General features: G+C 63.5%; 52 protein-coding genes, 1 tRNA gene and 1 riboswitch (1 of these 54 running past the window's edge). Of the genes, 22 read left to right on the top strand and 31 right to left on the bottom strand.

All coding sequences use genetic code 11. The features are described 5' to 3' along the window. The 7 genes from ABAC460_RS46950 to ABAC460_RS46920 all read left to right on the top strand — a co-directional run. Nucleotides 1–704 carry the end of a carboxylesterase/lipase family protein gene (locus ABAC460_RS46950; protein ID WP_023455852.1) on the top strand. The gene continues 943 nt to the left of window position 1, outside the view, so the window shows 704 of its 1647 coding nt (coding positions 944–1647); its start codon lies beyond the left edge, outside the window; it ends in the stop codon at nucleotides 702–704. Nucleotides 705–709: 5 nt separating this feature from the next. Beyond that, nucleotides 710–2008, top strand: a complete 1299-nt coding sequence (locus ABAC460_RS46945; protein WP_023455851.1) for a glycoside hydrolase family 1 protein — start codon at nucleotides 710–712, stop codon at nucleotides 2006–2008. Between the two features lie 243 nt (nucleotides 2009–2251). Beyond that, nucleotides 2252–3559 (top strand): glycoside hydrolase family 1 protein, encoded by a 1308-nt coding sequence (locus tag ABAC460_RS46940; RefSeq protein WP_023455850.1) that lies wholly within the window; start codon nucleotides 2252–2254, stop codon nucleotides 3557–3559. Nucleotides 3560–3723: 164 nt separating this feature from the next. Further along, complete coding sequence (locus ABAC460_RS46935) at nucleotides 3724–4812, top strand: alpha/beta hydrolase fold domain-containing protein (RefSeq protein ID WP_023455849.1); 1089 nt, start codon at nucleotides 3724–3726, stop codon at nucleotides 4810–4812. Then, a complete protein-coding gene (locus tag ABAC460_RS46930) occupies nucleotides 4809–5765 on the top strand; it encodes an alpha/beta hydrolase (protein WP_023455848.1) in 957 nt (318 codons plus the stop codon). The genes ABAC460_RS46935 and ABAC460_RS46930 overlap by 4 nt, the downstream gene beginning before the upstream one ends. A 220-nt stretch (nucleotides 5766–5985) precedes the next feature. Then, nucleotides 5986–7158 (top strand): MFS transporter, encoded by a 1173-nt coding sequence (locus tag ABAC460_RS46925; RefSeq protein ID WP_023455847.1) that lies wholly within the window; start codon nucleotides 5986–5988, stop codon nucleotides 7156–7158. Between the two features lie 26 nt (nucleotides 7159–7184). Then, on the top strand, nucleotides 7185–10421 hold the full coding sequence (locus ABAC460_RS46920) for a glycosyl hydrolase (protein WP_023455846.1): 3237 nt from the start codon (nucleotides 7185–7187) through the stop codon (nucleotides 10419–10421). Nucleotides 10422–10517: 96 nt separating this feature from the next. On the opposite strand, the gene ABAC460_RS46915 is transcribed toward ABAC460_RS46920, so the two are convergent. After that, nucleotides 10518–11039, bottom strand: a complete 522-nt coding sequence (locus ABAC460_RS46915; RefSeq protein WP_023455845.1) for a DUF3237 domain-containing protein — start codon at nucleotides 11037–11039, stop codon at nucleotides 10518–10520. Between the two features lie 173 nt (nucleotides 11040–11212). On the opposite strand from ABAC460_RS46915, the gene ABAC460_RS46910 reads away from it, so the two are divergent. From ABAC460_RS46910 to ABAC460_RS46900, 4 genes are all read left to right on the top strand, one after another. Next, nucleotides 11213–11419, top strand: coding sequence for a hypothetical protein (locus ABAC460_RS46910; protein WP_023455844.1), 207 nt, complete (start codon nucleotides 11213–11215; stop codon nucleotides 11417–11419). Nucleotides 11420–11503: 84 nt separating this feature from the next. After that, entirely contained in the window at nucleotides 11504–12868 is a 1365-nt protein-coding gene (locus ABAC460_RS48695; protein ID WP_023455843.1) for a calcium-binding protein, read from the top strand. Nucleotides 12869–13155: 287 nt separating this feature from the next. After that, complete coding sequence (locus tag ABAC460_RS46905; RefSeq protein ID WP_023455842.1) at nucleotides 13156–13851, top strand: response regulator; 696 nt, start codon at nucleotides 13156–13158, stop codon at nucleotides 13849–13851. Nucleotides 13852–14000: 149 nt separating this feature from the next. Continuing rightward, nucleotides 14001–15893, top strand: a complete 1893-nt coding sequence (locus ABAC460_RS46900) for a sensor histidine kinase (protein ID WP_023455841.1) — start codon at nucleotides 14001–14003, stop codon at nucleotides 15891–15893. A gap of 7 nt (nucleotides 15894–15900) precedes the next feature. Here the strand turns inward: ABAC460_RS46900 and ABAC460_RS0125330 are convergent, their stop codons facing one another. Beyond that, complete coding sequence (locus tag ABAC460_RS0125330) at nucleotides 15901–17238, bottom strand: calcium-binding protein (protein ID WP_023455840.1); 1338 nt, start codon at nucleotides 17236–17238, stop codon at nucleotides 15901–15903. Nucleotides 17239–17360: 122 nt separating this feature from the next. Here ABAC460_RS0125330 and ABAC460_RS46895 point away from each other — a divergent pair, with 122 nt between their 5' ends. After that, nucleotides 17361–18656 carry an amidohydrolase gene (locus ABAC460_RS46895; RefSeq protein ID WP_023455839.1) on the top strand — a complete coding sequence of 432 codons (1296 nt, stop codon included), beginning with the start codon at nucleotides 17361–17363 and terminating at the stop codon, nucleotides 18654–18656. 104 nt (nucleotides 18657–18760) lie between these two features. Here ABAC460_RS46895 and ABAC460_RS46890 read toward each other — a convergent pair whose 3' ends face one another. The 8 genes from ABAC460_RS46890 to ABAC460_RS46855 form a co-directional block, all read right to left on the bottom strand. Continuing rightward, entirely contained in the window at nucleotides 18761–19399 is a 639-nt protein-coding gene (locus tag ABAC460_RS46890; RefSeq protein ID WP_023455838.1) for a GntR family transcriptional regulator, read from the bottom strand. Between the two features lie 446 nt (nucleotides 19400–19845). Continuing rightward, on the bottom strand, nucleotides 19846–20217 hold the full coding sequence (locus ABAC460_RS46885; RefSeq protein ID WP_023455837.1) for a hypothetical protein: 372 nt from the start codon (nucleotides 20215–20217) through the stop codon (nucleotides 19846–19848). Nucleotides 20218–20525: 308 nt separating this feature from the next. Next, on the bottom strand, nucleotides 20526–20780 hold the full coding sequence (locus ABAC460_RS46880) for a GlsB/YeaQ/YmgE family stress response membrane protein (protein ID WP_023455836.1): 255 nt from the start codon (nucleotides 20778–20780) through the stop codon (nucleotides 20526–20528). Nucleotides 20781–21038: 258 nt separating this feature from the next. Continuing rightward, on the bottom strand, nucleotides 21039–22319 hold the full coding sequence (locus ABAC460_RS46875; protein WP_162150356.1) for an aminotransferase class V-fold PLP-dependent enzyme: 1281 nt from the start codon (nucleotides 22317–22319) through the stop codon (nucleotides 21039–21041). A gap of 167 nt (nucleotides 22320–22486) precedes the next feature. Next, entirely contained in the window at nucleotides 22487–23032 is a 546-nt protein-coding gene (locus ABAC460_RS46870) for a rhodanese-like domain-containing protein (RefSeq protein WP_023455834.1), read from the bottom strand. Next, nucleotides 23029–23568 (bottom strand): YeeE/YedE thiosulfate transporter family protein, encoded by a 540-nt coding sequence (locus tag ABAC460_RS46865; protein WP_023455833.1) that lies wholly within the window; start codon nucleotides 23566–23568, stop codon nucleotides 23029–23031. The genes ABAC460_RS46870 and ABAC460_RS46865 overlap by 4 nt, the downstream gene beginning before the upstream one ends. Beyond that, nucleotides 23565–24035: a YeeE/YedE thiosulfate transporter family protein gene (locus tag ABAC460_RS46860; RefSeq protein ID WP_023455832.1), complete on the bottom strand. Its 471-nt coding sequence runs from the start codon at nucleotides 24033–24035 to the stop codon at nucleotides 23565–23567. The genes ABAC460_RS46865 and ABAC460_RS46860 overlap by 4 nt, the downstream gene beginning before the upstream one ends. Nucleotide 24036: 1 nt before the next feature. Further along, entirely contained in the window at nucleotides 24037–24897 is an 861-nt protein-coding gene (locus tag ABAC460_RS46855; protein ID WP_023455831.1) for a sulfurtransferase, read from the bottom strand. A gap of 144 nt (nucleotides 24898–25041) precedes the next feature. On the opposite strand from ABAC460_RS46855, the gene ABAC460_RS48690 reads away from it, so the two are divergent. Beyond that, nucleotides 25042–26223 carry a sensor histidine kinase gene (locus tag ABAC460_RS48690; protein WP_023455830.1) on the top strand — a complete coding sequence of 394 codons (1182 nt, stop codon included), beginning with the start codon at nucleotides 25042–25044 and terminating at the stop codon, nucleotides 26221–26223. Next, on the top strand, nucleotides 26220–26963 hold the full coding sequence (locus ABAC460_RS46845) for a LytR/AlgR family response regulator transcription factor (RefSeq protein WP_023455829.1): 744 nt from the start codon (nucleotides 26220–26222) through the stop codon (nucleotides 26961–26963). The genes ABAC460_RS48690 and ABAC460_RS46845 overlap by 4 nt, the downstream gene beginning before the upstream one ends. Here ABAC460_RS46845 and ABAC460_RS46840 read toward each other — a convergent pair. The 9 genes from ABAC460_RS46840 to ABAC460_RS46800 all read right to left on the bottom strand — a co-directional run bounded on the left by ABAC460_RS46840 (nucleotide 26950) and on the right by ABAC460_RS46800 (nucleotide 36687). Beyond that, nucleotides 26950–27444 (bottom strand): hypothetical protein, encoded by a 495-nt coding sequence (locus ABAC460_RS46840; protein ID WP_023455828.1) that lies wholly within the window; start codon nucleotides 27442–27444, stop codon nucleotides 26950–26952. The two genes, ABAC460_RS46845 and ABAC460_RS46840, sit on opposite strands and share 14 nt — an antisense overlap. 170 nt (nucleotides 27445–27614) lie before the next feature. Further along, nucleotides 27615–28175, bottom strand: a complete 561-nt coding sequence (locus ABAC460_RS46835; RefSeq protein ID WP_031237559.1) for a YdeI/OmpD-associated family protein — start codon at nucleotides 28173–28175, stop codon at nucleotides 27615–27617. A gap of 31 nt (nucleotides 28176–28206) precedes the next feature. Then, nucleotides 28207–29019, bottom strand: coding sequence for an IclR family transcriptional regulator (locus ABAC460_RS46830; protein WP_023455826.1), 813 nt, complete (start codon nucleotides 29017–29019; stop codon nucleotides 28207–28209). Between the two features lie 49 nt (nucleotides 29020–29068). Further along, nucleotides 29069–29695 (bottom strand): hypothetical protein, encoded by a 627-nt coding sequence (locus tag ABAC460_RS46825; RefSeq protein ID WP_023455825.1) that lies wholly within the window; start codon nucleotides 29693–29695, stop codon nucleotides 29069–29071. A gap of 1 nt (nucleotide 29696) precedes the next feature. After that, entirely contained in the window at nucleotides 29697–31346 is a 1650-nt protein-coding gene (locus ABAC460_RS46820; RefSeq protein ID WP_023455824.1) for a thiamine pyrophosphate-binding protein, read from the bottom strand. Beyond that, entirely contained in the window at nucleotides 31343–32479 is a 1137-nt protein-coding gene (locus ABAC460_RS46815; RefSeq protein WP_023455823.1) for a CaiB/BaiF CoA transferase family protein, read from the bottom strand. Before ABAC460_RS46815 ends, ABAC460_RS46820 begins: the two co-directional genes overlap by 4 nt. A gap of 93 nt (nucleotides 32480–32572) precedes the next feature. Then, nucleotides 32573–33775: an acyl-CoA dehydrogenase gene (locus ABAC460_RS46810; protein ID WP_023455822.1), complete on the bottom strand. Its 1203-nt coding sequence runs from the start codon at nucleotides 33773–33775 to the stop codon at nucleotides 32573–32575. Beyond that, nucleotides 33768–35303 (bottom strand): L-piperidine-6-carboxylate dehydrogenase, encoded by a 1536-nt coding sequence (gene amaB / locus ABAC460_RS46805; RefSeq protein WP_023455821.1) that lies wholly within the window; start codon nucleotides 35301–35303, stop codon nucleotides 33768–33770. The genes ABAC460_RS46810 and amaB overlap by 8 nt, the downstream gene beginning before the upstream one ends. Before the next feature lie 100 nt (nucleotides 35304–35403). After that, entirely contained in the window at nucleotides 35404–36687 is a 1284-nt protein-coding gene (locus ABAC460_RS46800) for an NAD(P)/FAD-dependent oxidoreductase (protein WP_023455820.1), read from the bottom strand. Nucleotides 36688–36809: 122 nt separating this feature from the next. Here ABAC460_RS46800 and ABAC460_RS46795 point away from each other — a divergent pair, with 122 nt between their 5' ends. Continuing rightward, nucleotides 36810–37730 carry a LysR family transcriptional regulator gene (locus ABAC460_RS46795; protein ID WP_031237555.1) on the top strand — a complete coding sequence of 307 codons (921 nt, stop codon included), beginning with the start codon at nucleotides 36810–36812 and terminating at the stop codon, nucleotides 37728–37730. A gap of 253 nt (nucleotides 37731–37983) precedes the next feature. Continuing rightward, the gene (locus tag ABAC460_RS46790; RefSeq protein WP_023455818.1) at nucleotides 37984–38904 is read left to right on the top strand and encodes an ornithine cyclodeaminase family protein; all 921 of its coding nucleotides are present in this window, start codon (nucleotides 37984–37986) and stop codon (nucleotides 38902–38904) included. Here ABAC460_RS46790 and tdh read toward each other — a convergent pair. The 4 genes from tdh to ABAC460_RS46770 all read right to left on the bottom strand — a co-directional run bounded on the left by tdh (nucleotide 38901) and on the right by ABAC460_RS46770 (nucleotide 43534). Beyond that, nucleotides 38901–39980, bottom strand: coding sequence for an L-threonine 3-dehydrogenase (gene tdh, locus ABAC460_RS46785; protein WP_023455817.1), 1080 nt, complete (start codon nucleotides 39978–39980; stop codon nucleotides 38901–38903). The two genes, ABAC460_RS46790 and tdh, sit on opposite strands and share 4 nt — an antisense overlap. Beyond that, on the bottom strand, nucleotides 39977–41173 hold the full coding sequence (locus ABAC460_RS46780; RefSeq protein ID WP_023455816.1) for a glycine C-acetyltransferase: 1197 nt from the start codon (nucleotides 41171–41173) through the stop codon (nucleotides 39977–39979). Before ABAC460_RS46780 ends, tdh begins: the two co-directional genes overlap by 4 nt. Before the next feature lie 64 nt (nucleotides 41174–41237). Beyond that, nucleotides 41238–41987: a 1,2-phenylacetyl-CoA epoxidase subunit PaaC gene (gene paaC / locus ABAC460_RS46775; RefSeq protein WP_023455815.1), complete on the bottom strand. Its 750-nt coding sequence runs from the start codon at nucleotides 41985–41987 to the stop codon at nucleotides 41238–41240. Nucleotides 41988–42499: 512 nt separating this feature from the next. Beyond that, entirely contained in the window at nucleotides 42500–43534 is a 1035-nt protein-coding gene (locus tag ABAC460_RS46770) for a glycosyl hydrolase family 18 protein (protein ID WP_031237551.1), read from the bottom strand. A 99-nt stretch (nucleotides 43535–43633) separates the two neighbouring features. Beyond that, nucleotides 43634–43700, top strand: a riboswitch (guanidine-III (ykkC-III) riboswitch). 9 nt (nucleotides 43701–43709) lie between these two features. Here ABAC460_RS46770 and ABAC460_RS46765 point away from each other — a divergent pair. Further along, nucleotides 43710–44579 (top strand): EamA family transporter, encoded by an 870-nt coding sequence (locus ABAC460_RS46765; protein ID WP_023455813.1) that lies wholly within the window; start codon nucleotides 43710–43712, stop codon nucleotides 44577–44579. Here the strand turns inward: ABAC460_RS46765 and ABAC460_RS46760 are convergent. The 6 genes from ABAC460_RS46760 to ybaK all read right to left on the bottom strand — a co-directional run bounded on the left by ABAC460_RS46760 (nucleotide 44576) and on the right by ybaK (nucleotide 49008). Continuing rightward, entirely contained in the window at nucleotides 44576–44935 is a 360-nt protein-coding gene (locus ABAC460_RS46760; RefSeq protein WP_023455812.1) for a Rieske (2Fe-2S) protein, read from the bottom strand. The two genes, ABAC460_RS46765 and ABAC460_RS46760, sit on opposite strands and share 4 nt — an antisense overlap. 8 nt (nucleotides 44936–44943) lie before the next feature. Next, nucleotides 44944–45591 (bottom strand): maleylacetoacetate isomerase, encoded by a 648-nt coding sequence (gene maiA / locus ABAC460_RS46755; RefSeq protein ID WP_023455811.1) that lies wholly within the window; start codon nucleotides 45589–45591, stop codon nucleotides 44944–44946. Nucleotides 45592–45678: 87 nt separating this feature from the next. Beyond that, a complete protein-coding gene (locus ABAC460_RS46750) occupies nucleotides 45679–46377 on the bottom strand; it encodes an SDR family NAD(P)-dependent oxidoreductase (RefSeq protein ID WP_031237549.1) in 699 nt (232 codons plus the stop codon). Then, nucleotides 46377–46886, bottom strand: coding sequence for a TspO/MBR family protein (locus tag ABAC460_RS46745; protein ID WP_023455809.1), 510 nt, complete (start codon nucleotides 46884–46886; stop codon nucleotides 46377–46379). The genes ABAC460_RS46750 and ABAC460_RS46745 overlap by 1 nt, the downstream gene beginning before the upstream one ends. Nucleotides 46887–46935: 49 nt before the next feature. Beyond that, nucleotides 46936–48486, bottom strand: coding sequence for a cryptochrome/photolyase family protein (locus tag ABAC460_RS46740; RefSeq protein WP_031237548.1), 1551 nt, complete (start codon nucleotides 48484–48486; stop codon nucleotides 46936–46938). A gap of 48 nt (nucleotides 48487–48534) precedes the next feature. Beyond that, nucleotides 48535–49008 (bottom strand): Cys-tRNA(Pro) deacylase, encoded by a 474-nt coding sequence (gene ybaK, locus ABAC460_RS46735; protein WP_023455807.1) that lies wholly within the window; start codon nucleotides 49006–49008, stop codon nucleotides 48535–48537. A gap of 47 nt (nucleotides 49009–49055) precedes the next feature. Between ybaK and ABAC460_RS46730 the strand changes: the two genes are divergently transcribed. Next, entirely contained in the window at nucleotides 49056–49913 is an 858-nt protein-coding gene (locus tag ABAC460_RS46730; protein WP_023455806.1) for a 2-dehydropantoate 2-reductase, read from the top strand. On the opposite strand, the gene ABAC460_RS46725 is transcribed toward ABAC460_RS46730, so the two are convergent. Then, complete coding sequence (locus ABAC460_RS46725; RefSeq protein ID WP_023455805.1) at nucleotides 49908–50924, bottom strand: threonine aldolase family protein; 1017 nt, start codon at nucleotides 50922–50924, stop codon at nucleotides 49908–49910. The genes ABAC460_RS46730 and ABAC460_RS46725 overlap by 6 nt on opposite strands. 145 nt (nucleotides 50925–51069) lie before the next feature. Here ABAC460_RS46725 and ABAC460_RS46720 point away from each other — a divergent pair, with 145 nt between their 5' ends. The 3 genes from ABAC460_RS46720 to ABAC460_RS46710 are packed head-to-tail and all read left to right on the top strand — an operon-like array spanning nucleotide 51070 to nucleotide 55341. Next, entirely contained in the window at nucleotides 51070–51696 is a 627-nt protein-coding gene (locus tag ABAC460_RS46720) for a hypothetical protein (RefSeq protein ID WP_023455804.1), read from the top strand. A gap of 8 nt (nucleotides 51697–51704) precedes the next feature. Continuing rightward, nucleotides 51705–54071: a putative bifunctional diguanylate cyclase/phosphodiesterase gene (locus tag ABAC460_RS46715; RefSeq protein ID WP_023455803.1), complete on the top strand. Its 2367-nt coding sequence runs from the start codon at nucleotides 51705–51707 to the stop codon at nucleotides 54069–54071. 7 nt (nucleotides 54072–54078) lie between these two features. Beyond that, complete coding sequence (locus tag ABAC460_RS46710) at nucleotides 54079–55341, top strand: hypothetical protein (RefSeq protein WP_023455802.1); 1263 nt, start codon at nucleotides 54079–54081, stop codon at nucleotides 55339–55341. 176 nt (nucleotides 55342–55517) lie between these two features. On the opposite strand, the gene ABAC460_RS46705 is transcribed toward ABAC460_RS46710, so the two are convergent. Beyond that, nucleotides 55518–55607: transfer RNA gene (locus ABAC460_RS46705), tRNA-Ser, on the bottom strand. 417 nt (nucleotides 55608–56024) lie between these two features. On the opposite strand from ABAC460_RS46705, the gene ABAC460_RS46700 reads away from it, so the two are divergent. Continuing rightward, the coding region (locus tag ABAC460_RS46700; RefSeq protein WP_035426600.1) for an outer membrane protein at nucleotides 56025–56918 on the top strand (894 nt) is incomplete at its 3' end.

Here is a 56918-nt window from a genome sequence, read left to right as displayed (position 1 = left end):
GCAGCGGCGGACCGCTGGGCTTCCCGCTGGTCAACTGGGGACCGGTGGTCGACGGCAAGGTCCTGCCCCAGGCGCCCTTCGTCACCGGCGCCCCGGCCGTCTCCGCCAATGTCCCGCTGCTGATCGGCAGCACGCTGAACGAGTTCCAGCGCTTCCCCCATCCCGACCTGGCTGGCCACGAAACCTGGGGCGGAACCGAGGCCCTGGCCTTCTTCGCCAAGCGCTACGGCGACCGCGCCCCGGCCGTCCTGGCGGCCTACAAATCGGCCTATCCCGACATGAAGCCGGGCGAATGGCCGATGGTCGACATCATGGGCCGCGCCGGCACGCTGCGGGCCTCGACAATGAAGGCCACACAACCGGCGCCGGTCTATACCTACCTGTTCGCCTGGCAATCGCCGGTGCTGGACTATGCCTGGGCCGGCGGCCATTCGTCCGACCTGGCCTTCACCTTCGACAATATCGAGGCGGGTATCCAGAGCAATGGCGGCGGCGCCGAGGTCCAGAAACTGGCCGATGTCGTCAGCCAGGCCTGGATCAACTTCGCCCGCGCCGGCGACCCCAATACGCCTGGCCTGCCGAAGTGGGACCGCTACACCGCCACGGGCGGCGCCACTATGATCTTCGACACGACCTCCCAGGCGCGAACCAACCATGACCGCGACCTGATCAACCTCCTCAGTGCCCCCGGCCCTCGAAAGTAACGACCATGACCTATCTCGACCGCCGTTCCCTTCTGGCCGCTTCCGCCGGTCTGCTCGCCGCCGGGCCATCCTTTGCCAAATCGGGGGAGTTCAAGTTCCCCAAGGACTTCCTGTGGGGGGCTGCGACCTCCGGCCACCAGGTCGAAGGCAACAACGTCAATTCCGACATGTGGCTGATCGAACACGTCAAGGGTTCGCCGTTCAAGGAGCCGTCGCGCGACGCCGTCGACCACTACCACCTGTTCGAACAGGACATCGCCCTGCTGGCCAAGCTGGGCCTGAACAGCTTCCGCTTCTCGCTGGAATGGGCGCGCATCGAGCCGGCGCGCGGCGAGTTCTCGGCCGCCGAGATGAACCACTATGTCCAGGTCGCCCAGGCGTGTCTGAAACACGGCGTCAAACCGGTGGTGACCTACAACCACTACGCCGTGCCGGTGTGGTTCGCCGCCAATGGAGGGTTTGAAAATCCGGAATCGGCCGACCTGTTCGCCCGGTTCTGCGAATACGCCACCGCCTCCATGGGCCCCTATATCGCGGTCGCCGCCACCTTCAACGAACCGCAGCTGGGCTATGTGCTGAAATGGATGCTGCCCGACTTCATCCTGGCCTCCTTCCCGCCGATGATGGCCGAAGCGGCCAAGGTCGCGGCCAGCGACCGCTTCGCCAGCATCCAGTTCGGCAACCAGGACAAGATGCTGCCCAACCTGCTGGCCGCCCATAAAAAGGGTTACGAAGCCATCAAGGCCGGCCCGGGCGATTTCCCGGTCGGCGTCACCCTGGCCATGCACGACGTCCAGGCGGTGGGCGAGGGCAGCCGCGCCGGCGAACTGATCAACCAATGCTACGGACCCTGGCTGGAAGCCGCGCGCGCCAGCGACTTTATCGGCGTCCAGAACTACAGCCGTATCCGTGTCGATGCCAAGGGGCCGATGCATCCGGAAGAGGGCGTCGAGCTGACCCAGATGGGCGAGGAGTTCTGGCCCGAAGCCCTGGAGGCCTCGATCCGCTACGCTTACGCCGAAACGCAGAAGCCGGTCTATGTCACCGAGAACGGTGTGGCGACTGAGGACGACACCCGCCGGGTCGAGTTCGTCAACCGCGCGGTCAAGGGCGTGGCCAACTGCCTGAAGGACGGAGTGCCGGTGAAGTCGTACCTGCATTGGTCTCTGATCGACAATTTCGAGTGGGTTGGCGGCTATGGCCCGAAGTTCGGCCTGATCGCGGTCGACCGCACGACCCAAAAGCGCACGGTCAAACCGAGCGCCGTCCGCCTCGGCCAGATCGCCAAAGCCAACAAGATATGATGGTCGCTATGAACCAAGTGTGGTGTGGCTTGCTCTGCTTCTCCTCCCCTGTTTACGGGGGAGGTGGATCATGGCGTAGCCATGAGACGGAAGGGGCTATTCCACTGACGGTAAGCCCTTCCCACCGCTTCGCGGTCCCTTCGCTGGCGAAAGCTATACTTTCGCGGCGCTCACCCCGTAAACGGGGCGGGAGAAGGCAAAGCTACAACGGCCTAATCGGCGATGCCAAGGGGCCACGTCACCATGCGTAATCTCGACCGCAGACAGGTTCTGACTGGCGCCATGGCCGCTTCCGGCGCCCTGCTGGCCGCAAGCGCCACCCAGGCCAAACCCGGCTACAGCTTCCCCAAAGACTTCCTGTGGGGCGCGGCGACCTCCGGCCACCAGGTCGAAGGCAACAACGTCAATTCCGACATGTGGCTGCTGGAACACCTCAAGGTCTCGCCGTTCAAGGAACCCTCGCGCGACGCGGACGACCACTACCACCTGTTCGAACAGGACATCGCCATGCTGGCGAAACTGGGGCTGAACAGCTTCCGCTTTTCGCTGGAGTGGGCGCGTATCGAACCGGCCCGCGGTGAGTTTTCCGCCGCCGAGATGAACCACTATGTCCAGGTCGCCCAGGCCTGCCTGAAACACGGCGTCAAGCCGGTGCTGACCTATAACCACTATGCCGTACCGGTATGGTTCGCGGCCAATGGCGGCTTCGAAAACCCCGAATCCGTCGATCTGTTCGCCCGCTTCTGCGAATATACCACCAAGGCCATCGGCCCCTATGTCGCGGTCGCCGCGACCTTCAACGAACCGCAACTGGGCGTCCTGCTGCGATGGATGCTGCCGGGCTTTGTCATTGCCGGCATGGAGCAGGCCATGACCGACGCGGCTGCGCTCACCGGCACGCCGTTGTTCTCCTCCATCCAGTTCGGCAACCCGGAGCGCATGCAGCCAAACCTGATCGCGGCGCACCACAAGGCCTATGAGGTCATCAAGTCGGGCCCCGGCGACTTCCCGGTCGGGGTGACGATCGCCCTGCACGACGACCAGGCGGTCGGCGACAACAGCCGGCGCGACGAGAAGCGCGCCCAATGCTACGGGCCGTGGCTGGAGGCGGCGAAGTCGTGCGACTTTATCGGCGTCCAGAACTACAGCCGCGCCCGTATCGACGCCAAGGGGACCATGCATCCCGACCCCGGCGCCGAGGTCAACCAGAACGGCGAGGAGTTCTGGCCGGAAGCGCTGGAGGCCTCCATCCGCTATGTCTGGGAACAGACCGGCAAGCCCGTCTATGTGACGGAAAACGGCGTGTCGATCGCCGATGACAGCCGCCGCGTCGAGTTCATCAACCGCGCGGTTGCCGGTGTCGCCAACTGCTTGCGCGACGGCCTGCCGGTGCGGTCCTACATCCACTGGTCGCTGCTGGACAATTTCAACTGGGTGTCCGGTTATGCCAAGCAGATCGGCCTGGTCGCGGTCGACCGCACCACCCAGAAACGCACCGCCAAGCCGAGCGCTGTCCGCCTCGGCCAGATCGCCAAAGCCAACCGGATATGACTGTGGCTATTCCCATGACTTCACGTCTCCCCCCTACCGGATGGTTCGCTCGTCTTTCTCCTCTCCACGAAGTGGGGAGGGGGACCGCGAAGCGGTGGAGGGGTATCTTTCTGCACCGCGACGCGATGGCGAAACGGCGCCTGGCCGCGGCTTAAGGGGACATCATGCCGAACTCCAAATCCATCTGGTTTGCACTGACCACCGGACTTCTGGCCTGCGCCGTCCCGGCCGTGGCCGCACCGTCCTGCCCGGCGCCCGATCCGGCGCTGCGCAAGGCGCTGGCCTTCACGCCGCAAACCGTCAGCCCCGAAGCCAAAACCAGTCTCGACCGGCTGACCGCCATGTTTGCCGGCGCCGCGCCCTGGGAAGCGGCAGTGCCGCAGACCGTGGCCGACTGGGACAAACGCAATGCCGAGTTTTCCGGCTTCGTCGAGCACTTCGACGGGCCACGTGTGGCGGCCTATGCCGAAAAGCCGCAACCCGACACCATCAACGGCGTCAATGTGCTCCGCATCAGCGGCCCGTCATCGGCCAAGGACGGCCGGGTGCTGATCTTCGCCCATGGCGGCGGCTACACTCTGGGGACCGCGCGCAGCACCCTGCTGGGCGCCGTCCAGATGGCCCACGCCACGGGCCTGCCGGTGGTGTCGGTCGATTACCGTACCGCGCCGCGCGGCAACTGGCAGACGGCGACCGACGAATTCGTGGCCGTCTATGCCGGCCTGCTCAAGGCAGGTCGCAAACCCGGCCAGATCGGCATGTTCGGCGGCTCGGCCGGCGGTGGCCTGGTCGGCGGCGGCGTGTTCAAGCTGCGCGACCAGGGCTTGCCTTTGCCGGGTGCGCTGGTGCTGCAATCGCCATGGTCCGACATCACCGATGCCGGCGATACCTACTGCACCCTGGCCAATGCGGATCCGATCCTGACCTATGCCGAACTGAAGATCGGCGCCGACCTGTACGCCAAACCGGAAGACCAGAAACACCCCTATGTCTCACCGGTCTATGGCGACTATCGCCCGGGCTATCCGCCGATGCTGATCCAGGGCGGCACGCGCGAAATCTTCCTGTCGAACTTCGTCCGCCAATACCAGGCGGCCGCCTCCGCCGGCCAGGTCGCGGTTCTGGACCTCTATGAAGGCATGCCGCATGGCTTCCAGGCCCTGGCGCCCGACAGCCCCGAAACCGCGGCATCGCTGACCCGCGCCGCCGACTTCTTCACCCGCTATCTCGACGCTCCGGAGTCACAACGATGAAAATCTTGAGAACCTTGCTGCTGTGCGGCGCCTGCCTGGCCTTGCCTTTGACGGCTTCCGCCCAGGCCCCCCAGGGCGGGCCGCCCGCCGGTTTCGAAGGCTTCATGGCCGTCATGAAGCAGCAGCTTAAGCCGGCGCCGGCGCCTGACATCAAGCCGATCCCGCTTGGCGCCATGGGCTCGCCGTCGGACACGCAATGGGAGACCATGGAAGGCTATCTCACGGCACGCAACGTCACCCAGCCCGCCATCTACCCCGTCCTGCCGGCGCCGGGCACGGCCAACGGCACGGCGGTGATCATCGCGCCGGGCGGCGCCTTCCTGACCCTGGCCTTCGACACCGAGGGCCGTGAGGTCGCCAAATACCTGGCGGCGCGGGGGATTACCTGCTTCGTCCTGACCTACCGGGTCGATCCGACGCCGCACGATATCGACGGCCTGGCCCGGACGATCGGCGAACGCATGGGCAAGGCGCCGCCGAAAATGACCCACGGCGAGATCGAATCCCCGGCAGAAAGCCTGGCGGCCCAGGATGGCCTGGCCGCGGTCGACTATGTCCGCAGCCACGCCACAGACTACGGCATCGACCCGCATAAGATCGGTTTCATGGGCTTTTCGGCCGGCGGCATGACCACGACCAATGTCGCCACCACCTATACGGCGACCTCGCGCCCGGACTTTGTCGGCGTGATCTACGGCGCCATGCATCCGCGCCCGGTGCCGGCCGATGCCCCGCCGGCCTTTGTCGCCCTGGCCGCCGACGATCCGCTGCTGGGCTATGCCAGCGTGCCGATCTTCGACGCCTGGCGCGAAGCCGGCAAGCCGGTGGAGCTGCACGTCTACGCCCGCGGCAGCCACGGTTTCGGCATGCGCAAGACCGGCACCAGCTCGGAACACTGGATCGAGGATTTCCATAACTGGCTGGTGTCCGAACACCTGGTCACCGCGAAGTAGGCAAACCCGTGCAACAAGTCATTAAATACGCTGAAGAATCTCCCTCTCCCCACTTGAGGGGAGAGGGTTGGGGTGAGGGGTCTACTGTCGGTGGGAATACCCCTCATCCGGCCTGCGCTTCGCTGCGGCCACCTTCTCCCCTACTTAGGGGAGAAGGAGAAAAAGACGAACTTTCAACGGTACGGATACGGCAGAATAACAGACATCACGGAGCCGTCGCATGACCCAGACTCAAACCGGAGACGGCACCACAGCCCAGGGCCTGCTGCTTTGCCTCCTGTCCACCCTGTCGGTCGCGGCAGCCCTCTTGATCGCGCCGATCCTGCCGGCGATCGCGGCAGCCTTTCCCGACGATCCCATGGCCCAGACCAAGAGCATCCTGGCCCTGGCCGTGCCCGCCCTGGTCGTCGCCATCACCGCGCCGATCGCCGGCTGGATCACCGACAAGGCCGGACGCAAGGGCGTCCTGCTGCTGTCACTGGTGCTGTACCTGGCCTGCGGCCTGGCGCCGTTCTTCCTCAACAACCTCGACCATATCATCCTGTCGCGCGTGGGCGTCGGCCTGGCCGAGTCCGGCTTCATGACCGCCTCGACCACCCTGCTGGGCGACTATTTCAAAGGCGCGCGGCGTGAAAACTGGCTGGTCGTCCAGACCGGCACCGCCTCGGTCGCCGCCGTGGTCCTGACGGCCATAGGCGGGGTGCTGGGCGAATATGGCTGGCGCGTGCCGTTCATGGTCTATGGCCTGGGCCTGCTGTTTATCCCGCTGGTCATGCTGCTGATCCGTGAGCCCAAGCACGAAGCCGCCGAAAAGACCCGCTTCCCCTTGGGCAAGGTCTTCCCGCTCTATGTCATCGGCCTGTTCGCCGCGACCCTGTTCTTCCTGGTGCCGATACAGACGCCTTTCCTGCTGACCGAACGCGGCCTCGGCTCCCCCCAGGTCATCGGCCTGACCAGCGCCATCGGCGGCATTGCCGTCCCGGTCGGCGGACTGATCTTCAAACTGACGGCGCGTCTGAGACTGTCGCAGCACCTACTGCTGGCCTTTGTGATGATCGCCGGCGGCCTGTTCCTGTTCGTCGGCGACGGCAGCTATCCCGTCACCTGCGCCGGCATCGTCATCACCGGCCTGGGCTGCGGCATCACCCTGCCGGCGGTGCTGACGGCGATCATGGCCCGCCTGGACTTCGCCCAACGCGGGGCCGGAACCGGCGGCTGGCAGACAGCCTTCTTCCTGGGCAACTTCATCAGCCCGGTCCTGGTCCTTGGGTTAACCGCCCAACTTAACGGCCTGGGCACCGCCATGCATGCCCTGGGGGCAGCCGCGGGCGCCGCCGCCGTGCTCAGCCTGATCGCGGCACTGTTACCGCGTCCCGCCGCCAAAACCGTATAGATAGCTTACCCCCGGAGTCCGGAACCATGTCCTCCCGTTTTGCTGCCCTGCTGCTTGCCGCGTCCTGCCTGGTGTCGCCGCTCGCCGTCCACGCCGATACCCTGAGCGATGGCTTCACCAACCCGCCGCAATCGGCCCGTCCGCGCGTCTGGTGGCACTGGATGAACGGCAACATCACCCAGGAAGGCATCGCCAAGGATCTGGAATGGATGTCGAAAACCGGCATCGGCGGCCTGCAGAACTTCGACGCCGCCCTGATCACCCCCCAGGTGGTCGACAAGCGCCTGGTCTATATGACGCCGGAATGGAACCAGGCCTTCCGCTACGCCGCCCAAACCGCCGACAGCCTGAACCTGGAGTTCGGCATCGCTGCCTCGCCGGGCTGGAGCGAAACCGGCGGGCCTTGGGTTGAAGCCAAGGACGGCATGAAAAAGCTGGTCTGGAGCGAAACCGTCGTCGACGGCGGCCGTAAACAGACCCTCCAACTGCCCCCCGTCCCGACCATGACCGGCGCCTTCCAGGACATCCCGAAAGCCGCCGACATCATGGGCCCGCCGCCCGATCCGGCGAGCCTGAAAAAGGCGGGCGGCGAGATCGCCGTCTATGCCGTGCCGGTCGCCGCACCCGTCGCAGCCGTCACCGTGGCCCCGGCCATAGGCGCTGACCTTGCCACCCCGACCGCCGAAACGCCGGTCATCGTGACCATGGACTACGCGGCCCCCCAGACCATCCGCTCGGCCACGGTCTTCTTCCCGGGAGTCGCCTCGACCTTTGACAAGGCGCCCTTCCTGCCGGTGCTCGAAGCCAGCGACGACGGCACGACCTGGCGCAAGATCGCCGACATCCCGCTCAGCCAGGTCCCCAGCACGGCCGGCTTCGCGCCCGTCCGTGCCGCCCATTTTCGCCTGGTTATCACCGCCGCGCCCAAGGCCTTCAATCCCGCCTTCGCGCCTCTGCCGGGCGCCGATCTCGGACCGTTCGCCAGCTTCGGCAAGCCCGCCGGCCTGCGCCTGGCCCAGCTCAACCTGTCGGGCGACGCGGCCGTCAACCAGTTCGAAGCCAAGGCCGGCTTCGCCACGGTCGACGACTATTACGCCCTGGACGCCGGCCTCGACCCAGCCGAATCCGGCATCGACCCCAAATCCGTCATCGACCTGACCGCCAAGGTCAAACCCGACGGTACGCTTGACTGGACCCCGCCGAAGGGCCGCTGGAAAATCGTCCGTCTCGGCTGGTCGCTGACCGGCACCGAGAACCACCCCGCCACTCCGGAAGCCACCGGCCTCGAGGTCGACAAATACGACGGCGTGGCGGTGCGCGCCTATCTCGAAACCTACCTGTCGAAGTACAAAACGGCCGCCGGCTCCGACCTGGTCGGGGCCAAAGGTGTGCGCGCCATTGTCACCGACAGCATCGAGGTCGGCTCTTCCAACTGGACGCCCAACCTCCCGGCCCATTTCAAGCGCCTGCGTGGCTACGACCTGACGCCGTGGCTGCCGGCGCTGACCGGCGCCATCATCGGCGACCGCGCCCGGACGGACGCCTTCCTCTACGACTACCGCCGCACCCTGGCCGACCTGATGGCCGAACAGCACTACGGCACGGTCGCCACCGTGGCCCACGAACACGGCCTGACCGTCTATGGCGAGGCGCTGGAAAGCATCCGCGTCACCTTGGGCGACGACATGGCCATGCGCCGCCACGCCGACGTCCCCATGTCGGCCATGTGGACCTACCGCCCGCAATCCGGCCCCGACCTGACCGCGGTGGCCGACATGAAGGGCGCGGCCTCGGTCGCTCACATCTACGGCCAGAACCTGGTCGCCGCCGAGTCCCTGACAGCGGCCTTTTCGCCCTGGGCCTTCGCGCCGTCGGACCTTCGCCCGATGATCGACCTGGAATTCGCCAGCGGCGTCAACCGCCCGGTCATCCATACCTCGGTGCATCAGCCCCTGGGCGACGACAAGAAGCCCGGCCTGTCGCTGATGATCTTCGGCCAGTACTTCAACCGCAATGAAACCTGGGCCGGCATGGCGCGGCCGTGGGTCGACTACATCGCGCGTAATGCCTACCTGCTGCAGCAGGGCCGCAACCATGCCGACGTCGCCTACTTCTATGGCGAAGAAGCGCCCCTGGTCACCCTGTTCCATGGCCGCGCCGTGCCCGATGCGCCGGTGCGTTACGCCTATGACTTCGTCAACCCCGACGTCCTGCTGAACCAGTTGACGGTGCAAAACGGCGACCTGGTGGCCAAAAGCGGCGCCCGCTACCGCATCCTCTATCTCGGCGGCACCAGCTCCCGCATGACTCTGCCCACTCTGAAGCGCATCGCCGAACTGGCCGATGCCGGCGCCACCATTGTCGGCGAAGCGCCGGTCGCGTCACCGGCCCTCAGCGACGACCCGGCCGAGTTCAAAGCCCTGGTCGCCCGCCTATGGAACGGCAAGGTCATCTCAGGCAGGGCTGTCGAACCCGCCCTGGCTTCGATCGGCGTGACGCCGGACTTCGAGGCTGACGGCCAGATCCTGTTTGTCCACCGCAAGACCGAGGATGGCGACCTCTACTTCGTCAACAATCGCGCCACCGCGCCGGTCAAGACCGAAGCCCGCTTCCGCGTCACCGGCAAGACGCCGCAGATCTGGCGCGCCGACACCGGCCAGGCCGAGCCCATCAGCTACCGCATCGAAGGCGACGTCACCGTGGTGCCGCTGGACTTCGCCGCCCAGGACAGCTTCTTCGTCGTCTTCCGCGAGGCCGCCACCGCTGCGTCCGCCACGATCAAAGCCCCCACCTGGACGCCGCTCAAAACCATTGACGGCCCGTGGCAGATCGCCTTCGACGGCCTGGCTGCTCCGAAATCCATCTCCGCCAACCTCGGCTCGCTGAGCGACAGTGCCGACCCGACGGTGAAATACTTCTCCGGCACCACCACCTACCGCAAGACGGTCACCCTTACGAAACCGACCACCTCACTATGGCTCGACCTGGGCCAGGTCGGCGACGTCGCCGAGGTCTTCGTCAACGGCAAGCCGGCCGGTATCGCCTGGAAGGCACCATACCGCCTCGACATTGGCGGGCTGGTCACCAAGGGCGACAATGTCATCGAGATCCGTGTGGCCAATCTGTGGGTCAACCGGCTGATCGGCGACGCCCAACCCGACGCCCAGAAGGTAACCTTCACGGCGGCCCCGACCTACACCCCCGACGCGCCCCTGCGCCCCTCCGGCCTGATCGGCCCGGTGACACTGATAACCAAACAATAGAAAAACAGCTCTTTCTTCTCCCGCCCCGTTCTTTACGGGGAGGGGGGACCGCGGAGCGGTGGGAGGGGTCTTACCGTCAGTAGAGCTCCTCTTCCTCTAGGTCACCTCGAAAAACCGCAACACCACGTGCTCCGGGTACCTGGCCCCGGAGCACAAAAACAGCGATCGTTCCAGCCAGGTATAGGGCCCATCCGGCGCTTCGAACCGCGGCGCCGAGCGGAAGTAGACCAGAGCCGGATCGACGACCTCGCCCTTCATCAGCCGCGCCATCACCTCCGGAGGCGCATGCCGCAGACCGGTGTTCTCGACATAGACCTTGAACCCGTCATGGGTCTCGATGACATAGCGCGCCTGGATCTCGGTCACGGCATCGGGCCGGATGCGCTGGAAATCCGCCCCACCCGGCAACACGACGCCTCTCAACCGCTCGCCCACAACCTCGCCGCCGGAAATCGAGATCACCCTGCGCCGGCCTTGCGGGCCTTCGCCGATATCGACCGGAGGCAACAGCCGCGCGGTGATTTCGCACAATGGCCGCAACTCCAGCTCTCCGGCCGCTGCCGGAAACCCCACGGCCAGCCCGCCGGCCAGGGATAAGGAAAACTGCCGCCGGTCCATGATGCACCTCCAAAATTAGATATACAGCATAACTTCCTCCATCCCCTGCGACCTATTCATTCGCTGAATGCCAATCCATCACCGTTATGATTATTCTCACGCCCCGGATCATGATTACCTCAACCCACACAGGGTTTATGGCGCACAAAAACCAGCGCCGAAGGAGTAAGCGTATGATCCGGGAAACCGTCTTGTCATGCCTGATGATCGCGGCCGTCCTGGCCGGCTTCGTCTATAGTGCCAACCTTTTGACGCCGGGCCACTGGGACCCGTTCGACACGGCCATCGTCGCCGTCGGCGTCCTGTTGATCACCGCCCGCCTGAGCGCCCATCTCGGTCGTCTGTCGCTGCGCCATCCCGCGACGGTCGCCGCGCGTTAACAGCCCCCCAATCCGGGGGGATTGCCGCGACCAAGCCCTAAGATCATGATTACACTCACAAATTCCTAGAATAGGGTGAGGGTAATGGCTTACTACAACGGCAATGGGCAGAACAACAGCTATACCGGCGGCATCGCTGACGACACGCTGTACGGCAATAACGGCAACGATTTGCTGAACGGCGGCGACGGCAACGACTATATCGACGGCGGCAACCACGACGACGCCTTAAGCGGCGGCAACGGCCACGACACCCTTCTGGGCGGCAGCGGCGCCGACATCCTCGAAGGCGGGGCCGGCAACGACCTGGTTGACGGCGGCACAGGCATTGACACCGTCTCCTACGCCAACGCCGTCAACGGCATGTGGATCGAGCTGAACCAGGGCACCACGGCCGGCTTTTCGCGCGACGGCAACCTGTCGGGCGCCATGGGCACCGACACCTTGCGCGACCTCGAAAACGTCATCGGCAGCAATTTCAACGACATCATCAAGGGCAATGCCGCCAACAACCTGATCCAGGGCGGCGGCGGTTACGACAGCCTCTACGCTTCGCGCGGCATCGACACGCTGGACGGCGGCGCCGGCGGCGGCTCGGCCAGCTTCGCCGATATTTCCGGCCTGGCCGCAACGGTCAACCTGACCACCGGCACCTACAGCCTCAATGCGACCAACTACGGCACCCTGATCAACCTCGCCGACGCCACGGGTACGGCGCTGGGCGACAGCCTGACCGGCAACAGCGCGCGCAACGTCCTGGATGGCGGCGCCGGCGGCGACACCATCGCTGGCGGCGGCGGCAACGACGACATCTGGGGCGGGGCAGGGGCCGACCGCCTGATCGCCGACGGCGGCAACGACCGCCTGACCGGCAATTACAGCTTCACCGGCTATGGCGACAACGCCTCGGATACCTTCGTCATCAAGGCCAATGCCGGCGCGGTGACGGTTGCCGACTTCAAGCTGGGCATCGACAAGCTGGACGTCTCGGACTTCGGTCTGACCACCGGCAGCACCTGGACCGGCAGCGCCATCCAGAGCGGCACCAACACGGTCCTGACCCTGACCCAGGGCGCCAACACGGTGACGGTCACGCTTCAGGGCGTGGTAAACGGCCACATGCTGCAACTCAGCGACATGATCGGCGGCACATCGGCCCTGATCGCTCCGCCGCCGCAGCCGGCGTTCACCAATGGCGGCAATGGCGTGCTGGACATCTTCGTGGTCGACCCGCAACTGGGCGACCAGACCTTCCTGCATTTCGAGAACGGCCTGGACAAGATCGACATCTCGTTCCTTCAGACCGGCGGCTGGGGTGGCCATCTGGCCAATGTGCCCGGCACGACAGATGCGCAACTGGTGTTCGACGGGCCCCAGGGCCAGCACTTTACGATCACCTTGCCGGGCATGCCCTACTACCAGATCGACGCCTCGGACTACATTCTCTAACGACTTGGGCGGCGTCTTCCCCCGGGACGCCGCTCCTTTTCTCGCTTTCACAGCGAAGAAAGAGCACTATTTCAATATCTTATCCCTCCCCGTTATACGGGGAGGTGGATCATTTGCGGTTAGCAAATGAGACGGTGGGGGATTTGGCCCGCAGGTGTTTCCGAACGCAATTACGCCGCTACCTGTCCCGTCAACCCCCAAAAACCGAGGGGTTGCGCAAAAACCGCGGTTATGCGTTCATGACCCTCAGGGCCCGGCGCAGACACAGGGCCGTACAGGGGCGTTGCGTGACCACATTCATCCCGTCGTCGGATCTGACGACGCCGGAGACAGCGACGCGCTACCGCGTGCTGATCGTCGAGGACAATCTGCTGTTCCGCCACTACCTGGCCGACAGCCTTCTGGCGGCGCCGGAAGTCACGGTGATCGGCTCGGTGGGCAAGGTCGCCCATGCCATCAACTTCGCCGACCAGAAACCCGACCTGGTCTTGCTGGATCTGGGCCTGCCCGACGGCGGTGGCCTCGATGTCATCGCTGCCATACGCCAACAGGCGCCGGCGTGCAAATTCCTGGTCATCACGGTGTTCGAGGACCGGGCCAGCGTCCTGAAAACCCTCAACGCCGGCGCCGACGGCTACGTCCTGAAGGACGCCACCTCGGAACATCTGGTGTCCTATGTCCGCTCGACCCTGGCCGGGGTTAATCCTATCAGCTCGCGGGCGGCCCGCCACCTGCTGAAAATCTCGGAAGGCGAAACGGCCACAACGACACCCACAAGCCACCCGCCTTTGCGGCCGCGCGAAAAGGAGATGCTGGAACACATTGCCCGCGGCCTCAGCCAGAAGGAGGTGGCGCGCCTGATGAGTTTGTCGCCGCATACGGTGGCCGAATACACCCAGAACATTTACCGCAAGCTGTCGGTCAAGTCGCGCGGCGCCGCCGTCTTCGAAGCCATCCAGCACAAGCTGATCGACCTGCCATGATCTTCGCTCGCTCAAACGAAGCAGAACGACCGCAGACGCAACCACAAACTCCCTCCTCCCTACGAAGTGGGGAGGGGGACCGCGAAGCGGTGGAGGGGTATCTTCCTGTCCGAGTTGCGTGAAAACCCCATTCCCGAAAGGCCCACCCCATGACTTGGTCCTTCCCCAAACCCGACCTGTCACCGGCGGGCCTGAAACGCCTGATCCCGGTTATCCTGGTCATCGCGGCCGTGCAACTGGCCTGGTGGGCTGGCATAAAACCCTGGCTGTTTGAGTTTGCGAAACCGCAAAACCACGAGATTCTGAACGTCCAGGCCGCTGAACTCTCAGCCCCGACCCGCGAATCCCTCAACGCCGCCACCTTCACGCCCGTCACCCTGCCGTGGGAGTCGTGCTGTGATGCGCACTATCAGGCCATAAGGTTCGAAATCGACCTCAAATCTGTACCGCCTGACGGACTGGGCATGGTCAGCGGTCCGGCGGTCGACAATTTCGTCACCCTGGTCAACGGCCATATCGTCCAAGGGGAAGGCCGGATGATCGCCCCCAAGGCATCGTATCATGGCAATACCCGCAGGGTATACCGCCTGCCCGAAGCCGCCCTGCAGCCGGGCATCAATCGTATCGACGTCATCATGACGCGCAACGTCATACCCTGGTTCGACTTTAATACACCCTATATCGATCCGCGCGGTTACGACGTAATGAAGGCCGTCACCGCTGAACGCAGCTTCGTCATGAACGAATACATGCTGATCGGGGGCGTAATGACGGGCCTGGTGGCCGCAGCAGCCCTGGTTCTGGCGCTGCGCGCCCGTGACCGCAGTCTGTTGCTGTGGCTGGGGGCTATGGCGGGCTTTTATTCTCTGAAGATACTGTTCTATGGATGGGAAGACCCTCCGTTTAGCCCTGAATTTCGTATCTGGTACTACTTCGCCGTTGCCAATCTCGCACCGGCGGCTTTGCTGTGTTTCATCGATGTGTGGACGGGCCACGGCTATCGTTATCTCCGGTGGGCAGTCAGCGGGCTTTGCGGTCTGATTCTGCTGGCCTTTGCCGTGGCGTTTGCCATCAACCCGACGACAGCCTTTGATTTCGCTTCGGACATCACCGACCTGTTTGGCATCTCCTCGGGCCTGGCGGCCGTGGCGCGGTTCGCCTGGCACCTGGTATCGCGGCGGGAAGCGCGTAGCCTTCAACTGGCCATCCTATTGCTGTGCATGACCACCGTGATCTCGGACCGGGTCAAGGAATGGCTTTTGGATCTTGCTGACGGCGATTTCGAGATGGTCGTGCCCTTACTGATCGTCGCCCTGGGCCTGGCCTTCCTGTCGCACAATATCCGCCTGTTCCAGTCGGCCGGCGACCTCAACGCCTACCTGGCCGAAGAACTGAAACGCAAGGAGGCTGAACTCGCCGAAGGCTATCTGCGCCAGGCCGAGATGGCCCGGATCGCTACCCTGAACGAAGAACGCCAGCGCATCATGCGCGACATGCATGATGGCATCGGCGGCCAGCTGATCGCGCTTCTCCTGTCCTCCCGCAAAGGCCCGGTCGCCCAGGACGACCTGAGCCGCAGCCTGGGCGATATGGTCGACGAACTGCGGCTGATGATCGACTCGATGGACTCGGCGGGGGATTCCCTGACCGACGCCCTGGCGGCCTTCCGCGAACGTATCGAGCCGCGCCTGAGCTCGGCCGGGATCGAGCTGCGCTGGCGCGACCTCTCCGAAGGCGCGACCCCGGCCTACGGCCCGCAAACCGTGCTGCAGATCTTCCGCATCCTGCAGGAAGCAGTGACGAACGTCTTCAAACACGCCGCCAGCCGCAGCGTCGAGATCGCCATCGTGGCGGTGGCCGACGCAGCCCATCCGGTGCGCATCGACATTGTCGACGACGGCCAGGGCATGAAGACCGGCCGCAAATCGGGCCATGGCCTGGACAACATGCAGGAACGGGCGCGTTCGATCGGCGCGCGTTTGTCGATCGAAAGCACCACCACCGGCACCGGCGTCCACCTCCACCTCCCGGCGGTCAGCTAGCCCCGCTTCACCACACCATGTGGCTCAGTACATCGGCCCGATCCGCATTCAGAACTGTAACGAGGCTACCGTTGCCGAAATTGATCACGACATCCGATCCCGCCTGACTGATCATGTCGGGCTTGGCTACCCCGTGTGTGTATTGACGGATGTCGATCCGGTCGTTGTGAAAATCGGTGATGGTGTCGATACCGTCGCCCTTGGAAAACTGGAAATCCTTGTAGAACACGAACAGATCGGCGCCGCTTCCGCCGGTAAGCACGTCGTTGTCCCATCCCCCTAAAAGCGTATCGTTGCCGGTCCCCCCGATCAGCGTATCGCTGCCCAGGCCACTGTTGATCGAATCGTTGCCGGCGCCGCCGTCGAGGAGATTGGCATTGGCGTTGCCCGACAGGCGATTGCTCACGCTATTGCCGGTACCATTAATAGCGCCTGCGCCGTGAAGGCTGAGGTTTTCGATCTGAAGTCCGACCAGGCTGAAGGTAATAACCGTTGCGATGGTATCGTTTCCGGCGTCGTGGCCCTCGACGAAGACGTCGCCGAGCGAGTCGATATAGTAGGCATCGTTGCCGGCGCCACCGATCATGGTGTCGTCACCGCTGCTGGCATACATGCTGTCATTGCCTTCGCCGCCGACAAGTCGGTCATTTCCGTCGTCGCCCTGGAGCCAGTCGTTGCCTCCGTTCCCCTCGATAGTGTCGTTACCGTCGTCACCGAAGAGATGGTCGTCTTCGACGTTCCCCTTTATCCAGTCATGGCCCGCACCGCCGCTCACCTCGTCGCCCCCGCCACCGGTGCTGAGCGTGTCATTGCCACCGCCACCGTAGATGGCGTTGAAGGCGGCGTTGCCTGTGATCGCGACGCCGACATTGTCGGGGCGATCGACATAAATGATATAAATGTTGTCGGTCATCACCCAGCTGACACTTGTATAGACGACGTCTTCGTCGCCCATAAACTCCCCTTCCACGATGACATCGCCGGCGTTGTCGATCCGATAGACGTCGTCGCCGAACCCGCCGACCATTGTATCAGCCCCGCTGCCGCCAACCAGCGTGTCGTTTCCGTTGCCGCCGAACAGTTGATCCTTTCCCGATCCACCTTCCAGAGAATCATTCGCGTCACCGCCGCTCAGCGTATCGCTCCCTGTGCCGCCCACCAGAACGTCATCGCCATCGCTACCGGACAGGCTGTCATGCCCGCCCAGGCCGTACATGGTATCTGCACCAATCCCCCCAACCAACGTATCGCCCAGGCCGGTACCTGTATACAACGCCTGCAACACGGCGGCCGTCGGCTGCGTGTGAAGGGCGGAAAGCTTTTTTGACGTCGCTAAAATGCTCATGGAAGTCCCCTCTCAATAACCTCCGGCGCAAGCTAGGGTGGAATGGAAAACGAAATCCTAACGGTTGCTGGCGATCCGCCATCTGCTACAGATAACCGCCCGTCATCCTCAGGAGCCCACCCATGGACCGCCGAACCCTGCTGATCTCCGCCGCCGGCCTGACGGTAACCTCAGCCGCCAAAGCCGACACGACGGCGCGCATCCGTGATCTGGCGGCCAGGATCCAGCCCAATGTCGTCGCCTGGCGCCGCGATATCCACGAACACCCCGAACTGAGCAACCGTGAGGAACGCACCGCCGCCCTGGTCGCCGCCGAACTGCGCCGGCTGGGCCTCGACGTCCGCGAAAAGGTCGGCAAGACCGGCGTCGTCGGTGTGCTGAAAGGCGCCAAACCCGGCCCGGCCGTGGCCCTGCGTGCCGACATGGACGCCCTGCCGGTCCTGGAAAAGACCGGCCTCAGCTTCGCCTCCAAAGCCACCGACACCCTGGAAGGCCAACCGGTCTCGATCTCGCACGCCTGCGGCCACGACGCCCATACGGCCATGCTGCTGGGCGCGGCCAACGTCCTGTCGGCGATGAAGGCTGACATCCGCGGTTCGGTGGTCTTCATCTTCCAACCCGCCGAGGAAGGCCCTCCGGCGGGCGAAACCGGCGGCGCCAAACTGATGGTGGACGAGGGCGCGCTGGACAATCCGTCGGTCAAGGCAATCTTCGGCCTGCACGCCTGGCCGCTGCCGGCGGGCACCATCACCTACCGCGCCCAGGGCTTCATGGCAGCCTCCGACCGTATCGAGATCAAGCTGAAAGGCCGCCAGACCCACGGCGCGCAACCGTGGAACGGCATCGACATGACGGCCCTGGCGGCGGATATCGTGGGCGCTGTCAACCAGATCACAGCGCGCCAGGTCGACGTGACGAAGGAACCGACGGTGGCCTCGATCACCCTGATGCAGGGCGGGGTGCGCTTCAACATCATCCCGGAGGAGTTCCGCCTGGCCGGCACCTTGCGCACCTTCTCGGAGGACCGCCGCCAGGACATGCAACAACGCATCCGCCACGCGGTGACCAACCTGGCCGAATCCTACGGCGCGCAGGCTGAGGTCGAATACACCCTCCTGGCGCCTCTGACCTATAACGACCCGAAACTGGCGACCGCGATCCTTCCGGCCCTGGAGCGGGCGACGGGAGGCGCGGACAAGGTTGATTCCACGGCCCAGGCCTTCACAACGGCGGAGGATTTCTCTCAGTTCCAGAAGAAGGTGCCGGGCGTCTTCGCCTTCTTAGGCATGGCCGATCCCGGCAAGAGCACGATCGCCCCGAACCACTCGCCGTATTTCGACGTTTACGAGCCGGCGATGGAGGTCGGCGTCCGCGCCCACGCCGAAACCGCTCTGCTGCTTCTGAAGACGGTTACATAACGAACAGCAGTACATCCTTGCTTCTCCTCTCCACGAAGTGGGGAGGGGGACCCCGAAGGGGTGGAGGGGTATCTTGCGGAGGTTGCGGCTGCCCCCGTCCCACCTCAATAATGCGACATCAGATCGACGAACGTCGCCTCGATATGCTGGTGAACCAAAGCCTCCACCGCCTGAGCCCGCCCCGCAACCCAATGCTCAAACATGGTCGCATGCTCGACATGGGCCTGATCCTCGCCACCGGCAGGCTCCAGATGCTCACCGATATTGCGCTCTGACACCAGATGCAAACGCTCGATGATCCCGAGCGTCACAGGCCGATCCAAGGGCTTCACCAGCGACAGATGAAACAGCCGGTTGGCGCGCGGCACTTTTAACCGATCGGAACTTGCCGCCGTATTCAACGCTTCCAAAGCCGCCTTGGCCACGGCATGATCCCGAGCACCAGCCACCCGACAGGCCTCCGCGACGGCCGGCGGCTCGATCTGCAAACGCAACGAATAAACATCCCGCGCTTCAGCCTGCGTCAAAGGCACAACGAAGAAACCGCGATTGGTCTCCACCCGGATCAGTCCTTCTCGCTCCAGACGGATAAGTGCTTCCCGCACCGGAATCTTGCTGACGCCCAACTCATTGGCGAGCGCCTCTTGCCGAATAGCGACGGCGGGCGCGAACCGTCCGGCGATGACATAGTCGCGCAGATGGTCGTAAACCTGGGCGGAAATGGACTGAACGTGCAGGGTCACAGGCTACCTCTTGGCGAGACGGTCCCGGACATTTCCCTTAACGCCCCGGCCTGTCTTGTGAGGACGTTGGTCGTTGGTACAACTCTACCAAAGCCCCTGCATGCAAGGCCAATGAATTTGCCATGACACCCCGCGACATTTTCTCATGTCAGGCTTTAGCGAAGGCCGCCCCTTAATCTGATACCTCCCCGCGCTCTTCGCGCGGGGAGGGGGACCGCGCAAGGCCAAAGCGAAGCGACGGCCGCGGCGTGGTGGTGGGGCGACTTTCTTACCCAGCCCTGAATCCTTACTTCCTTCTCCCCATCTTCATGGCAAGCGGGTTGCCGGTGCCATGGCGAGCGAGGCCCCTATGGACCGGAGTAAGTCAAGACCGCGGGGGCTCTTAGCTGTCATCCACCGGCAGACGACGCAAATCACATCGCCTCTGGCCCTGTGAGAAATACGGTCTAACGATTGCACGAATCCGTGCGCTTCGTGTCTATGTTTACGATCAAGTCTCTTACCTTTTGATCCAGGCCGCTTATGTGATCGCGTGCATTGGCGCTCATATTGGCGCTTAACAGCATGACTTCGTATATTTTTACGGCCTCGACCAGGGCGTGTTGTCCATTGGTAAGTCGGGTGCAGGCCGCGCCCCAATAGGTGTTTTCATAAGCCTCGTTGCCCGCGGTTATTTCATCACTGGCATAGTCGACTAGACCTGCTGCGCGTTGATAGTCTTCATTAAACTGGGCTTGTTTGCTGTCTTGCGCCATGACGGATTGCGCCATCAACCCCACGGCCAGGACGGGAGCAAGGATCGAGAACAGGCTTTTCATACAGGTCTCCTTTGAGAGCCGGCGGCAGATATTTCGTAGAGTACAGCATTTGCCGCGGCCGGCCTGTTGTCTTCACCTGTTCAGGGGAATTAGCGAATATGGCGGCAACGCCGTCCTTATTTCTTATACCTCCCCGCGTTCTTCGCGCGGGGAGGGGGACCTCCCAAAGCCGTAGCATAGCGAAGGCGAAGGGTGGTGGTAGGGCGACTTACTTTCCCGCCGAAAGGCCTACCCCGCCACGGAGACCGCAGTAGTGCCATTGCCCCGCGCTTGAGTGTTATCTGGCGATATGCCGGTAGACCGGCACCTCAGGTGCGTTTGATAAGTCGCACAATCAAAAGCAGGACAATCGCGCCTGCGGTTGCTGTGATGATGGTGCCGATGATTCCGCCGCCGATATGGATGCCGAGCACACCGGCCAGCCAGCCGCCGATGAAGGCGCCGATGATGCCCACGACGATATCGCCGATCAGGCCGAATCCGCCCCCCTTGACAACCGCACCGGCCAACCAGCCGGCGACGGCACCAATCACAAGCCAGATAAGAATGGTTTCAAGGGTCATGGAGGGGGTATCCTGAATAAGGACCGGGCTTTGCCGCGATCGGGATATCACCGATAGAGGTCTTTGCCGAACCCACCAAATACGACTTCCTTATCTATGGCGACCGTCCGTAAGACGCAGCCCGGAAAAGGAAAGATATTAAAGGCGAGGGGCCTCGGGCCCCTCGACCCCATAACGGCCCGAACCCGGAAAAAGCCGGGCCATGTAAAAGGGGGCAGAGACGATAAAGAGCAACTTCAGCCTAAGTTGCTTCATTCTCTACAACGCAAACCCCACCACCAATTCCAACGCCCTGTCCAAATCCTCCATTGTCGTCGGCAACCCCACCGACAGCCTGACCGCGCCGACCGCCTTATCCGCGCCCAGACAGGCCTGAAACTCAGCCACCGTAAACCGCCCGCGCAGCCGGTCGATACACCTTAACGCACCGATATCGGCGAACCCGAACGCAGCTTCCGCTGCGCCGGGATTGCAGAAACACCCACCCCGTATCGCCACCCGCTGCGCATACGCCCGCTGCTCGACCAAGGCGTACGGGACAGGAAACCCCTCAGCATCCAGCAGATTGAACGCCACCGTCCCGCCGCGCTCCGTCACGCCTTGCGGGCCGTAAACCCTGACCAGGGGCGCTCCATTCCCGTGCTTCAGACCCACGACCCGATCGAGGAAATAGCCGGTCAACGCCTTCAACCTTGCCGTCAAAGCCCGCCGATCCACCCGTTCCAGAAACGCAAACCCGTCCACCACAGCTCCGGCGTTCAGAAAATCCGGTGTCCCATCCTCAAACCCATGATGGCCGGCCGACAACTGATGCCGGTCATGCGCCACGGAAACGAAATCGACCGTCCCGCCGGCAAACCACGGCCGCCGCAAACGCGCCAAAGCCGCCTTCCGAACAATCAACGCCCCCAGACCCGTCGGCAATCCGAACAGCTTGTAAAACGAAAAGGCCAGGAACTCGGCCGGATGCTCACGCAGCGACACCCCGCCCGACACCCCACACCCTGCCGCATCGAGCAATACATCGAAGCCTAGATCCTGCGCCGCCTCGACCAATCCCAGATCATGCTGCACGCCGGAAAAGTTGGATTGCGCCGGAAAGGCCAGCAACCCGCCGCCCAACCGCCGGGCGCTTAAAACCAGCCGATCGGCCGGACAATCCAATCGCAACTCAGCCGTCAACGGCAAAACATGTACCGCCGCCCCGACCGCGCGGGCATACTCCCGCATCCCGTTCACCGAGTTGTGGTTATCCGCACTTAAGACCAACCCCTTGCCCGGCCCGAACGGATAGCTTTCGGCCACCAGCTTGATCGCCGCGCTGGTATTGGCGGTCAGAACGACCTCATAAACCTCCGGATCGGCATCGAAAAACGCCAAGGCCTTCTCCCGCGTCGCATCGATCTCAGCCATGCTGGCCCGCGACGGCGCATGTTCCGAATGCGGATTGCCGTACAGCCCGCGCTCCAAACGCCGCGCATAGTTCGCGACCTGCGACGCGCCGTACAGCGCCGCCCCGGCGAAATCGAGATAGGCCACGCCCTGCTCATCCAGCCGCCCAAACTCAGCCGCACGAAGGGCATCGAAATCGCTCTCAGGTGGGTTTAATCTTTCTTCTCCCGCCCCGTTTACGGGGAGGGGGGACCGCGAAGCGGTGGGAGGGGCTTTACTGCCAGCGTAGTAGCTCTTTCCGTCGCAAGCTTGATCTAACATCCGCGCCTCCGCATCCTTACCGGGGCGTCCCCAACATCACCCACAACCGGCTGGCCGCCGAAATACCGGCTCACCTCAGCAAGCTCCCCATCCTCCGGCCCCACCACAGGCGACAACACCTGCTCCTGCCAATCGACCAATCCGCCGGCGATGTAGTACGCATTGGCCACACCCAGGGCCTGTAGCAACACCCAGGCCTGGCCGGCATGGGCGCCGCCTTCGGAATAGAGCACCACCGTCTCATGCGGCGCGAACACGGTCTTCACCAACCTCTCCATCGGCATATTCTCCGCTGTCGGAATCGCATCTTCCCCGAACTCAGCCGCCGCACGGACATCGATCACCCGCAAACCCGGCTTGCGCGCCTTGATCCACACGGCCAACTGCAAGGCCGAAACATGATCCGAACCGTCCTCGATCGCCCGCACAGTCCTGCCGATATCCATCCGGCCGCCTTGATGACGATAGGGCGAACCGGCAAAGGCGGCCGCCAGCCCCAGCACCCCGGCGCCGACTCCCATACGGCGGGTGATACTCATGACCGCCTCCCGAATTTCTCAATCCCGGCAAACACCCCCAACGCGACCACAGTCACCGCGGCGACAACCACCGCATAGGGCAGGCCGGTCAACCGCGGCAGGGTCAACACGCCCATGCCCGTCGTCTCATAAAAGCCGCCGATCACCGGCCAGGCCAACCCTGCCAGCAATACCCCGCCAAACAAGCCAACCACCGTCGCCAAACCATCGAACCGCCCCGAAGCCGCCGCGACGCATGACGTCCCCGGACACAATCCGCACAGCACGAACCCCACCCCGAACACCAGACCACCCACCACCTGCGGCACCAGCCAGGTCTCCGGCACAGCCACCGCCGCCAGATCGATCACCCCCAGTCGTCCCAGCCAGAACAGTCCCAGCATGGCTGTGACGATGGCGGAAAACATCACCTTCACCACGGTAAAATCGCGCAGATAGAACTGCCCGGCCAGCTTGACCGCATCGCCCAAACCAGCGCGCTCCAACGCAAACCCGAACGCCCCGCCGATCACCAAAGCCACAACGATCTCGTTCATGACCACAGCCTCCGCAGAAGCGGCGCCACGGCGAACCCGGCGACGAAGACGGCGATCATAAACGCCCAGCTACCGACGCTGAGCAACGCCCCACCCGTCAAAGCCTGGCCGCTGGTGCAGCCACGCGCCAAAACCGCCCCGACACCCATAACCACGCCACCCGCCAAGGCCGCCCCCAGCCGCGACCCAACCCCCACAGGCCCGCGCGCCACCTGCCACTTAAAACGCCCGGCCATCAGGGCCGACACCGCAGCGCCTACCACGATGCCGGCCACTTCCCAGACGATCCAGCCAACACCGTCCTGACGGTAGCTGTCGAAATAGGCATTGCGCGTCGTGACCGCAGCGCTGGCCGCCTCGGCAAACGCGCCCGACGCCCCCAGCCCCTGGCCGGCGACCACGAAACAGGCCAGCAGGACCAGGCCCAGCCCGACGCCCGCCACATACGGATTTGTATAGTCGCGCATATCACTTATCCGTCGTGACGGGGGCATTGCGCAGTGCCCAGTCTTCGAACGAGCCGTCATAGAGCACAGCATCGACACCGGCTTCGCGCGCGGCGAACAACACCTCGGTCGCCTGCTGGCCGATATGGCAATAGACGATGACCTTGTCGCCGGGCTTCACCCCCGCCGCGGCGAACAAAGCCTTGAACTGCGCCGTGGTCTTCAGGGTCAGGTCGTCATTATTGAAGCTGGAAAACGGCAGGTTCTTCGCGCCCGGAATATGGCCCTTCTTCTGATGGCCCATCGGTCCCCCGGCATGCAGCCCATCATAGAACATCGCCGCCCGGGCATCGATGATGTCATAACCCGGCGCCTTCAGATGCGCCTGGACAAAGCCATGATCGACCACCACCGGCAACATGCGCAACTCGGACAGCCGGCCCGCCGTTACCGCCGGCGCCTTGTCGCTCACCGCCCCCTTCCAGTGCGTCAGCCCGCCATCCAGCAAAGACACCCGCTCGCCCAGACCCGCCGCATAAAGCGTAAACACCACCCGCGTCGCCGGCGACACCCAATCCTCGTCGTAATAGACCACCACCCGCGACCGGTCCGAGATCCCCAGCTTCTCCAGACGCGCCTTCAGGTCGGCCGGCGCCGGCATCTGCAGGCTCAAACCACCCGCCTCGACCGAGATATCGTCGAGATCGACATGACGTGCGCCGGGGATGTGCTTCTTCTTGTACCGCCCTTTGTCGCCGACATGCAGCAACACCAGGTCGCTATCCTGGGCATGGGCAGCCAGCCACGGCTGTGACACACGCATATCGCCCGCCTGGGCGGTGCCCGCAAAAGCGAAAAGCGCAAGGGTTAAGGTTCGGATCATGACAGCCTCCTTGGATGCCACAACCTACGACCGATCCGCTCGCCCAAACGGCCGATGCGACGAAACCCAGCCTTTGCCGGATGAACGCCGCCCACGCCGGACGGACGCAGGTGCGATCGTCCCCGGAACCGGTTATGATGGCTTATGACTCACCTGACCCACCTCGACACGCCGCTTCCGCCCGACACGACAGGCCGCGAATGGTGGCGGCGCCACGACATGTACCCGACCTTCTCGTGGTCGTGGTGGCTACGCCGCGGCTGGGTGTTCTGGCCGGTCGCCCTGGTCTATGGCACCGGCTATGCCTCGTGGCACGGCTTCGGCATGAACGCCCTGGGCGACTGGCCGGCCCTGGCCGCCGTCGCCTGCCTGTGCGGCCTGATCATGGTCAGCGCCGGGCCGCTGCTGGCCACAGGTGTCCGCTATATCGGCCTGCCCCTCAAATTCGAGCGCATCCTGGTCGTCATCGCCCTGCTGCTCGGCCTGTTCATCGCCAAGCTGGCCGACACCTGGGTCGACAGGTACCACGACTACCTCATGGTGCCCTTCCGGGGCCACCCGATGGAGATACCCGATGTCTTCCTGCTGATCTCCGCCGTCCTGCGCTTCAGTCTGGACGGCGGCACCCTGGTCCTGGTGGCCGTTGGGGGCGGCTTCGCCCTGTTTCAATACTTAAGCGAACGTCGGCGCCTGGCGGCCCATGCTGCGCAACAACAGGTCGCCACCCTGCGCAGCGAACGCGATGCCGCCGACCTGCGCTTGGCCGTCCTCCAGGCCCAGGTCGAGCCGCACTTCCTGTTCAACACCCTGGCCTCGGTCCGCTCGCTGGTCGCCACCGACCCGAAGCGCGCCGCGACGACGATCGACGCCCTGGCCGACTATCTCAGGTCGACCCTTCCGACCTTCCGCGAGACGACTCTTGAAGACGCCACCCTCGGCAAACAGGTCGATATCTGTTCCCGTTATCTGGAATTAATGAATATTCGAATTGAGGGCCGTATTCGGATCATCCTCGACATATCCGATGAGGTACGTGCACACCCGTTTCCACCCCTCATTCTGATCTCCCTGGTCGAGAACGCGGTCAAGCACGGCATCGAGCCGAAACCCGGTCCCGGCGAGATCGCCATCCGCGCTCACCTCACCGACAAATTGACCGTCTCGGTCGAAGACGACGGCGCCGGCCTGACGCCTGGACCCAGCCACGGCTTAGGCTTGGCCAATGTCCGCGCCCAACTCCGCAACCGCTTCGGCGACGAGGCTTCGCTCGAAATCACCGGCCGCGAAACCGGCGGAACCGCGGCTGTCATAAGGATTCCCGCATGACCACGGGCCTGATCGCCGAGGACGAAGGCGCCCAGCGCCACGAGCTGCGCACCCTGCTGGCCGAACTGTGGCCGGACCTCATTGTCACCGAGTGCGAAGACGGCTTCTCCGCCCTGGAAGCCTTACAAAGCAACGACTTCGACGTTGCCTTCCTCGACATCCGCATGCCCGGCCTGAGCGGCCTGGAGGTCGCCCGCGCCGCCGGCGCCGCCCATGTCGTCTTCATCACTGCCTATGACGAGTTCGCCGTCAAGGCCTTCGAGGACGGCGCCGTCGACTATTTGCTGAAACCGGTCAAACGCGACCGCCTGATCACCACCATCGCCCGTATCCGTAAGCGTTTGGAGGATCATGACCGCGCCGACACCGCCACCCTCCTGGCGACCCTGAAGGCTAACCTGCTACCGCCCACCCGCCGCATGAGCTGGATCTCGGCCAGTTCGGGCGACACCATCCGCATGATCGCGGTCGACGATGTCCTGGCCTTCCGGTCGGAGGACAAATACACCTGCGTCCTGACGGCGGCGGGCTCGGCCCATATCCGTACGCCCTTGAAAGAGCTTATAAATCAACTGGATCCGGAAATTTTCTGGCAGGTCCACCGCAGCGCCATTGTGCGGGTGCCGGCCATCCGCGCCATACGCAAGGACGAGGATGGCCGGCTGAAGATCCTGCTGCACGGCAGCGCCGAAACCGTTCCGGTCAGCGCTGCCTTCCAGGACCGCTTCAGGCCGATGTGAACCGGCGCTGCAACCCGGCCTTGATCCGCGTTTGCGCCTCGGCCGAAGCCGGACGCACGAAGTCAAAGCCTATGGCCTGCCAGTCGGCATGGTCTTCCTCGAAGCCCAGCCGCGCCAGCATAGCCGTCGAACTGACGAAGAAATGGTGCCGGTACGGCAACAGCACACCGCCGTTTTCCGTCTGAAATGCCTTGGCTTCATCGTAGTTGTTGAACCACGGATTGAGGCTGTCGCGCAGGCCGTGACCGCCGAAAAACTCTGAAAAATCGAGTCCACTTGCCTGCTTCAAATCCGTCCAGCTGTCATGTCCGGCTTCACCGGCGACGACGGCCAGGGCATGCTTGAGCTGAATCTCAGCCGGCGGATTATCGAGACGCTGGAAGCGTTGCAACGCCGTGGCGTCGCCGGCACGGGCCTGTTTCAACAGGCGCGCGGCGTCGCGTTTATAGTGGTCGAGGGTAGGGGAGGCCGTATCCGGCATGGGAAATCTCCTTTGCATACCGGCCTTTTCCCCATCCCGAGAAGGCCGCAAAAGAGCGAATTGTGGTCGCAGGTTACGCGTCAGGAGGGCTTGCGCCTTTCGTGGGGCCGGGCCGTCCTGAACGGCCGCAGAGCCGCTACATAGTCGCATCGGCAACGAAAGGCAAGAGGTCAGGTCCAGGTTTCGCCGCGCGACAACCGTTCCAGGATATCGTCCAGACGTTTGGCGCGCGTTTCCGGCCGCTTGGCAGAATGAAGCCTGAAATAGATGGTGAATATCGCACTGCGCGACAGGGTATCGAAGTAGGTCTGCGCCGGCGGATTTTCCCGCAACCGGTCCAGGAAGTCCTCCGGCAAGACCATTTGCGACGCCGGCGCATAGGCCGCATCCCAACGCCCGTCGGCCTTTGCGGCCTCAACATGCTCCAGGCCTGAAGGCTGCATCCTCCCCTCGGCGATCAACCGGTCGACATGGTCGCGGTTCTTTTGCGACCAGCTCGATTTAGCGCGCCGCGGCGAAAGCCGCTGAATGAACGACACCTCGTCCAGTGGCCGTCTCACGCCGTCGATCCAGCCCCAGGCCAGCGCCGTGACGACGCAGTCCTCCCAATTGACCGAAGGTGTGCCGCTCGCTTTTTTGTACATCCGGACCCATAGCTCGGTGGCAGTGGCATGGTTGGCCCTAAGCCATTCGTACAGATGATCGGGTGTTTCAAAGGCGAGGTGCGTCATACCCACTGTCCTACGGCCGCTTGCCGCTCAATCATGACAGCAGCCGTCCGCCGATCAGGTCGGAGATACTATCGGCAGCCGCTTTGACCTGGGTGCCGAGGGCCGCAATCCGATCGTCCGTCAGGCGCGAAGCCGGACCGGACAAGGAAATGCCGGCGCGGGCCTCGCCGAACTCGTTGAAGATCGGCGCAGCAATACAGCGCATACCGGGCGTCGCTTCCTCGTTGTCGAGCGACCAGCCGCGCGTGCGTATCGCCTCCAGATCCCCACGCAACGCCACCGGATCGGCCAGGGTTGCCGGAGTCAGGGCCGTCAGCTTTTCTGTCTTCAGAAACGGATCCAGGCGCGACGCCGGCAGGTGAGCCAGTAGCGCCTTGCCGATGCCCGAAGCATAGGCTGGCCGGCGTTCTCCGATGCGGAAAAAGGCGCGGATGGGCGCTTCGCATTCGACCTGGGTGACGAAGACAACCTGAAAGCGGTCCAGCATGGCCATGTTGACCGTCTCGCCGATAGCCTCCATCAGGGCGGTCATGATCGGACGTCCGGCCAGCAGGATTTTGTTGCGGCGCTGGAACGCCATGCCAACGCGCAGGGATTCGATACCGATGGCCCAGGTCTGGGTGGCTTCGTCGAAGGCCACGAAATCGTTGGCTGACAAGGTTCCGAGCAGGCGGTGAACGGTCGACGGCGGTTGATCGGCGGCGGCCGACAGATCGGTCAAGGTCATGCCGTCATGCGCCGACAGCACCTTCAGCAGGCTGAGCGCCTTTTCGAGCGATTGGTTGGTCTTTGGGTCGGTCTTGTCTTCGCGCGGGCGGCCGCGCGGGCGGCGAATAGGTTCCATTCAAACAGGGTAACAAGAATGGAAATAATTTCCAGTTATCTAAGCCGTTTCAGGCGGTCTGGTTTTTCAGAGTCGTTATCTCTGCCTTCCAGTCCAAGGCAATGGAACCGCCGTCGTGCCTATCGGCGGCGAGTAAAGCCTTGACGTCATCCTCCGTCTCCAGCTCTACTAGCCAAGACGCCTTCAATTCCTGACAAAGTGCAAACAGAGCGCTGAACAGTTTGGCAGAATGTCCGGCATCGGAGGCCGGCCCCATGGCGACATGTCGCGCAATCGCCGAAAGCGTGGGGTTCCGATCCGAAACCATGGGGCAGCGCCTATTCAGCCTTACATGGGCCTTGTCGAGGAAATCAGGATCGACCAACGCAGCAGTCGCGGCCAGTTGTGGAGACGTCCAGCACGGCCGGTCAAGGGCTGCCCAGAGTTCATCCAGGCATTCGGTCAAATTCCCGACGATCATGGCGGATGCGGCAACCAGTTTAACGCGCCAGTTGACATGGCCTAACATCGCGCGAACCTGTGACGAAACGACCTGCCGATCTGTGGCACAAGCCTTCCGAAGACTCAACACGGCCGACCGTCCATCGTGGAGATTAAGCAGTTCAAGGTAACCCGGAACCGCCCTCCCTGGCAGCGTTTCGAACAGATCACCGAAGGGGCTAAAATCCTCGGCCATGTCACCTGCCCGCCGCAATCTGATCGAGCGTCTTGGCCGGGGTAATGGCCTGCGGGTCGATGTAGCAATGGATGATGGCGGGCTTTCCGCTGGCGCGGGCGCGCTCGAACGCCGGATAGAACTCTTCGGTCGTCCGTACCGTCTCGCCATGGCCGCCGAACGCCATCGCATAAGCCGCAAAGTCGGGGTTTTTCAGGTCCGTGCCGATCATGCGGTGAGGATAATCGCGCTCCTGGTGCATGCGGATGGTGCCGTACATGCCGTTGTCGACCACGATCACGATCACCCGAATATCGTACTGGATCGCCGTGGCGAACTCGTTACCGTTCATCAGGAAACAGCCGTCGCCGGCAAACACGACCACGGTGCGGTCGGGATATTGCCGCTTGGCCATCACCCCGGCCGGAACCGAATAACCGACGCTGCCGCAGGTTGGCGCGGCCTGGGTGCGCGGCTGGGTGTGCCGCCAATGACGGTGCAGCCAGATGGCGTAGTTGCCGGCGCCGTTGCAGACAATCGTATCCGCCGGCAGCGTATCGCGCAGCCACACCATGACCTCGCCATACTGGAAATCGCCCGGCAGTTTCGCCGGCTTGGTCGTCCACATCAGGAAGTCCATATGGGCGTTTTCGGTTTCGCGCGCCCACGGCTTGTCGACCGGCGGCTTCATCCAGCTCAGCGAGCCGGCAAAGCTGTCCGGCGCACAAACGATCCCCACATCCGCCTGATAAACCCGGCCGATCTCGGCGGCATCCGGGAAGACTTGGATCAGCTTTTGCTTCGCCTGCGGGATAACGATCAACGTATAGCTGGCCGACGGCACCTCAGCCATGCGCGCCCCCAGCAGGATCAGCAGGTCGGCCTCTTTCACTCGCTGCGACAGCTTGGGATTCTGGCCGAAACCGAGATCACCGGCATAGGACGGATGGTTAGCGGGAAACAGCGCCGTGCGGCGGAATTCGGTCGCCACCGGCAGCGACCACTTCGCGGCAAAGTCAGCGATAGCGGCGCAACCTTCGTCGCTCCAGCACGAACCGCCCAGGATGATCAAAGGCTTTTTCGCACCCAACAGCATCTGCTCGACCTGCTGAAACTGCGTGATCGACATCTCCGCCCGCGCCGGCACCACCGCAGCGGCATCATTGGCCTCGGCCATCTCGGTCAGGATGTCCTCGGGCAGCGAAATCACCACGGGTCCGGGCCGCCCTTGCGTGGCAACGCGGAAAGCACGGGCGATGATTTCGGGAATGCGCTTCGGATCGTGGATTTCGACCACCCACTTGGCGACGCTGGCGAAGACCTGTTCGTAATCCATCTCCTGGAAGGCGCCGCGGCCCAGCATGGCGCGCTCGACCTGGCCGATGAACAGGATCATCGGGGTGGAATCGTGCTGGGCGATGTGGACACCATGGGCGGCATTCATGGCGCCCGGGCCGCGCGTGACGAAACAGATGCCGGGCTTGCCGGTCAGCTTGCCATAGGCCTCGGCCATGATGGCCGCTCCGCCTTCGTGGCGGCAGATCAGCACGTCCATGCCGTTGCCGTACATGGCATCCAGCGCGGCGAGATAGCTTTCGCCCGGCACGCAGGTCAGGCGCTCGACGCCCTGGATTTTCAGTTGGTCGACAAGGATCTGTCCGCCGGTTCTCATGAGTCTTTCCATTGCGGCTCGCCGGAGCCAAGCTTGGGGGAGGGGGTATCGGCCGCCATGCGCCGGCCGTCAATAACGATAGGGGAGGCGACCGACGGCACGCCGTCCAGTTCCAGTTTCAGGCCGCGATGGATGATCTGCGGGTCGCTGAATACGTCCTCGATGCGGCTGATCGGCCCGGCCGGCACACCGTGACGCTCCAGCAAATCGAGCAGATCGGTGCGTGTATGCTGCAGCAAAAACGGCCACAAAGCGGATTGCAAATCCGTGCGACCCGCCACACGCAAGGCATTGGTGGCATAGGCCGGATTGGCGCCGACCTCGGCCGCGCCCAGGGCGGCGCACAGCTTCTGGAACTGACCGTCATTGCCTACGGCGATAATGACATGGCCATCGGCGACCTGGAACACCTGGTACGGCGCGATATTGGGATGGGCATTGCCCAGCCGCATCGGCGACTTGCCCGACACCAGGTAGTTCGACGCCTGGTTGGCCAACACGGCGGTGGCGGTATCGAATAGCGACATGTCGATATGGCAGCCTTCGCCGGTGGCATGACGGCCGTTCAGCGCCGCCAGGATAGCAGTGGCCGTATAGACGCCGGTGAAGATGTCGACGATGGCGACGCCGACCTTCTGCGGCTCGCGCTCGGGCTCGCCGGTGATGTCCATCAAACCGCTCATGCCCTGGATGATGTAGTCGTAACCGGCGCGGCCGGCATAGGGGCCGGTCTGGCCGAAGCCGGTGATCGAAGCATAGATCAGGCGCGGATTGACGGCCTTCAGGCTGTCATAGTCGAGGCCATATTTCTTCAGGCCGCCGACCTTGAAGTTCTCGATGACGATATCGGCTTCGGCCGCCAAAGCGCGGATCGCCGCCTGGCCTTCGGGTGTCTCGAAAGCGATAGCCACCGACGACTTGCCGCGATTGCAGCTATGGAAATAGGCGGCCCCCCAGGCGTTTCCGTCGGCATCGGTGACAAACGGAGGCCCCCAGGTGCGGGTATCGTCGCCGGTTTCGGGGCGTTCGATCTTGATGACCTCGGCGCCCAGGTCGGCGAGAAGCTGGCCGCACCACGGCCCGGCCAGGATACGCGCCAGTTCGAGAACTTTCAGGCCGGAAAGGGGTTTCATATCAAAGCCAAGAGATGAGGAAGAGCGCTGTCGTGACTCCCTCTCCCCGTTCTTCACGGGGAGAGGGTGGGGGTGAGGGGCCTCTTGCTTGATCTAGAAAAACGCCTGCAGACCCGTCTGAGCCCGGCCCAGGATCAGGGCGTGGACATCATGCGTGCCTTCGTAGGTGTTGACGGTTTCCAGGTTCTGCGAATGCCGCATGACATGAAATTCTTCGTGAATCCCATTACCGCCATGCATGTCGCGCGCCACCCGCGCAATATCCAAAGCCTTGCCGCAGTTGTTGCGCTTGATCAGCGAGATCATCTCCGGCGCCACCTTGCCGGCGTCGAACAACTGACCGACGCGCAATGCCGCCTGCAGACCCAACGTAATCTCGGTCTGCATATCCGCCAGTTTCTTTTGAAACAACTGCATCTGGGCCAAAGGCTTGCCGAATTGCTTGCGGTCCAGCCCGTACTGGCGGGCGCGATGCCAACAGTCTTCGGCCGCACCCATGACGCCCCAGGCGATCCCGTAGCGCGCACGGTTGAGACAGCCGAACGGCCCCTTCAACCCCGACACGTTCGGCAACAAAGCATCTTCCGATACCTCGACCCCGTCCATGACGATCTCGCCGGTGATCGACGCACGCAAGGACAGCTTGCCGTGGATCTTCGGTGCGCTCAGGCCCTTCATCCCCTTTTCGAGGACGAAGCCCTTGATCTCGCCGCCATGGGCATCCGACTTCGCCCAGACGACAAAAACATCGGCGATCGGCGAGTTGGAAATCCACATCTTGGTGCCGGTCAACCGGTAACCACCGTCGATCTTCTCAGCTTTGGTGCGCATCGAGCCCGGATCCGAACCGGCATCGGGCTCGGTCAGGCCGAAACAGCCGACCCATTCGCCGCGCGCCAGCTTCGGCAGGTATTTCATGCGCTGTTCTTCGGTGCCGTAGGCGTAGATCGGGTGCATGACCAGCGACGACTGCACGCTCATCATCGAACGATAACCGGAATCGACGCGCTCGACTTCACGCGCCACCAGGCCATAGGCGACATAGGACGCGCCGGCGCCACCATATTGCTCCGGCAGGGTGGCGCCCAGCAGGCCCAGTTCGCCCATCTCGTTAAAGATATGGCGGTCGGTATATTCCTCGCCATAGGCCTTCAGCACGCGCGGCATCAGGTTGTCCTGACAATAGGCGCGGGCGGCGTCCTGGATCATGCGTTCGTCGTCCGTCAGCTGCTCGTGCAGCAGGAACGGATCGGCCCAATCAAAGCCGACCTTCGCGGGATGCGCTGTATCAGACATCGAATTTCACGCCCTGGGCCAGCGGCAGAGAGCTGCCGTAGTTGATGGTGTTGGTGGCACGGCGCATATAGGCGCGCCAGGAATCCGAACCCGATTCACGGCCGCCGCCGGTTTCCTTTTCGCCACCGAAGGCGCCGCCGATTTCGGCGCCCGAGGTGCCAATATTGACATTGGCGATGCCGCAGTCCGACCCGGCCGCCGACATGAACAGCTCGGCTTCGCGAATATCGTTGGTGAATATCGACGACGACAGGCCGGCCCCGACATCGTTCTGCATGGCGATGGCGTCCTTCACGTCGGAATAGCGCATCACATAGAGGATCGGTGCAAAGGTTTCGCGCAGCATCGGGCCTTCATGCTTGGTCATTTCAACAATGGCCGGGCGGACATAATAGGCGTTATCGCCGCCGACCGAAGCGCGTTCGCCGCCGGTGATGACGCCGCCCGAAGCCTTGGCGTCGGCGAGGGCCTTTTCGAAGCCGTCGAAGGCCGCCTTGTCGATCAGCGGGCCGACCAGGACGCCGTCCTCCATCGGGTTACCGATCTTGACTGACGCGTAAGCCTTTTTGAGGCGCGGGATCAGGGTGTCATAGACGCTGTCGTGGACGAACAGGCGGCGCAGCGTCGTGCAGCGCTGGCCGGCCGTGCCCATGGCCGAGAAGGCGATGCCTCGCAGGGCCAGGTCGAGGTCGGCGGTCGGCGCGATGATGGCGGCGTTGTTGCCGCCCAGTTCCAGGATCGAGCGGGCAAAGCGCGCGGCCAGCTTGGGGCCGACTGCGCGACCCATGGCGGTCGAGCCGGTGGCCGAGACCAGGGCGACCTTGTCGTGGTCGACCAGGGCTTCACCAATGTCGCGGCCGCCGATGATCAGGGCCGACAGGCCCGCCGGGGCGTCATAGCCGTCGTCGACATAGCGCTTCAGGGCGCGTTCGAAGATGGCGTGGGTGGCCAGGGCGGTGAGGGGGGACTTTTCCGACGGCTTCCACACGATCGCGTTGCCGCACACCAGGGCCAGGGCGGCGTTCCATGCCCACACGGCGACCGGGAAGTTGAAGGCCGAGATGATGCCGACCACGCCCAGCGGGTGCCAGGTTTCCATCATGCGGTGCTGGCTGCGTTCCGTGGCGATGGTCAGGCCGTAGAGTTGCCGCGACAGGCCAACGGCGAAGTCGCAGATGTCGATCATTTCCTGGACTTCGCCCAGGCCTTCCGAAGTGACCTTGCCGACTTCCAGCGAGACCAGCTTGCCCAGCTCGGCCTTGTGGACCCGCAGTTCTTCGCCGAACAGGCGGACCAGTTCGCCGCGCTTGGGAGCGGGGATGGTGCGCCAGTCTAGGAAGGCCTGGTGGGCGGCGTCGATGGCCTTAGATGCGTCGGCGGCCGGGGTTTCGACGGTCTGCGCGATCTCATCGCCGGTTACGGGCGAGGTGACGGTCAGGCTGCCGCCGGTATAGGTGGCGGCGTCGACGCCGAGCGCCTTCAGCAGATTGGCGACCTCTTCGCCGGTGCGGGTCTTTTCGGTGATCATGGTCAAGTCCTTCGGTTGCCATCGCTTGCTGCTACTCCTCTCCACGAAGTGGGGAGGGGGACCGCGAAGCGGTGGAGGGGTATCTTTCTTCAGCTAAACATCAGAACCGGGCTCCGGCCAGGTGAACAGCCTGGGCGCCGGCTTCGTAAAACACTTCTTTCAGCACGCGCATCTTCGCCGCTTCGGGCGTGGTGAGCGGCAAAGGCAAATCGTCTTCGGTCTTCTCGCCGGCGATCAACTCCGCCAGCGTCCGGCCCATGACCGTGCCCGGGGCGATTCCGCGGCCATTATAACCGCTGATGCCGACAACGCGGTCGGCAAATTTGTGAAACCGCGGCAGGTTGTCGTCGGTCATCCCGATCCAGCCGAACCATTCGGCTTCGAACTCGACCGGCCCGATCTGCGGGAACAGCTTGTGCAACGCGCGCAAAGCCCAGCCGCGATGGATAGCCTCACCCGTGCCGCGCAGGGCGCCGACACTGCCGAAAACCAACCGGCCGCGCGCATCCATGCGGAAGGACGACAAAACCTCTTCGGTGTCCCAGCAACCCTCATGACCCGGCAAAATCGAGGCGCGCACGGCGTCGGGCAGGGGCTGGGTCGCCAAATTGAAATAGGGCAGGTGGACCTGTTCCTTGCGGATGATCTCCCACGGGCCCTGGGTATAGGCGTCGGTGGCCATGACCACCCAGTTGGCGGTGACCGATCCGCCGGCCGTCCAGGCCGTCCAGCGCTCGCGGTTCGCAACGACGTCGCTCACCGGGCTGTCGGTGTGGAGCACAGCGCCTTCCTTGACCGCGGCATGGGCCAGGCCCCGGACATAGGCCATGGGCTGGATGGTGCCGGCGCGCAGGTCCAGCAGGGCGCCGGAATAGACGTCGCTGCCGATGCGCTGGGCGGCTTCGTCGGCCGACAGCAGATGGACGGGCGCCTGGCGGGCACGCCACTGCGCCGCGCGCTGTTTCAGCTCGTCCAAACCCTTTTCACCGACGGCGCAATGCAGGGTGCCGTGTTTTTGCAGTTCGCAGGCAATCCCGTAACTCTCGACAATATCGAAAACGGCCTGCGGGGCATTGCCCAAAAGATTGAGCAACCGGTCGCCATGGACCTCGCCCAGGACGCGCGGCAGTTCGTCGGGCATGACCCACATGCCGGCATTGACCAGGCCGACATTGCGGCCGGCGCCGCCGAATCCGATGGATTTCGCTTCGAGGACAACGGCCTTCAGGCCGCGCTTGGCCAGGTGCAGCGCGCACGACAGGCCGGTATAGCCGCCGCCGACAATGGCGACATCGCAGGAAATATCCCCCGCCAGCGCCGTGGTGACGGGCGCGGGCGGGGCTGTGGTCTCCCAAAGTCCATGAGTTGTGGGGCGTACGGACATGGGAAGGCGCTGACCTGTAAAGTGGACTCGCAAAGGTGAGTTTATTCTTTTTCGGTATGTTTACGCGCAACAAAAGCCGCGATATAGCGATATTTGCGCAAGAGATCATTCCATATCAGAATATGTTAGCCCCCCGCCGCTTCCTGCCGTCCCTGTCGCATCTGCAGGCTTTCGAGGCCGCCGCCCGCACCGGCAGCGTCACGGCGGCGGCGCGCGAACTAAACCTGACCCAGAGCGCCGTCAGCCGCCAGATCAAGGCCCTGGAAGAACAGTTGGAGGTCGAGCTGTTTCACCGCGAGCGCCAGACCATCCGGTTGACGCCCGGCGGTGAGGCCTATGCCCGCGACATCCGCGATGCCCTGAAAAAGATCGGCACGGCGTCGCTGAACCTGCGCGCCAATCCTCTGGGCGGGACGTTGAACCTGGCGATTTTGCCGACGTTCGGGACGCGGTGGCTGGCGCCGCGCCTGCCGTCGTTTTTGAACGCCAGTCCGGGGATTACCCTGAACCTGATGACGCGGCTGACGGTGTTCGATTTCGCCCTGGAGCCGCTGGACGCCGCCATCCACCATGGCCTGGGCCGGTGGCCGGGGGCGGAGACGGTTTTGCTGCGCGAAGAATATGTTGTGCCGGCCTGCAGCCCAGCCCTGAAAGCGCAGCATGGCTTTGCAACGGCGGGAGATCTACGCGCCGCGCCGTTATTGCACCTGACGACGCGGCCGGATGCCTGGGAACGCTGGTTGCGGGTACACAATGCCCCGGCGGAACATGTCCAGGGCATGCTGTTCGACCAGTTCGCTACGGTGGCTCAGGTGGCGCGGGCAGGGCTGGGGGTGGCCTTGCTGCCGACCTTCCTGATCGAGGAGGAACTGAAGGCCGGGCAACTGGTACGTGCGCTGGATTTGCCGGACGGCGGTGAGATGAAGAACGCCGAAGCCTACTACCTGGCCTGGCCGGCGGAACGCGGTGACCACCCGCCCTTGCGGGCCTTCCGGGAGTGGATTCTGGCGGAGATGACAGCTGATAGTTCTGAGGCAAGGTAAGAGGGAACACGGAAAACACTGAAACGCCGCCTTCGGCGCCGGACACTGAAAACACGTAAATCTGTGCTGCCCCGCGCGAAGCGCGTTCACATTTTACATTGTCGCATGGCGCTTCGCGCGGGAGATTGTTAATCCGGAATTCCGTGTCTTCAGTGTCGCCGCGCAGCGGCCTTCAGTGTTTTCCGTGTTCCCCCTTCCTTTCTTGCAAGACCGTCAACTCAGGTCTAACACTGCGCAAAAAGGGAGCCACACCATGCAGATTCTCAGCGCCCGCGACCTGATCGAACGGCTGCCTTACGATGTCCTGGTGCGCGACCTGCCGCCGCTTTTGCTGCGCAAAACCGACAGCCCCCAGCGTCATGTCCATACCGTCCACCAAGCCGGCGAACCGGACGCTACCCTGCTGATGATGCCGGCCTGGACCGAAGGCTTCGGCGGCGTCAAGATCGTCAATGTCACCCCCGGCAACGCCGCCCGCAGCCTGCCCGCCGTGACCGCCAGCTACCTGCTGTTCGACGCCGTCACCGGCGAACACCGCGCCCTGCTGGACGGCGGAGAACTGACCGCCCGCCGTACCGCCGCGGTGGCGGCCATCGCCGCTGACCGGCTTGCCCTAAGCCACGCCCATCGCCTGTTGCTGGTCGGCTCCGGCCGGATTGCCAGCGAACTCGCCTTCGCCTACCGCGCTGTCCGCGATATCCGCACCGTCGACGTCTACAGCCCCACCCACGCCAATGCCGAAAAGCTGGCCCACCATCTTCGCGACCACGGCTTTGCGGCGACGGCGACCGAGGACCTTGCTAACGCCGCGCAACGCGCCGACATCATCGCCTGCGCCACCCTGAGCCACACACCCTTGGTCAAGGGCGAATGGCTGGCGCCTGGCCAGCACGTCGCCCTGATCGGCGGCTATACCCACGACATGCGCGAGGCCGACGATGCCGCCATGGCGCGCGCCAGCATCTGGGTCGATAGCCACGCCGCCATGAGCGAGGCTGGCGACCTGGCCGGGCCTTTGTCGCACGGCATCATCCGTTATGAGGATATCCGCGGCACCTTGCCCGACCTGTGCCGTCACGCCCAGGTCGAACGCCGCGAAGAGGTCATTACCCTGTTCAAAAGCGTCGGCGAAGCCTCCCAGGACCTGGCGGCGGCGGCCATCGCCCTACGCTAGTTCCACGCCAGGACGACCTTGCCGGACTGGCCTGACCGCATGGCGTCGAAGCCCGCCTGGAACTCGGACGCTGGCAAGCGATGGGTGATGATCCGCTCGATCGGGAAGCCCCCCTCGATCAGGCCCAGCATCTTGCGCCAGGTCTCGAACATCTCGCGGCCGTAGACGCCACGGATGGTGATGGCCTTCATGATGACGTCGGACCAGTTCACCGTGCTGTCGCCCGACGGGATGCCCAATAAGGTTAACGCCCCGCCCATCCGCAGGTGCTCCAAAGCTTGGGGGATGGCCGGCTTGGCGCCCGACATTTCCAGCGCCACATCATAGCCGTTGGCCACGCCAAGTTCGCGGCGAACATCGTGCAGGTCTTCCTTCGACACATCGACCGTGCGGACATCGGCCATCCGCCCGGCCAGCTCCAGCCGGTAAGGATTGATATCGGTGATGGTCACACTGCGGGCGCCGACAAAGCGCGCCGCCGCCGCCGCCATGATGCCGATCGGCCCGGCTCCGGTCACCAGCACATCGGCGCCGACGACATCGGCCTGCTGCAGGGTATGGATGGCATTGCCGAACGGATCCAGCACCGCGCCGACCTCATTCGAAACGCGCTCGGGTAGGGGCACGACATTGAACGCCGGCAACGCAAGATATTGCGCAAAAGCCCCCGGCCGGTTGACACCTATGCCCTGCGTGTCCGGATCGAGATGGAAGCGGCCCATGCGGGCGGCTTCGCTGTCCAGGCTGATGACGTGGCCTTCGCCGGAAACCCGCTGGCCCAACCACAACTTGCGCGTCACCCGCGCCCCGATCTCGACGATCTCGCCGGCGAATTCGTGGCCGGTCACCATGGGGACGGGGATGGTCTTCGCCGCCCAGTCATCCCAGTTGTAGATATGGATATCGGTCCCGCAGATGGCGGTGTGGGTGATGCGGATCAGCACCTCGTCCGGCCCACAGACGGGCACCGGCACGGTGGTCTGCCACATACCCGGCTCGGCCTTCAGCTTGGCCAGGGCCGTCATAGTCGCCGGCCGCGTGGCGGCCACGGTCAGGGGCTTCACGTCGTCGCTCATGCCATCACCCCCAGATCCGCGCCGACGGCGGTAAAGGCGGCGATGGCGGCGTCGATCTGCGCGAAGCTGTGAGCGGCCGACATCTGGGTGCGGATGCGCGCCTGGCCATCCGGGACGACCGGGAAGGAGAAGCCGATGACATAGATGCCGTGGTCGAGCAGATTGGCCGCCATCTGTTGCGCCAGCTTGGCGTCGCCCAGCATGACCGGAATGATCGGATGCGAACCGGGCAGGAGCTTGAACCCGGCCTTAGTCAACCCGGCGCGGAAACGGGCGGCATTGGCGTCGAGTTGGGCGCGGCGGTCATCGCCGGCTTCGGCCAGGTCGATGGCCTTGATCGAAGCGGCGGTGACGGCGGGCGCCAAGGCATTGGAGAACAGATACGGCCGCGACCTTTGCCGCAGCAAATCGATAACGGACCTCTTCGCGGCGACATAGCCGCCCATCGCGCCGCCCAGGGCCTTGCCGAAGGTGCCGGTCAGGATGTCAACCCGGTCGGCGACCTTGAGCCGGTGCGGCGTGCCGGCGCCTTTGGGGCCGACAAAACCGGTGGCGTGGCAGTCATCGACCATGATCAGGGCGTCGTACCGGTCGGCCAGTTCGGCGATCCCGTCCAGCGGCGCGAAATAGCCATCCATCGAAAACACGCCATCGGTGGCGATCAGCACCGTGCGGGCGCCGGCCGCACGTGCGGCCTTGAGCTGCTCTTCCAGGTCATTGAGGTCGGCGTTTTTGAAGCGGTACTTCTTGGCCTTGGTCAGGCGCACACCGTCGATGATCGAGGCATGGTTCAGCGAGTCCGAGACGATCGCGTCTTCCTCGCCCAGCAGCGGTTCGAACACCCCGCCATTGGCGTCGAAACAGGCGGCATAGAGGATGGCATCATCCTTGCCGACATAGGCCGCGATACGCGCTTCCAGTTGCTTGTGCAGGTCCTGGGTGCCGCAGATAAAGCGCACGCTGGCCATACCCGAACCGTGCGACAGCAACGCCTCACGCCCAGCTTCGATCACCTCGGGGTGGTCGGCCAGCCCGAGGTAGTTGTTGGCGCAGAAGTTGATGACCCGGCGGCCGTCAGCCAGGGTCAGGGCCGGGCTTTGCGGCGAGGCGATGACGTGCTCGGGCTTGGTCAGACCGCGGGTGGCAATGTCGGCGAGGGTGGTATCGACGCGGTCGTAAAAGGCGGTGCGCATTGCGGCACTCCAACTAACTTTGACCCCGTCCCCTACACCCTCGCTTATTTAGTTTCAATTGAAATCAGAAACCCCAACGCACGTCGTTGTTGCGCAGGTTGAAGTGCATGTCTTCCAATTGCCGCACGTCGTCACCGTGAACCTTGCGGGCGCCGATAAGTGGCGCCTGGGGACGCGGCGCGACCAGGCCGGCTTCCTGCAGCACGGCTTCGATCCGGGCGTCGTATTCCGGACGCAGGGCGGTCTTGTCGACCGCAATACCGCGATCCAGCAGGATTTCGTCGCAATCGTCCATGATGAAAAGTTCATCGACATAGCGCGACATCATTTCCAGGCTCTTGACCAGGCGATGGTGGCTCAGGCAGGCGCCGTCGCCCAACCGGACCATCCAGTCGCGGCTGAAATCGACATGGTAGGCGACATCGCGGACGCTGCGTTCGGCGATGGCGGCGACATCCTTGTTCGCCGACCCGGTCAGGGCCTCCAGCATCAGATGCTGCCAGTTGGAGAACAGGAACTGGCGCGCCAGGGTCTGGGCGAAGTCGCCATTGGCCTGTTCGACCAGCAGGCAGTTCTGGAACTGATCGCTGCTACGCTGAAAGGCTAGGGCGTCGGCATTACGTCCGGCGCCTTCGATGCGGCCCGCCAACTCCAGCCAGTCGGTGCCCTGACCGACGAGGTCGAGCGCCAGGCTGGACAGGCCGAGATCGACCTCCAGGCAGGGGGCATGGCCGCACCATGTGCTCAGCTTCTGGCCCAGAATGAAGGCGTCGTCACCCAGGCGGAGGGTGTAGTCGAACAGGGGATCGCGCATGGCCGTAGCCTTCCTGTAATCTCTTATTGTTGTAGAATGTGCGGAACGCCGATCCGGGTCTTAACCGTCTTTGCTGCAATCGATTCTTGCAGCATTTTCGGGGTGCGGGCTCTCTGAGTGACCGAGACGTACATCGTGGCGTTTCTCTTGTTATTGATTTTGTTGATACAAAAATTCGCCGTGGCGGTCAAACCGGAAATTGACATTTATGTCAAATATTGCGGAAGGCGCATAAATTTGCGAAAATTTCCGAACGGATGGTCTTATAAATCGTATAATTTGCTGCGGTTATTGTGCGGGTTAAGGTTGCCGCCTGTGCGCTCTTATCCTCCACCGCTTGCGGGGGAGGTGCTGAGCAAGCGAAGGCCAGCGGCCGTAGCGCGTCGAAGCGGAGGGGGAGCGGAGAGCTCGTAACGCCCCCTCCGTCTCGACGCGTTTCGCCCACAAGGGGCTCACTTGCTCGCCACCTCCCCCGCAAGCGGGGGAGGATAAGTCAAGCGCGCTTTCCCTACCTACTCATTATTCAGCGAGTCATACAGCGCATCCAACAAGCTGTTCGGTCCTTGCACATCCTCGGTCAGTTCCCAGATCATCACACCGGCGGTCTGCTCCGCCGCCAACCGAGCCTTCGCCCGGGTCGTCGGACGGCCGCTATAGGTGATGTACGAACAACCGGCGCAGCGTTCGCCGATGACGTCGCCATAAGCAGCATCCTCGCCGAAGCGCTCCAGGATATGGCGATAGTCGTTGAACTGCCCGGCATACTCACCGAAGCCGCGGCCATAGAACGGCACACCCAGCACGATCTTTTCTTTCGGCGCACCGCGAGCCAGCCAAACCGCAATATCCTTACGCGCCATCTCCATCGACGCGTTTTCGCCCCCTGCCGGCCCCCAGGTCGGGCCGACGCCGTCATAGGACATGAGGTTGATATAGTCGAAATGCGGGATCGACCCGATCGGGATCATGCCGCCCGGGTTAGACGCGGTCGCGCAGGTCAGCAGCAGGCCGCGCTTGTCCAGTTCGCGCGACAACTCTGCGGTGAACTGCACATAGCGCCCGGCCTTGTCGATGGCGGTGAGGATCTCCCATTCCAGGTCGACATCGATCCCGTCGAGATCGAACTCTTCGGCGAACTTGACCAGGTTGGCGACGGTGGTGGCGCGCTTCTCGTCCGACAGCAGGTCGACCCAGTCACCCGAGCATTTCGGCAAGGTCCCGCCGCCCAGCGAGACCAATACCTTGACGCCGTGCTTGTGCGCCTTGGCGACGATATTGCGAATATCCGCCGCCGGTAGCATGCCGTCACCGGGTGCGTAGCCGTCCGAACACGCCAGCAGATCACCGTTGACGAACCGCCCCTCGGCATCCGGATTGGCGAAGGAGATGTTGATGTGGGTCAGCTTGGACATATCGATGACCTCAAGCGTCGGACGGTAGTCCTTGAAGGTCGGGATATAGCCGATAACCACAGGTTTTGCGGGCTTGGCAACGGCGGGCGCGGCAATCATCAGCGCTAAAAGCGCGGCAGCAAGTGTTCTGAACATGACGTTTCCCTCTGTTTTGCGACAGAGTGTCACCGCCTTTGGTCATAATCAATAAGACCAATTTTATTTTCCGGCAGCTTGAGATGCTGACGGGGTTTGGCTAATGATCCGGCAGATCATCTCCGGACGAGGGGCGTCGTACCCGGTCAAGACAAGACGACGCCGGAGAATGATTATGTCCGTGCACGCCAAGTCCTGGCCCATACCGGCCGTCCTGATCGCCATCGTCTCGGTGCAGATCGGCGCGTCCCTGGCCAAACACCTGTTCCCGCTTATCGGCGCCGAAGGCACGACGGCTCTGCGCCAGGCCTTTTCGGCCATCGTCCTGATCGCCCTGTTCCAACCCTGGAAGGGTGGGCCGAAGACCCGCGCCGACTGGGGACTGGTCCTGCTCTATGGCGGCCTGCTCGGGGTCATGAACCTGGTCTTCTATATGGCGGTTCAGCGCCTGCCGCTGGGGATTGCCGTCGCCATCGAATTCGCCGGGCCTTTGACCGTCGCTATCCTGGCGTCGCGGCGTTGGCTGGACGCGGTCTGGGTCGCCTGCGCCATCGCCGGCCTGGCCATCCTGCTGCCGTTCCACGGCGGCGCCGGTGCGCTTGATCTTCTGGGCGTAGTCTTCGCCTGTATCGCCGGCGTGTGCTGGGGTCTCTATATTATACTGGGCCAGAAGGTCAGCGACCGCGTCCATGGCGGCAAGGCTGTGGCCATCGGCATGGCGTTTTCGACCCTGTTCACGGTGCCGATCGGCATCGCCCATGCCGGCGCGCAGCTGTTCGAACCCCAGATCCTGCTGTGGGGCCTGGGTCTGGCCATCCTGTCGGGCGCCATCCCCTATACGCTCGAGATGCTGGCCCTGAAGCACATCCCGGCCAAGACCTTCGGCCTGATGATGAGCCTGGAGCCGGCCGTCGCCGCCCTGGCGGCCCTGGTTCTGCTGCATGAATTACTGACCGGCCCGCAGTGGCTGGCTATTGGCCTTGTGATCATCGCCTCGGCCGGCAGCAGCCTGACCTCAAAGCGGGCGGCAGAAGCGCCCAACTAGGCCGTAACGATCCGGCCGTCTTGCACCGTCACGGGCCAGGGTGTCAGCGATTGGCCGCCGCACGGCCCTCCGATGCACAGTCCGCTGGAAATGCGAAACAGCGCCCCGTGCCAGGAACAGACGATCAGGTCGCCCTGCGGCGTCAAATAGTCGTCCAGTTCCTGGGCCAGCGGCATGCCGGCATGGGGGCAGCGGTCGACATAGCCGTAAACCCGCTCATCCTGACGCACGACAAAGCCATGGAAATGCGCCTCGCCGATTTCGAGCACGAAGTTGCGTGCCTTGCCCGGTGCGATCAGATCGAGAGACCCCAGGCTGACGCCGGCCGGGGTGGAATAGACGCGTAAGTGACTCACATTAAGACCTAGGCGTCGACCGTGTCGGCGTCGGGCTGATGCCGCGGATGGGCGCGGTTGAAGCCGGGATGATCGGCGCAATGCTCCCCGACGGCGCGGATATTGGGGTAGGGCTTCAGATCGACCTCGAACCGTTGCGCCGAGAACATCTGCGGTATCAGCAGGCAGTCGGCCAGGGTCGGCGTCTTGCCGAAGCAGTAGCCGTGGCCGTGGTGGGCGATCAATTGATCCAGCGCGGCGAAGCCTTCGCCGATCCAGCCCTTGGTCCAGCGCTTGATGGCGGCTTCGTCGGCCATCAGGTCGGTTTTGAGCGCCTTGAGAACCCGCAGGTTATTGAGGGGATGGATGTCGGCGGCGATCAGGCCGCACATGGCCCGCACGGCGGCGCGGGCTTCGGGCGTGACCGGTAATAAGGCTGGTTCGGGAAAACGTTCCTCCAGCCACTCCAGAATGGCGACGCTCTGGGTGATGACCTCACCGTCGTGCTCCAGGGCCGGCACCAGGCCTTGCGGGTTCAGCGCCTTATAGGCCGCCGAATGCTGTTCCCCGGTGCGCAGGTTGTGGGTGACCTGCTCATACGGCAGATTTTTGAGATTGAGCGCGATGCGGACGCGGTAGGCGGCGCTGGAGCGCCAGTAGCCGTGCAGTTTCAACATCTCAGGTCTCCTGTCGGCCCGCCTCGCCTTTAAAGATAGCGAAGCGCGGCGGTCGGGAGAAGGCGCAGGCCGCTCACAAGGGTGTGACTATACTCTTGTCTTCGGCCGGATGCTCCCGAGGCCGCCATCGACGCCCAGAACCTGGCCGGTAATCCAGCTATTCGCCGGATCGAGCAGAAAGACGACGGCACGGGCGGCGTCCTCCGGTCGTCCGATGCGCCCCAGGGCGTGCATGGACTCGGAGACGCGGCGGGACGTCTCAGAATTCGTCAGCAAGGCGGTCAAGGGTGATTCGATCAGACCCGGCGCGATCGCATTGACCCTGAGTCCGACCCCGGCATAGGTCGCAGCTGCCGACAGGGTGAGGCCGCTAATCCCAGCCTTGGCGGCGGCTATGGCTTCATGGTTGGCCAGCCCCGTGCGCGCGGCGGCCGAGGAAATCAGAACCACCGACCCGCCCTGGGGCATGTGACGCGCGGCGGCGCGGACGGTGGCAAAGGCCGTGGTCAGGGACGCATGGATCGTCTCGTCATACTGGGCGCGTGTCGTCAGGTGCGCCGCGCGCAGCATCAGCGATCCGGCGCAGTTGACGACGCCGTCCAGCGGTCCGGCGTCTCGAACGGCCTGGTCGACCGCATCGAAATCGCTGGCGTCAAGGGTGAAGTCAGGGGAGATACGCGACCTGTCGCGTGCGGTTGTCATGACCTGATGGCCTTCATCGCGCAATTGCTGCGCCGTGGCCTGTCCAATGGCGCTGGCGCCGGCGATAATCAGAAAGCGTGCCATCAGCGGTTCAACCACCAGACGGCGCCGTTCAGCGCGGAAGCGAAGCTGACCCAGGCAAGATAGGGCAGCAGCACGAAACCGGCGGCACGGTCGACCTTCAGAAACGCCCCTATTGTTCCCAGCAGGGCGACGACGAGGGCGGCGATCGTGATCAGGCCCAGCAGGGGCGATTGCAGGCCAAAGAAGGCCACTGACCAGGCGCCGTTCAGCACCATCTGGACGACGAACCAGACCATGGCCCGTCCCCGGCCGGCGGTGTCGCGCGGCCGGGTCAGGACGCGCCAAAAGGCAAAGATCATGGTCAGGTACAATAGCGACCAGACGGGACCGAACAGCCAGTTGGGCGGCGTGAAGGCCGGCTTGTTCAGGCTGGCGTACCACGGAACGAGACCGCTGAATGTGGCGAGATTCCCGACAAAAGCGGCTGACGCGACGATAGCCGCCGCAAGAACCAGGGCGAGTATAGGATTGAGTTTGGCGGGGACATTGCGCGTGGCACTGACGGACATGATAACCTCTTTGAGCTTCCACCCTTTACGATGCGGACCTGCCTTTGGTTCACAGGGCGTTGCGCGCCATGGCCTCCAGATGCGCGGCGGCCTGCGTGCGGATGGCGGCCTGGCGTTCGGGCCCCATGCGATCCCAAGTGCTGTAGACATAGGGCATGCGCGCATTCCCTGAGAAACGGTCACGGTGGCGGTCGAGAAAATCCCAGTACAGGGCGTTGAAGGGGCAGGCCTTCTCGCCGGTCGTCACCTTCGGATCGTAGGCGCAGCCGGAACAGTAGTTGCTCATGCGGTTGATATAGTTGCCGCTGGCCGCATAGGGCTTGGACGCCAGAAGGCCGCCATCGGCGTGCAGCGCCATGCCCAGCGTATTGGGCAGTTCGACCCATTCATAGGCATCGGCATAGACGGCCAGGTACCATTCATGGACCGCGACGGGATCCAGGCCGGCCAGAAGGGCGAAGTTCCCGGTGACCATCAGGCGCTGGATATGGTGCGAATAGGCATGGTCGATCGTATGACCGACCGCCTCGGCGACGCAGGCCATGCGGGTCTCGCCGCTCCAGTAGAACCATGGCAAGGGGCGGCCGGCCTTCAGGGCGTTACGCTCGAGATAGTCCGGCATGAAGCGCCAATAGATGCCGCGGACATATTCGCGCCATCCCAGGATCTGACGAATAAAGCCTTCGACGGCATTGATCGGGGCGGTGCCGTCACGCCAGGCGGCCTCGGCGCGGCGGCAGACCTCCATGGGGTACAGAAGACCGGCATTGATATAGGCGGACAGCAGCGAATGATACAGGTATGGCTGCCCCTGGACCATGGCGTCCTGGTAGTCGCCAAAGTGCGGCAGAATATGAACCGTGAAATGGTCCAGTTCGCGCAGGGCCTGGCGACGGTTGACGGCGAAATGGAAGGGTTCGAGGCGGCCGAAGCCATCGGGAAAACGTGTCCGCACCAGGTTCAGCACATCGCGGGTGATCGCGTCCTTGCGAAAGCTGATCCGCGGCGGGACCTTCAGCTCGGCCGGGGCGGGCTTGCGGTTGTCCTTGTCGAAATTCCATTGTCCGCCGCAGGGCTTGCCGTCGACTTCAAGCAACAGACCGTGGCGCCGGCGCATATCGCGGTAGAAATGCTCCATGCGCAGGGTCGTACGGCTGTCCGCCCAGGCGTTGAACTCGGCGTGGCTGCACAGAAAACGGGTGTCGGGCAAAACATCGAGCGGCACAGGGAGAGCCAGGCGCAGGGCTTCGAAGCTTTCGCGCAGGCGCCATTCCCCCGGTTCGGTCACCACGACCCGGTCGGGGCCCAAGGCGTCGACGGCGCGAAGAATCTCACCTTCCAGGCTTTGGCTGTTGTTGCCATCGTCGAGCTGGACATAGCGGACAGTGAACCCGGCTTCGCGCAAGGCCTGGGCGTAGTGGCGCATGGCCGAGAACAGAAAGGCGATCTTCTTGACGTGATGGCTGACATAGGTGGCTTCGCGCATCACCTCGGCCATCAGGATCACATCCTTGTCCCGGTCGGCTTCGGTGATCACAGCCAGGCGTGTCGACAACTGATCGCCCAGCACAACACGAAGAGTCGGGGAAGGCTTCGGCACGCCGTGTCTCCGGTCAAACTGACATTACGCCGGCCAGGGACGACCGGATCAGGCCATCAGATCGACAAAGCCCGCCGACAGCACCCGCGCAGCGTCATCAGGCGTTAGGCTGAGCAACAGGCCGCGCTGGCCGGCATTGATATAGACGGTGTCGAACAGCTGCGCGGTTTCGTCGATCGCGGTCGGCACGGGCTTGCGCTGGCCGAAGGGCGAGATGCCCCCGACCTTGAAACCGGTCAGCCGTTCGGCGTCGGGCACCTTCATCATGTGGGCCGACTTGGCGCCGAAATGGGCGGCCAGCTTCTTCATGCTGACCTCCTGTGGTGACGGCACCACCACACACACCGGCTTGCCGTCGGCCTCGGCCATCAGGGTTTTGAAAGTCTGGTCGGGATCGACGCCCAGGGCTTCCGCCGCCTGCAGCCCGACCCGTGGCGCGTCCGGATCGTAGTCATACGGGTGCAGGTCGAAGGCGATACCGGCCTTGATCAGGAAAAGCGTGGCGGGGGTGGTTTTGGACATGGCGACGCTGTGATAAGGCGGGCCTTCTATAAAGACAAGGAGTCGTCATGTCGTCCATTACCCTGATCGGCCCCGGCGCGGTCGGCCTGACCGTCGGCGCCGCCCTGATCGATGCCGGCCATGACGTCACCTTCGTTTCGCGCCAGACCTTTGCCGAAATAGCCGTCGACACGGCCGACGGTCCCTTCCGCCGTCATGCCGCGAAGATCGGGCTGGCCACACCCTCCGACTGGGTCTTCGTCTGCACGAAGGCGCATCAGACGGCCTCGGCCGGTGACGCCATTCGCGCCGCGATCGGACCGGCCACGCGCATCGCCGTCCTGCAGAACGGCGTCGAACATAACGACAGAGTCGCCCCTTTCGCCGGCGACGCTGCCGTCGTGCCGGTGGTCGTAGATGTGCCGGCGACACGCCGGGCACCAGGGGAGGTCTTCTGGCACGGCCGCGCTGGTCTTCTGGTGCAGGACAATGACGACGGTCGCAGTTTTTGCGAAGTGTTTTCCGGCAGCTTCGCCACCCCCGCGGCGGTCTCCGATCTGACCACCCGAATGTGGCGCAAGCTGTGCGTCAATGCCGGGTCGGGCGCCGTCCTGGCCCTGACACGCCAGCCCATGGCGGTCTTCCAAAAGCCGGGTATTGCCGACCTGGCCCGCGCCATCCTGGCCGAAACCCTTGCGGTGGGCCGGGCCGAGGGCGCCGATCTGCCGGATTCGGTTCTGGAGGAACAGATGGCGACCTGGCTGGCCTGTCCGCCGGACGAGACCAACTCGATGCTGGAAGACATCCGCGCCGGCCGTGAATGTGAATGGGATGCGCGCAATGCTGTGCTGATCCGCAAAGGCCGTCAACACGGCGTCCCGACGCCGGTCAGCGACACCCTGGTACCGTTTCTGGCGGCGCTATAGATCCGCCAGGAAAGCTTTGACCTCGGCCTGCGTGGTTGAGAAACTGGTCACCAGGCGATAGGCGTCCGGGCCTTCGGCTGGCCAGGGATAGAACTGGTGCCCCTTGGCGAACAGGCCTTGCGCCACCGGACGGGGCAGGGTGACGAACAGCTCATTGGCCTCGACCGGGTAGAGCAGGGCGACGCCCTCCACGGTTTGCAAACCCTCCGCCAGCAAGCGCGCCATGGCATTGGCATGGCCACCCAGTTCCAGCCACAGGCCGTCCTCCAGCAGGGCCTGTAACTGCGCCGACACGAACCGCGCCTTGGACGGAAGTTGGCCGCCGCGCTTATGGACATAGGCGAAGTCCTCGGCCAGGGCCGGATTGAAGATCACCGCGGCCTCGGCCAGCATGGCGCCGTTCTTGGTGCCGCCGAACGACAGGATATCGACGCCCTTCACCACCTCATGCGGCGCGCAGCCCAAGGACGCCACCGCATTGGCGATACGCGCCCCGTCCATATGAACATACAGTCCGTGCGCCCGCGCGAAGGCCGTTAACGCCGCCAGTTCCTCAAGGCTATACACAGTGCCCAGTTCGGTGCTCTGGGTCAGGCTGATCGCCTTGGGGCGCGAGGTATGCGGCGCGTGTTCCAGGGCATGCGCGATGGTGTCGCCGATGGCTTCGACCGTCAGCTTGGCGCCGAAGCCGTCAATCGCCACAATCTTGCCGCCGGTAAAGAATTCCGGCAGGCCGCACTCGTCATTATTGATATGCGCCTGGCGGTGGCTGAGGACGGATTCATACGGCCGAATCATCCGCGCCAGGGCCAGGCCATTGCACGCCGAGCCATTGAAGACCGGAAACACTCGCACTTGGGGTGCCTGGAAGACCTCGACCATGGTCTCGCGCAGGCGCGCCGTGACCGGGTCATTGCCATAGGCCGGCGCTGTGCCGTCATTGACGGCGGCCAGTGCGGCCAGGACTTTCGGGTGAATGGGGGCAGTATTGTCGCTGGCAAAACCGGCCATGGGATCCTCTTAAACTGAGGCCTCGTCTATGGCGCAGCGGACTTCTGAAAGCAATCGTGTCGGCTTTCATGATGGTCTTCATACAAAAACGTGGTTCTGCCTGCGGATTAACCGGGTTTTCAGGCTGTTATGATATTCCGGGCGTATGAAAGCCCTTTTTCCGAGTCTGATTGTCCTTCTGGCCGCCCCTGCGGCGCAGGCCGCGGACCTCAGTGTCGCCATCAATGACACTGCCGGGAAGCCTGTATCCTTTGCCGTCGTGACCTGGACTCCCAAGGCCGGCGCGGCGATTCCAGCATCGCTGAAATCGGCCGCCTACGTTATGACGCAGAAAAATGTCCAGTTCACCCCCTTCGTCCTGGCCGTGCCGGTGGGGGCGACGGTGAGCTTTCCCAACCAGGACCGCGTCAACCACCACGTCTATTCCTTCTCGCCGGCCATGCCTTTTCAGCTGCCGTTGTACGGCAAGGGCCAGACGCGGACTGTCACCTTCACCAAGCCCGGTACCGATGCCCTGGGCTGCAACATCCACGATTCGATGTCGGCCTATATCCACATCGTCAACACACCTTACTTCGCGACCACCGGTCCCGACGGAAAGATCATCCTGAAGGGCGTCCCGGACGGGGCGGGCGCTTTGAAGGTCTGGCATCCGTTGATGGATGCGCCCGACCACGAAGTCGCCCGGGCCATGACGGCCGGCAAGACCAACGCGCCCCAGGCCTTCTCGGTCAAGGTGCGCGCGCGATTGACCCAGAACGGGTCGTATTAGGACAGTCCATGGTATTCAAGCGTCTCAGCACCAAACTGACGGTCATGTATGGCGGGTTGTTTTCCCTCGCCCTGCTGGTGATCGCCGTGGCCTGCTATGTGGCTGTGCTGTCCTATGCCCGTGACTCGGTCCAGAAGGAACTGCAGGCTTCGGCCAGCGTTTTCAACCGCATCTGGGCGCTGAAATCTGACTCGCTTCAGACCAATGCCATGGTGCTGTCGCGCGACTTCGGCTTCCGTCAGGCCCTCGCGACCGAAGATACCGCCACCGTCGACTCCGCCTTCATGAATTTGCAGGCCCGCATGAAGACGGATGCCGGCCTGGTCATCGGCCGTGACGGCCGGCCGATCGCCGGCGACACTTCGGCGCTTGGCCACAACCTGGCGCATGCCCTGGCTGCACGCGACGAGCTCGATTCGCAGATCGGCATCATCTCGGTCGACAGCCGCCCCTATCAGGCCGTGGCAGCGCCGGTCATGGCGCCCGACCGCCTGGGCTGGGTCGTCTTCGCTTCGCGCCTCGACGACGCTGAGATGCAGAACCTGCAGGGCCTGTCGTCGATTCCGATCAAGGCATCGATCCTGACCCAGACCCGCGGCGGCCTGTGGCAGGGGCCGGCCGAACAGGCCAGCACGTACAAGCCCAGTTCTTTAAGCTTCTTCATTGACCAGAGCCTGGACACCAAGGCCGCCAGCATGGTCGAAAGCAGCCACGGCACGGTGATCGCGGTGGCCACGTCGTTGCCCAATCTCGAAAACGACCAGCGTAGTGTCCTGCTGCTCAGCTATCCCTTGAGCGCGGCGCTCAAAGCCTATCAACCGCTGCTGACGGTCCTGTTCGGTATCGGCGCCCTGGGCCTGGTCTTCGTCATCATGGCCAGCCTGTACCTGGCACGTTCCCTGACCCGTCCGATCATGGCGCTTAAAGAGGCCGCCAGCGCCCTGCGCGATGGCCGTTCCAGCCAGGTAAGTATCACCACGACCGACGAAATGGCCGACCTGGCCCATGCCTTCAACGACATGGCCGTGTCGATCGAGGATCGCGAACGCGACATCATGCGGCTGGCCAAGACCGATATCGCCACCAATATGCCGAACCGGTCGGCCTTCGAAGACCATATTGCTGAGCTGAACGACCCCTCGGAAGTTGGAATCGTCGTTGTCGCCATCGGTATCGATCGATATGCCCATATCCGTGCCGTCTGGGGCGGGGCCTATGCCCACACCCTGGTCTCGCGGCTGCAAACCATCCTGGCGCGCCTGTTCGACAAGGCCTTCATCGCCCGCCTGTCGGCCGACACCCTGGGCCTGTGCCTGGCGCCGTGCGATGCCGAACAGGCCATGCCGCTGGCCCGCGCCATCGCCGCCCGTCTGGTCAAGCGCATCAAGGTCACCGACGACCAGAGCCTGGACGTCAATGTGTCCCAAGGCGTCTATCACGTCAGCCATGTCCGCCCGACCACCGACGAAATGGTCGAGCGCGCGCTGATCGCGCTGGACCAAGCCCGCGCAGCCAAGACCGGTATCGCCCAGTTCGATCCGCGCATCTATTCGGAACTGGCCGACACCCTGCTGCTCACCGACCAGCTCTATGCCGCCCTGCAGTCCAAGGCGCTGACCGTGTGGTACCAGCCCAAGTTCAGCTACCGTGAGGGCCGCATCACCGGCGCCGAAGCCCTGGTGCGGTGGAACCATCCGGAGCGCGGCTATGTCTCGCCCCAGCGCTTCGTGGCCATCGCCGAGGAAACCGGCGCCATTCGCGACCTCACGCTGCATGTCTTCGACACCGTCCTGGAGGACCAGCGCCGCCTGAAGGAGGCCGGCTTCGATCTCGACATCAGTATCAACTATTCCGGCCGACTGTTGTCGGATGTCGACTTCAACGCCCGAACGGTCAGTCTGGTCGATACGGCTGTTGGCCACATCTGCTTGGAAATCACAGAAACGGCGGTTATCGAGGACCCGAAGATCGGCCTTGCGGCGATCAATACGTTTGTGGAACACGGCGTCGAAATATCGCTGGACGACTTCGGCACCGGCCTGTCTTCGCTGTCCTATCTCAAGCAGATTCCGGCTCACGAACTGAAGATCGACCGCGCCTTCATCATGGAGATCGAGCAGGGCCAGCGCGACGCCTTGCTGGTGCGCTCGACCATCGACCTGGCCCACGGCCTGGGCATGAAGGTCACCGCCGAAGGTGTCGAGACCGGCACCTCCTTTACCCTGCTGCAGGCCATGGGATGCGATATCGCGCAGGGCTACGGCATCGCCAAGCCCATGCCGTATGACGCCCTGGTGCCCTTCCTGGAAGACTTCCGCCAGGTCGCCGACGCTCGCGCCCGCATGCCCGAATTCCGCCCACGCCAGGCCCGTTGATTAAGACATGATCCGAAATCCCCATCCTTGGCTCGCCCTTGCTGCCGCCCTGACCGGGTCGGCGGCTTCGCCAGGTCTGGCGCAGACCGAGTTGTTCTCGCCCGAGACTGTCAAGGCCTGGGTGGATGTGCGCCTGACGGCCACCGACGGCGAGCGTGGCTGGCTGGATGGCGGCTTTGGAAAGACGCGCTACGGCGGCAATGACGACGGCGCCCACCTGGCCCAGGCGGTCATGGTATGGCAGCCGCGACTGGCGGATACGGTCACCGCCTATGTCATCGGCCAGTATGTCCCTGAATCCGATGAGCCGTTCGGGATCGAGGAAGCTTTCGTCAAATGGAAGCCGGTGCCGAAATCTGCGCTTCGCTACAGCGTGCGCGCCGGCCAGTTCTTTCCGCCGGTCTCGCTGGAGCACGACGGCGCCGGGTGGACGACGACGCGAACCGTGACGCCCTCGGCGATCAATAGCTGGATAGGCGAGGAGGTCCTTGTTCAAGGTCTGGAGGGTAATCTCCAGACTCAGGTGGCCGAGCACGGCCTGGCCCTGACTTTGGGCGGCTTTACCAAAAACGACACCTCGGCGACGATCCTGACCTGGCGCGGCTGGGCCCTGCACGACATTTCGGCATCGGAAAGCACAGGCCTGCCGTTGCCCGACGGGCCGCAGGGGTGGTCGAACACCCTGGGGGCCAACCAGTCGGCTCACAGCCGGCCGCTGGCCGAGGTCGACGGCCGCCTGGGCTACTACGTCCGACTGGACTGGCGCCCGCCGGCGCCCTTGGCCGTCGATGCCGAATTCTATGACAACCAAGGCGATCCCCAGGTCCTGCGCAATGGCCAGTGGGGCTGGGCGACGCGGTTCTACAATCTGGGCGTTACCTGGCAGCCGGCGCAGGACTGGGAGGTCCTGGGGCAATACATGACCGGCCAGTCGAACATGGGATGGCGCATGTCGAACGGTTTCTGGGCCTTCGACGTCAAATACGATTCGGCCTATCTGCTGGCGACACGCAAGTTTGGCGACGGATCACAGCTGACCGGGCGAATCGACTATTTCGCCGTGAAGGACCTGTCCTGGCGCAAGAAGGACGACAATACCGAGAGGGGCCATGCGGCGACCGTGGCGTGGATTCGCCCGCTGACCGGCCATCTCGACCTGGCTGCCGAAGTCCTGCATGTCAACAGTTACCGTCCGGCCCGCGCGATCCAGGGGCTGGACCCGCGCCAGGCCCAGACACAGGTGCAGATCGCGCTGAAGGCTCATCTGTAGCCGCGTCCCGCAACGCAATACCGCATATTCATCATGTTGCGATGCGAAAAATGTGACGAAATATCGGTAAAATCGGTGCTTTTTCGTGGCGATATGCCGACCGCCCATTAATATATTGCGGCATCATGAAGGCATAAAAAAGCCCCCGGTCGGGGGCTCTCTTTACAGGGAATAGATGGCGGAGAGGGTGGGATTCGAACCCACGATAGAGTTGCCCCTATGCCGCATTTCGAGTGCGGTGCTTTCGACCACTCAGCCACCTCTCCGTCAGAGGGAGACCGGAAAAACATCAGATTATACAAGCTTGTAAATCTGCGATTTGACACGGTCAGACGGCGCATAAGCGCCGTAGGGTCGATCAGAGGCGGTGTCTCTACGCAAAGGCCGAAGAAACCGCAAGCCTTTTTCTGGTCTTTATGATATTTTTATGGGCCCCCTTGGTGGGCCTATAGATTTTTTACCGTAGCGTTAGGTCATTATGACCACCTGTACGATTGCATCCCCATAAGCGTGTCTTTCTGGTGTCAGTTCTCGCCAAAGCGGAGCCAAAAGTGCAGATTCTTAACCAAATACGCATTTGGGTGCTATGCAAAACGACTTCGGAAAGTTATTGAAGTCGCGTACTAGAAGTTTCAGTCGAGATGATCGGCTGTTCGTTCGATGGCCAAGAGAGGGCAATTAATATGAAACTCAGTTTGCTAGCGGGCGTCGCTCTCGCTGCGATGGTAGCAGCGACAGGCGCTTCTGCCGAACAATACCCGGGCTGGTACGGCGGTGTTGACCTTGGCTATAATTCCAAGGGCGACTATGAAGCCGTTTCGACCGGCCACATGGCGGACGGTGGCGCGTACATGTACGACGTCGCGACCGACGAAGACTGGGCTGGCTTTGCCCGTCTCGGTTATCGCTATAACCCTAACTGGCGCGTTGAATTCGAAGGCGGCTACCGCCCCGGCGACGTGACCACCGCGACCGCTCCGTTTGCTCGCGACTATCCGACCATTCCGGGTACCACGACCGTTGATACTGCGCTCTGCACCGTCGGCGTCATCCGTGGCGCGAACGATCCCTGCGGCGGTCCGCGCGGTTCGTTCGACCAGACCACCTTCATGGTCAACCTGTACTATGACATCCTGCCGGAATCCTCGCTGCACCCGTTCGTCGGCGTCGGCTTCGGTCTGGACCATGTCAAGGCGAAGCTGATCGGCCAAATGTCGACCAGCCCGGCCGGTGCGGTTTCCGACATCAGCATCACCGGTGATGACACGGTTCCGGCCGCACAGTTCCTGGCTGGTATCGCCTGGGCCCTGTCCGACCGCCTGAGCCTGGACGTCACCTACCGCTACCTGGCGGCTGGTGAAGCCACCTTCGACGGCATTGTTGCGCCGCTGTCGGCTCACAACATGACCCCGGGTCTTTCGGACACGGGCGCTGGCTGGGAACAGCCGGGTGAATTCTCGGGCAAGTTCAACGACCAGACGATCTCGGTTGGTCTGCGTTGGGCCTTCGGCGCCCCGGAAGTTGTCGCGCCTCCGCCCCCGCCGCCGCCGCCCGCTCCGCCGGTGACCCCGCCGCCG

It is taken from the genome of Asticcacaulis sp. AC460 (assembly GCF_000495795.1).
Lineage (GTDB): Bacteria > Pseudomonadota > Alphaproteobacteria > Caulobacterales > Caulobacteraceae > Asticcacaulis.
This window is presented reverse-complemented; position numbering and strand designations above follow the sequence as displayed.

What these genes read in the sequence shown, in the direction of transcription:
- ABAC460_RS46880 (WP_023455836.1), bottom strand. Translation starts at nt 20,780, where the DNA reads ATGACCCTTGAAACCATTCTTATCTGGCTTGTGATTGGTGCCGTCGCC.
- ABAC460_RS46920 (WP_023455846.1), top strand. Translation starts at nt 7,185, where the DNA reads ATGTCCTCCCGTTTTGCTGCCCTGCTGCTTGCCGCGTCCTGCCTGGTG.
- ABAC460_RS46795 (WP_031237555.1), top strand. Translation starts at nt 36,810, where the DNA reads ATGTTAGCCCCCCGCCGCTTCCTGCCGTCCCTGTCGCATCTGCAGGCT.
- ABAC460_RS46770 (WP_031237551.1), bottom strand. Translation starts at nt 43,534, where the DNA reads ATGTTCAGAACACTTGCTGCCGCGCTTTTAGCGCTGATGATTGCCGCG.
- ABAC460_RS46915 (WP_023455845.1), bottom strand. Translation starts at nt 11,039, where the DNA reads ATGGACCGGCGGCAGTTTTCCTTATCCCTGGCCGGCGGGCTGGCCGTG.
- amaB (WP_023455821.1), bottom strand. Translation starts at nt 35,303, where the DNA reads ATGATCACCGAAAAGACCCGCACCGGCGAAGAGGTCGCCAATCTGCTG.
- ABAC460_RS46765 (WP_023455813.1), top strand. Translation starts at nt 43,710, where the DNA reads ATGTCCGTGCACGCCAAGTCCTGGCCCATACCGGCCGTCCTGATCGCC.
- ABAC460_RS46830 (WP_023455826.1), bottom strand. Translation starts at nt 29,019, where the DNA reads ATGGAACCTATTCGCCGCCCGCGCGGCCGCCCGCGCGAAGACAAGACC.
- ybaK (WP_023455807.1), bottom strand. Translation starts at nt 49,008, where the DNA reads ATGTCCAAAACCACCCCCGCCACGCTTTTCCTGATCAAGGCCGGTATC.
- ABAC460_RS46945 (WP_023455851.1), top strand. Translation starts at nt 710, where the DNA reads ATGACCTATCTCGACCGCCGTTCCCTTCTGGCCGCTTCCGCCGGTCTG.
- ABAC460_RS46750 (WP_031237549.1), bottom strand. Translation starts at nt 46,377, where the DNA reads ATGGCACGCTTTCTGATTATCGCCGGCGCCAGCGCCATTGGACAGGCC.
- tdh (WP_023455817.1), bottom strand. Translation starts at nt 39,980, where the DNA reads ATGAGCGACGACGTGAAGCCCCTGACCGTGGCCGCCACGCGGCCGGCG.
- ABAC460_RS46835 (WP_031237559.1), bottom strand. Translation starts at nt 28,175, where the DNA reads ATGACGCACCTCGCCTTTGAAACACCCGATCATCTGTACGAATGGCTT.
- ABAC460_RS46845 (WP_023455829.1), top strand. Translation starts at nt 26,220, where the DNA reads ATGACCACGGGCCTGATCGCCGAGGACGAAGGCGCCCAGCGCCACGAG.
- ABAC460_RS46720 (WP_023455804.1), top strand. Translation starts at nt 51,070, where the DNA reads ATGAAAGCCCTTTTTCCGAGTCTGATTGTCCTTCTGGCCGCCCCTGCG.
- ABAC460_RS46870 (WP_023455834.1), bottom strand. Translation starts at nt 23,032, where the DNA reads ATGAGTATCACCCGCCGTATGGGAGTCGGCGCCGGGGTGCTGGGGCTG.
- ABAC460_RS46745 (WP_023455809.1), bottom strand. Translation starts at nt 46,886, where the DNA reads ATGTCCGTCAGTGCCACGCGCAATGTCCCCGCCAAACTCAATCCTATA.
- ABAC460_RS48690 (WP_023455830.1), top strand. Translation starts at nt 25,042, where the DNA reads ATGACTCACCTGACCCACCTCGACACGCCGCTTCCGCCCGACACGACA.
- ABAC460_RS46820 (WP_023455824.1), bottom strand. Translation starts at nt 31,346, where the DNA reads ATGAGAACCGGCGGACAGATCCTTGTCGACCAACTGAAAATCCAGGGC.
- ABAC460_RS46725 (WP_023455805.1), bottom strand. Translation starts at nt 50,924, where the DNA reads ATGGCCGGTTTTGCCAGCGACAATACTGCCCCCATTCACCCGAAAGTC.
- ABAC460_RS46930 (WP_023455848.1), top strand. Translation starts at nt 4,809, where the DNA reads ATGAAAATCTTGAGAACCTTGCTGCTGTGCGGCGCCTGCCTGGCCTTG.
- ABAC460_RS46810 (WP_023455822.1), bottom strand. Translation starts at nt 33,775, where the DNA reads ATGTCTGATACAGCGCATCCCGCGAAGGTCGGCTTTGATTGGGCCGAT.
- ABAC460_RS46900 (WP_023455841.1), top strand. Translation starts at nt 14,001, where the DNA reads ATGACTTGGTCCTTCCCCAAACCCGACCTGTCACCGGCGGGCCTGAAA.
- ABAC460_RS46825 (WP_023455825.1), bottom strand. Translation starts at nt 29,695, where the DNA reads ATGGCCGAGGATTTTAGCCCCTTCGGTGATCTGTTCGAAACGCTGCCA.
- ABAC460_RS46865 (WP_023455833.1), bottom strand. Translation starts at nt 23,568, where the DNA reads ATGAACGAGATCGTTGTGGCTTTGGTGATCGGCGGGGCGTTCGGGTTT.
- ABAC460_RS46730 (WP_023455806.1), top strand. Translation starts at nt 49,056, where the DNA reads ATGTCGTCCATTACCCTGATCGGCCCCGGCGCGGTCGGCCTGACCGTC.
- ABAC460_RS46895 (WP_023455839.1), top strand. Translation starts at nt 17,361, where the DNA reads ATGGACCGCCGAACCCTGCTGATCTCCGCCGCCGGCCTGACGGTAACC.
- ABAC460_RS46885 (WP_023455837.1), bottom strand. Translation starts at nt 20,217, where the DNA reads ATGAAAAGCCTGTTCTCGATCCTTGCTCCCGTCCTGGCCGTGGGGTTG.
- ABAC460_RS46860 (WP_023455832.1), bottom strand. Translation starts at nt 24,035, where the DNA reads ATGCGCGACTATACAAATCCGTATGTGGCGGGCGTCGGGCTGGGCCTG.
- ABAC460_RS46910 (WP_023455844.1), top strand. Translation starts at nt 11,213, where the DNA reads ATGATCCGGGAAACCGTCTTGTCATGCCTGATGATCGCGGCCGTCCTG.
- ABAC460_RS46935 (WP_023455849.1), top strand. Translation starts at nt 3,724, where the DNA reads ATGCCGAACTCCAAATCCATCTGGTTTGCACTGACCACCGGACTTCTG.
- ABAC460_RS46715 (WP_023455803.1), top strand. Translation starts at nt 51,705, where the DNA reads ATGGTATTCAAGCGTCTCAGCACCAAACTGACGGTCATGTATGGCGGG.
- ABAC460_RS48695 (WP_023455843.1), top strand. Translation starts at nt 11,504, where the DNA reads ATGGCTTACTACAACGGCAATGGGCAGAACAACAGCTATACCGGCGGC.
- ABAC460_RS0125330 (WP_023455840.1), bottom strand. Translation starts at nt 17,238, where the DNA reads ATGAGCATTTTAGCGACGTCAAAAAAGCTTTCCGCCCTTCACACGCAG.
- paaC (WP_023455815.1), bottom strand. Translation starts at nt 41,987, where the DNA reads ATGCGCGATCCCCTGTTCGACTACACCCTCCGCCTGGGTGACGACGCC.
- ABAC460_RS46710 (WP_023455802.1), top strand. Translation starts at nt 54,079, where the DNA reads ATGATCCGAAATCCCCATCCTTGGCTCGCCCTTGCTGCCGCCCTGACC.
- ABAC460_RS46925 (WP_023455847.1), top strand. Translation starts at nt 5,986, where the DNA reads ATGACCCAGACTCAAACCGGAGACGGCACCACAGCCCAGGGCCTGCTG.
- ABAC460_RS46790 (WP_023455818.1), top strand. Translation starts at nt 37,984, where the DNA reads ATGCAGATTCTCAGCGCCCGCGACCTGATCGAACGGCTGCCTTACGAT.
- ABAC460_RS46815 (WP_023455823.1), bottom strand. Translation starts at nt 32,479, where the DNA reads ATGAAACCCCTTTCCGGCCTGAAAGTTCTCGAACTGGCGCGTATCCTG.
- ABAC460_RS46855 (WP_023455831.1), bottom strand. Translation starts at nt 24,897, where the DNA reads ATGATCCGAACCTTAACCCTTGCGCTTTTCGCTTTTGCGGGCACCGCC.
- ABAC460_RS46840 (WP_023455828.1), bottom strand. Translation starts at nt 27,444, where the DNA reads ATGCCGGATACGGCCTCCCCTACCCTCGACCACTATAAACGCGACGCC.
- ABAC460_RS46780 (WP_023455816.1), bottom strand. Translation starts at nt 41,173, where the DNA reads ATGCGCACCGCCTTTTACGACCGCGTCGATACCACCCTCGCCGACATT.
- ABAC460_RS46940 (WP_023455850.1), top strand. Translation starts at nt 2,252, where the DNA reads ATGCGTAATCTCGACCGCAGACAGGTTCTGACTGGCGCCATGGCCGCT.
- ABAC460_RS46800 (WP_023455820.1), bottom strand. Translation starts at nt 36,687, where the DNA reads ATGTCCGTACGCCCCACAACTCATGGACTTTGGGAGACCACAGCCCCG.
- maiA (WP_023455811.1), bottom strand. Translation starts at nt 45,591, where the DNA reads ATGTTGAAACTGCACGGCTACTGGCGCTCCAGCGCCGCCTACCGCGTC.